The organism is Kribbella sp. NPDC051770, from assembly GCF_040681455.1.
Lineage (GTDB): Bacteria > Actinomycetota > Actinomycetes > Propionibacteriales > Kribbellaceae > Kribbella.
On record NZ_JBFAYT010000009.1, the window covers coordinates 57,458 to 113,939 of the forward strand.

At 69.8% G+C, this 56,482-nt stretch carries 52 protein-coding genes and 1 pseudogene (2 of these 53 cut by a window edge); 32 read left to right on the top strand and 21 right to left on the bottom strand.

The annotated features are described in order from the left end of the window. On the bottom strand, nt 1-870 hold the 5' portion of the coding sequence (locus AB0M01_RS27535; protein ID WP_363674436.1) for a histidine kinase. Its footprint begins 408 nt before the window's first position; only the first 870 of its 1,278 coding nucleotides appear in the window; its start codon is at nt 868-870; the stop codon falls past the left edge of the window. Nucleotides 871-1,054: 184 nt separating this feature from the next. On the opposite strand from AB0M01_RS27535, the gene AB0M01_RS27540 reads away from it, so the two are divergent. From AB0M01_RS27540 to AB0M01_RS27565, 6 genes are all read left to right on the top strand, one after another. After that, nucleotides 1,055-2,740 (top strand): sodium:solute symporter family protein, encoded by a 1,686-nt coding sequence (locus AB0M01_RS27540; RefSeq protein ID WP_363674438.1) that lies wholly within the window; start codon nt 1,055-1,057, stop codon nt 2,738-2,740. A gap of 19 nt (nt 2,741-2,759) precedes the next feature. Next, nucleotides 2,760-3,014, top strand: a complete 255-nt coding sequence (locus tag AB0M01_RS27545) for a hypothetical protein (protein ID WP_363674440.1) — start codon at nt 2,760-2,762, stop codon at nt 3,012-3,014. Between the two features lie 103 nt (nt 3,015-3,117). Further along, a complete protein-coding gene (locus tag AB0M01_RS27550; RefSeq protein WP_363674442.1) occupies nt 3,118-4,014 on the top strand; it encodes a hypothetical protein in 897 nt (298 codons plus the stop codon). Further along, nucleotides 4,014-5,789: a GMC family oxidoreductase N-terminal domain-containing protein gene (locus AB0M01_RS27555; RefSeq protein ID WP_363674444.1), complete on the top strand. Its 1,776-nt coding sequence runs from the start codon at nt 4,014-4,016 to the stop codon at nt 5,787-5,789. Before AB0M01_RS27550 ends, AB0M01_RS27555 begins: the two co-directional genes overlap by 1 nt. A 98-nt stretch (nt 5,790-5,887) precedes the next feature. Then, a complete protein-coding gene (locus AB0M01_RS27560; protein ID WP_363674446.1) occupies nt 5,888-6,646 on the top strand; it encodes a phytanoyl-CoA dioxygenase family protein in 759 nt (252 codons plus the stop codon). Beyond that, nucleotides 6,643-7,584 carry an AraC family transcriptional regulator gene (locus AB0M01_RS27565; protein ID WP_363674448.1) on the top strand — a complete coding sequence of 314 codons (942 nt, stop codon included), beginning with the start codon at nt 6,643-6,645 and terminating at the stop codon, nt 7,582-7,584. Before AB0M01_RS27560 ends, AB0M01_RS27565 begins: the two co-directional genes overlap by 4 nt. Here AB0M01_RS27565 and AB0M01_RS27570 read toward each other — a convergent pair. Further along, nucleotides 7,577-8,020, bottom strand: a complete 444-nt coding sequence (locus AB0M01_RS27570) for a hypothetical protein (protein ID WP_363674450.1) — start codon at nt 8,018-8,020, stop codon at nt 7,577-7,579. The two genes, AB0M01_RS27565 and AB0M01_RS27570, sit on opposite strands and share 8 nt — an antisense overlap. Before the next feature lie 79 nt (nt 8,021-8,099). Here AB0M01_RS27570 and AB0M01_RS27575 point away from each other — a divergent pair, with 79 nt between their 5' ends. From AB0M01_RS27575 to AB0M01_RS27590, 4 genes are all read left to right on the top strand, one after another. Then, nucleotides 8,100-8,720 carry a TetR/AcrR family transcriptional regulator C-terminal domain-containing protein gene (locus AB0M01_RS27575; RefSeq protein ID WP_363674452.1) on the top strand — a complete coding sequence of 207 codons (621 nt, stop codon included), beginning with the start codon at nt 8,100-8,102 and terminating at the stop codon, nt 8,718-8,720. Nucleotides 8,721-8,877: 157 nt separating this feature from the next. Then, nucleotides 8,878-11,358 carry a leucine--tRNA ligase gene (leuS, locus tag AB0M01_RS27580; protein WP_363674454.1) on the top strand — a complete coding sequence of 827 codons (2,481 nt, stop codon included), beginning with the start codon at nt 8,878-8,880 and terminating at the stop codon, nt 11,356-11,358. Further along, nucleotides 11,358-11,762 (top strand): YjbQ family protein, encoded by a 405-nt coding sequence (locus tag AB0M01_RS27585; RefSeq protein WP_363674456.1) that lies wholly within the window; start codon nt 11,358-11,360, stop codon nt 11,760-11,762. Before leuS ends, AB0M01_RS27585 begins: the two co-directional genes overlap by 1 nt. A 100-nt stretch (nt 11,763-11,862) precedes the next feature. Further along, a complete protein-coding gene (locus tag AB0M01_RS27590) occupies nt 11,863-12,048 on the top strand; it encodes a hypothetical protein (protein ID WP_363674458.1) in 186 nt (61 codons plus the stop codon). Here the strand turns inward: AB0M01_RS27590 and AB0M01_RS27595 are convergent. Then, entirely contained in the window at nt 12,038-14,455 is a 2,418-nt protein-coding gene (locus tag AB0M01_RS27595) for a tetratricopeptide repeat protein (RefSeq protein WP_363674460.1), read from the bottom strand. The genes AB0M01_RS27590 and AB0M01_RS27595 overlap by 11 nt on opposite strands. 94 nt (nt 14,456-14,549) lie before the next feature. Here AB0M01_RS27595 and AB0M01_RS27600 point away from each other — a divergent pair, with 94 nt between their 5' ends. Then, nucleotides 14,550-15,980, top strand: coding sequence for a serine hydrolase domain-containing protein (locus AB0M01_RS27600; RefSeq protein ID WP_363674462.1), 1,431 nt, complete (start codon nt 14,550-14,552; stop codon nt 15,978-15,980). Nucleotides 15,981-16,125: 145 nt separating this feature from the next. Further along, nucleotides 16,126-18,681, top strand: coding sequence for a helix-turn-helix domain-containing protein (locus AB0M01_RS27605; protein WP_363674464.1), 2,556 nt, complete (start codon nt 16,126-16,128; stop codon nt 18,679-18,681). Nucleotides 18,682-19,248: 567 nt separating this feature from the next. Here AB0M01_RS27605 and AB0M01_RS27610 read toward each other — a convergent pair. Then, nucleotides 19,249-19,755 (bottom strand): pyridoxamine 5'-phosphate oxidase family protein, encoded by a 507-nt coding sequence (locus AB0M01_RS27610; RefSeq protein WP_363674466.1) that lies wholly within the window; start codon nt 19,753-19,755, stop codon nt 19,249-19,251. Nucleotides 19,756-19,808: 53 nt separating this feature from the next. Here AB0M01_RS27610 and AB0M01_RS27615 point away from each other — a divergent pair, with 53 nt between their 5' ends. The 3 genes from AB0M01_RS27615 (at nt 19,809) to AB0M01_RS27625 (ending at nt 24,096) form a co-directional block, all read left to right on the top strand. After that, complete coding sequence (locus AB0M01_RS27615; protein WP_363674468.1) at nt 19,809-20,651, top strand: DegV family protein; 843 nt, start codon at nt 19,809-19,811, stop codon at nt 20,649-20,651. Between the two features lie 495 nt (nt 20,652-21,146). Beyond that, nucleotides 21,147-21,728, top strand: coding sequence for a ComEA family DNA-binding protein (locus tag AB0M01_RS27620; protein WP_363674470.1), 582 nt, complete (start codon nt 21,147-21,149; stop codon nt 21,726-21,728). Further along, nucleotides 21,715-24,096: a ComEC/Rec2 family competence protein gene (locus AB0M01_RS27625; RefSeq protein ID WP_363674472.1), complete on the top strand. Its 2,382-nt coding sequence runs from the start codon at nt 21,715-21,717 to the stop codon at nt 24,094-24,096. Before AB0M01_RS27620 ends, AB0M01_RS27625 begins: the two co-directional genes overlap by 14 nt. 23 nt (nt 24,097-24,119) lie before the next feature. Here the strand turns inward: AB0M01_RS27625 and AB0M01_RS27630 are convergent, their stop codons facing one another. Further along, nucleotides 24,120-25,352, bottom strand: a complete 1,233-nt coding sequence (locus AB0M01_RS27630; RefSeq protein WP_363674474.1) for a hypothetical protein — start codon at nt 25,350-25,352, stop codon at nt 24,120-24,122. 601 nt (nt 25,353-25,953) lie between these two features. Between AB0M01_RS27630 and AB0M01_RS27635 the strand changes: the two genes are divergently transcribed. Next, entirely contained in the window at nt 25,954-26,958 is a 1,005-nt protein-coding gene (locus AB0M01_RS27635; RefSeq protein ID WP_363674476.1) for a hypothetical protein, read from the top strand. Between the two features lie 65 nt (nt 26,959-27,023). Beyond that, nucleotides 27,024-28,007: a DNA polymerase III subunit delta gene (gene holA, locus AB0M01_RS27640; RefSeq protein WP_363674478.1), complete on the top strand. Its 984-nt coding sequence runs from the start codon at nt 27,024-27,026 to the stop codon at nt 28,005-28,007. A gap of 216 nt (nt 28,008-28,223) precedes the next feature. Here the strand turns inward: holA and AB0M01_RS27645 are convergent, their stop codons facing one another. Continuing rightward, nucleotides 28,224-28,382, bottom strand: a complete 159-nt coding sequence (locus AB0M01_RS27645) for a hypothetical protein (RefSeq protein ID WP_363674480.1) — start codon at nt 28,380-28,382, stop codon at nt 28,224-28,226. An 87-nt stretch (nt 28,383-28,469) separates the two neighbouring features. On the opposite strand from AB0M01_RS27645, the gene AB0M01_RS27650 reads away from it, so the two are divergent. Further along, complete coding sequence (locus AB0M01_RS27650; RefSeq protein ID WP_363674482.1) at nt 28,470-29,000, top strand: GNAT family N-acetyltransferase; 531 nt, start codon at nt 28,470-28,472, stop codon at nt 28,998-29,000. Between the two features lie 442 nt (nt 29,001-29,442). On the opposite strand, the gene rpsT is transcribed toward AB0M01_RS27650, so the two are convergent. Together rpsT and AB0M01_RS27660 are read right to left on the bottom strand one after the other, a co-directional pair. Continuing rightward, nucleotides 29,443-29,703, bottom strand: a complete 261-nt coding sequence (rpsT, locus tag AB0M01_RS27655) for a 30S ribosomal protein S20 (RefSeq protein WP_344167817.1) — start codon at nt 29,701-29,703, stop codon at nt 29,443-29,445. A 126-nt stretch (nt 29,704-29,829) separates the two neighbouring features. After that, nucleotides 29,830-30,291 carry an SRPBCC family protein gene (locus AB0M01_RS27660; RefSeq protein ID WP_363674484.1) on the bottom strand — a complete coding sequence of 154 codons (462 nt, stop codon included), beginning with the start codon at nt 30,289-30,291 and terminating at the stop codon, nt 29,830-29,832. 232 nt (nt 30,292-30,523) lie between these two features. Here AB0M01_RS27660 and AB0M01_RS27665 point away from each other — a divergent pair, with 232 nt between their 5' ends. Further along, nucleotides 30,524-33,517 carry a S8 family serine peptidase gene (locus AB0M01_RS27665; RefSeq protein ID WP_363674486.1) on the top strand — a complete coding sequence of 998 codons (2,994 nt, stop codon included), beginning with the start codon at nt 30,524-30,526 and terminating at the stop codon, nt 33,515-33,517. 66 nt (nt 33,518-33,583) lie between these two features. On the opposite strand, the gene AB0M01_RS27670 is transcribed toward AB0M01_RS27665, so the two are convergent. The 5 genes and pseudogenes from AB0M01_RS27670 to AB0M01_RS27690 form a co-directional block, all read right to left on the bottom strand. Then, the gene (locus AB0M01_RS27670; protein WP_363674488.1) at nt 33,584-34,765 is read right to left on the bottom strand and encodes a hypothetical protein; all 1,182 of its coding nucleotides are present in this window, start codon (nt 34,763-34,765) and stop codon (nt 33,584-33,586) included. Continuing rightward, a complete protein-coding gene (locus AB0M01_RS27675; protein WP_363674490.1) occupies nt 34,765-35,283 on the bottom strand; it encodes a sigma-70 family RNA polymerase sigma factor in 519 nt (172 codons plus the stop codon). Before AB0M01_RS27675 ends, AB0M01_RS27670 begins: the two co-directional genes overlap by 1 nt. 47 nt (nt 35,284-35,330) lie before the next feature. Then, nucleotides 35,331-36,233 (bottom strand): aminoglycoside phosphotransferase family protein, encoded by a 903-nt coding sequence (locus AB0M01_RS27680; protein ID WP_363674492.1) that lies wholly within the window; start codon nt 36,231-36,233, stop codon nt 35,331-35,333. Nucleotides 36,234-36,314: 81 nt separating this feature from the next. After that, nucleotides 36,315-36,962 carry a hypothetical protein gene (locus tag AB0M01_RS27685; protein WP_363674494.1) on the bottom strand — a complete coding sequence of 216 codons (648 nt, stop codon included), beginning with the start codon at nt 36,960-36,962 and terminating at the stop codon, nt 36,315-36,317. Between the two features lie 242 nt (nt 36,963-37,204). Next, nucleotides 37,205-37,465: pseudogene (locus AB0M01_RS27690) on the bottom strand (sigma factor); the annotation flags it as partial. Between the two features lie 135 nt (nt 37,466-37,600). Here AB0M01_RS27690 and lepA point away from each other — a divergent pair. Continuing rightward, nucleotides 37,601-39,487, top strand: a complete 1,887-nt coding sequence (lepA, locus tag AB0M01_RS27695; protein WP_363674496.1) for a translation elongation factor 4 — start codon at nt 37,601-37,603, stop codon at nt 39,485-39,487. Further along, complete coding sequence (locus tag AB0M01_RS27700) at nt 39,488-40,402, top strand: aminoglycoside phosphotransferase family protein (protein WP_363674498.1); 915 nt, start codon at nt 39,488-39,490, stop codon at nt 40,400-40,402. Here AB0M01_RS27700 and AB0M01_RS27705 read toward each other — a convergent pair. After that, a complete protein-coding gene (locus AB0M01_RS27705) occupies nt 40,399-41,157 on the bottom strand; it encodes a DUF4253 domain-containing protein (RefSeq protein ID WP_363674500.1) in 759 nt (252 codons plus the stop codon). The genes AB0M01_RS27700 and AB0M01_RS27705 overlap by 4 nt on opposite strands. A 109-nt stretch (nt 41,158-41,266) precedes the next feature. Here AB0M01_RS27705 and AB0M01_RS27710 point away from each other — a divergent pair, with 109 nt between their 5' ends. The 3 genes from AB0M01_RS27710 to AB0M01_RS27720 are packed head-to-tail and all read left to right on the top strand — an operon-like array spanning nt 41,267 to nt 44,667. Then, nucleotides 41,267-41,926 carry an MOSC domain-containing protein gene (locus AB0M01_RS27710; protein ID WP_363674502.1) on the top strand — a complete coding sequence of 220 codons (660 nt, stop codon included), beginning with the start codon at nt 41,267-41,269 and terminating at the stop codon, nt 41,924-41,926. Beyond that, entirely contained in the window at nt 41,923-43,149 is a 1,227-nt protein-coding gene (locus AB0M01_RS27715; RefSeq protein ID WP_363674504.1) for an MFS transporter, read from the top strand. The genes AB0M01_RS27710 and AB0M01_RS27715 overlap by 4 nt, the downstream gene beginning before the upstream one ends. Before the next feature lie 27 nt (nt 43,150-43,176). Further along, the gene (locus tag AB0M01_RS27720) at nt 43,177-44,667 is read left to right on the top strand and encodes a carboxylesterase family protein (protein WP_363674506.1); all 1,491 of its coding nucleotides are present in this window, start codon (nt 43,177-43,179) and stop codon (nt 44,665-44,667) included. Here the strand turns inward: AB0M01_RS27720 and AB0M01_RS27725 are convergent. Genes AB0M01_RS27725 through kduI form a run of 3 tightly spaced genes read right to left on the bottom strand, consistent with a single transcriptional unit; the run spans nt 44,664 to nt 47,052 of the window. Beyond that, nucleotides 44,664-45,419: an IclR family transcriptional regulator gene (locus AB0M01_RS27725; RefSeq protein WP_363674508.1), complete on the bottom strand. Its 756-nt coding sequence runs from the start codon at nt 45,417-45,419 to the stop codon at nt 44,664-44,666. The two genes, AB0M01_RS27720 and AB0M01_RS27725, sit on opposite strands and share 4 nt — an antisense overlap. A 50-nt stretch (nt 45,420-45,469) precedes the next feature. Further along, a complete protein-coding gene (locus AB0M01_RS27730; protein WP_363674510.1) occupies nt 45,470-46,225 on the bottom strand; it encodes an SDR family oxidoreductase in 756 nt (251 codons plus the stop codon). Continuing rightward, nucleotides 46,222-47,052 (bottom strand): 5-dehydro-4-deoxy-D-glucuronate isomerase, encoded by an 831-nt coding sequence (kduI, locus tag AB0M01_RS27735; RefSeq protein WP_363674512.1) that lies wholly within the window; start codon nt 47,050-47,052, stop codon nt 46,222-46,224. Before kduI ends, AB0M01_RS27730 begins: the two co-directional genes overlap by 4 nt. 103 nt (nt 47,053-47,155) lie before the next feature. Here kduI and AB0M01_RS27740 point away from each other — a divergent pair, with 103 nt between their 5' ends. Together AB0M01_RS27740 and AB0M01_RS27745 are read left to right on the top strand one after the other, a co-directional pair. After that, complete coding sequence (locus tag AB0M01_RS27740; protein ID WP_363674514.1) at nt 47,156-48,676, top strand: sodium:solute symporter family protein; 1,521 nt, start codon at nt 47,156-47,158, stop codon at nt 48,674-48,676. A gap of 50 nt (nt 48,677-48,726) precedes the next feature. Continuing rightward, a complete protein-coding gene (locus AB0M01_RS27745) occupies nt 48,727-48,912 on the top strand; it encodes a tautomerase family protein (RefSeq protein ID WP_145808799.1) in 186 nt (61 codons plus the stop codon). A gap of 102 nt (nt 48,913-49,014) precedes the next feature. Here AB0M01_RS27745 and add read toward each other — a convergent pair whose 3' ends face one another. Continuing rightward, a complete protein-coding gene (gene add / locus AB0M01_RS27750) occupies nt 49,015-49,956 on the bottom strand; it encodes an adenosine deaminase (protein ID WP_363674516.1) in 942 nt (313 codons plus the stop codon). Between the two features lie 66 nt (nt 49,957-50,022). On the opposite strand from add, the gene AB0M01_RS27755 reads away from it, so the two are divergent. Next, nucleotides 50,023-51,045: an aspartate-semialdehyde dehydrogenase gene (locus AB0M01_RS27755; protein ID WP_363674518.1), complete on the top strand. Its 1,023-nt coding sequence runs from the start codon at nt 50,023-50,025 to the stop codon at nt 51,043-51,045. Between the two features lie 87 nt (nt 51,046-51,132). Here the strand turns inward: AB0M01_RS27755 and AB0M01_RS27760 are convergent, their stop codons facing one another. Next, complete coding sequence (locus AB0M01_RS27760) at nt 51,133-51,315, bottom strand: hypothetical protein (protein ID WP_363674520.1); 183 nt, start codon at nt 51,313-51,315, stop codon at nt 51,133-51,135. Nucleotides 51,316-51,456: 141 nt separating this feature from the next. Here AB0M01_RS27760 and AB0M01_RS27765 point away from each other — a divergent pair, with 141 nt between their 5' ends. Both AB0M01_RS27765 and AB0M01_RS27770 read left to right on the top strand, forming a co-directional pair. Further along, entirely contained in the window at nt 51,457-51,714 is a 258-nt protein-coding gene (locus tag AB0M01_RS27765; protein ID WP_363674522.1) for a helix-turn-helix transcriptional regulator, read from the top strand. A 119-nt stretch (nt 51,715-51,833) separates the two neighbouring features. After that, the gene (locus AB0M01_RS27770; protein ID WP_363674524.1) at nt 51,834-53,669 is read left to right on the top strand and encodes a long-chain fatty acid--CoA ligase; all 1,836 of its coding nucleotides are present in this window, start codon (nt 51,834-51,836) and stop codon (nt 53,667-53,669) included. Between the two features lie 129 nt (nt 53,670-53,798). Here AB0M01_RS27770 and AB0M01_RS27775 read toward each other — a convergent pair whose 3' ends face one another. Further along, entirely contained in the window at nt 53,799-54,620 is an 822-nt protein-coding gene (locus AB0M01_RS27775; RefSeq protein ID WP_363674526.1) for a MarR family transcriptional regulator, read from the bottom strand. Between the two features lie 163 nt (nt 54,621-54,783). On the opposite strand from AB0M01_RS27775, the gene AB0M01_RS27780 reads away from it, so the two are divergent. Together AB0M01_RS27780 and AB0M01_RS27785 are read left to right on the top strand one after the other, a co-directional pair. Continuing rightward, a complete protein-coding gene (locus AB0M01_RS27780; RefSeq protein ID WP_363674528.1) occupies nt 54,784-55,173 on the top strand; it encodes a type II toxin-antitoxin system RelE/ParE family toxin in 390 nt (129 codons plus the stop codon). Further along, nucleotides 55,170-55,487 (top strand): helix-turn-helix domain-containing protein, encoded by a 318-nt coding sequence (locus AB0M01_RS27785; protein WP_363674530.1) that lies wholly within the window; start codon nt 55,170-55,172, stop codon nt 55,485-55,487. Before AB0M01_RS27780 ends, AB0M01_RS27785 begins: the two co-directional genes overlap by 4 nt. Here the strand turns inward: AB0M01_RS27785 and AB0M01_RS27790 are convergent. Then, nucleotides 55,484-56,305, bottom strand: coding sequence for a PHP domain-containing protein (locus AB0M01_RS27790; RefSeq protein ID WP_363674532.1), 822 nt, complete (start codon nt 56,303-56,305; stop codon nt 55,484-55,486). The genes AB0M01_RS27785 and AB0M01_RS27790 overlap by 4 nt on opposite strands. Before the next feature lie 133 nt (nt 56,306-56,438). Here AB0M01_RS27790 and AB0M01_RS27795 point away from each other — a divergent pair, with 133 nt between their 5' ends. After that, nucleotides 56,439-56,482: the 5' portion of a transglycosylase domain-containing protein gene (locus AB0M01_RS27795; protein WP_363674534.1), read on the top strand. It continues 2,098 nt past the right edge of the window; only the first 44 of its 2,142 coding nucleotides appear in the window; its start codon is at nt 56,439-56,441; the stop codon falls past the right edge of the window.

Sequence of the window (56,482 nt, forward strand, 5' to 3'; positions counted from 1 at the left end):
GGGGGCAAGCGGTCGTGCGGCGCCGGTGGTGGTGAAGTGGGCGGGGGCTGTGTGGTCTTCGGTGTGGTGGGTGGTGAGGGTGCTCAGGGCGTCCACCAGAGCGGGGACCTGGTCCTGGCGGAGGGTGGCGACGGCGTTGCGGGCTTCGGTGAGGCCCTGGACGGCCAGGCGGCGGGAGTGGCGGATGCGGTCCAGGGCTGCTTCGGAGTCGTGTTTCTCGGAGAGGAGGGCCTCGGCCAGTTCGAGCTGGACGCTGAGGGCGCCGAGGGAGTGAGCCAGTACGTCGTGGAGCTCGCGGGCGATGCGGGTGCGTTCGTCGAGGGCGGCGGCGCGGGCGTGTTCGCGTTGGGCCAGCCTGGTCTGGTCGAGCAGTGCGCTGGTCTGCTGGTTGCGCAGCTCGTCGTGGCGGCGGTTGAGGCCGAAGAGGATCAGGACGGCGGTCCACAGGAGCTGGCTGAGGAACCAGCTGCTGGTGCGGTCGAAGAGCGCGGCTGAAACGGCGTACGCGACCAAGCAGCCGATGCCGACGGCAATGATCGGCTGGTTGCGGCGAAGCTCCGGCGTCCGGGTGAAGGTCATCACGGCGACGTCGGTGACCGGGACCAGGACGAGGATCAGCGCGTTGCTGCCGGGCATCCCGACCACGACCGCGGCGCTCAGCGCGGCGTACGAGAGCAGGCCGAGCGACCAGAGCTCGTGGCGGTGCATCAGGAACGTGCCGGCCAGGAAGCTCAGCAGCGAGACGACGAGGACCGGCCAGGCCCACGACTCGGCGGGGTCCGCGGTGACGAGTACGCCGGCGACGACCGCGGTGATCAGCAGACGCGCGAGGATGCCCGTCCACCCGAGCAAGGGCTGCTTCCTGGTCACCGCGTCTCCTGTCCGAGGGTGTGCCGACGCTATCCCGGGTGGCGCCGCGCATGAGACCAGCCGCGGGTGGATATTGGGGTGGAGAAACGCCCGGGCCCGTCCCAGCGGGATTGTGGTTGAGAGCAGGAGTAACGTTCCTCACCGGTAACAGCACTGTGTGTCACACGGACGAAGCGGAGGCCGGATGCTCACGTTGGAATCGGTCCTGAGGCTGGACGCCCAGGCGATCGACTACATCATCATCGCGTTGTACTTCGTCTTCGTGCTCGGCATCGGGTACCTGGCCAAACGCGCCGTCTCGAACTCCCTCGACTTCTTCCTGTCCGGCCGGTCGCTGCCGGCCTGGGTGACCGGCCTGGCCTTCATCTCGGCCAACCTCGGCGCGATCGAGATCATGGGCATGTCCGCCAACGGCGCGCAGTACGGGATGCCGACGGTGCACTACTTCTGGATCGGCGCGATCCCGGCGATGCTGTTCCTCGGTGTCGTGATGATGCCGTTCTACTACGGCTCGAAGGTGCGCAGCGTTCCCGAGTTCATGCTGCGCCGGTTCGGCAAGCCGGCGCACCTGGTGAACGCGATCAGCTTCGCGGTCGCCCAGGTGCTGATCGCGGGCGTGAACCTGTTCCTGCTGGCCACCATCGTGAACGTGCTGCTCGGCTGGCCGATCTGGGTCTCCACGATCGTCGCCGCGGTCATCGTGCTCAGCTACATCACACTCGGCGGTCTGTCCGCGGCGATCTACAACGAGGTGCTGCAGTTCTTCGTGATCGTGGCCGCGCTGCTGCCGCTGACGATCGTCGGCCTGCACAAGGTCGGCGGCTGGCAGGGCCTGGTCGACAAGGTCACCGCCGCACCCAACGCGGGCGCCGAGCAGATGAGCGCCTGGCCCGGTAACCAGCTGAGCGGCTTCGACAACAGCTTCCTGTCGGTGATCGGCCTGGTCTTCGGTCTCGGCTTCGTGCTGTCGTTCGGCTACTGGACGACGAACTTCGTCGAGGTCCAGCGCGCGATGGCCAGCAAGAACATGTCGGCGGCCCGGCGGACCCCGATCATCGGCTCGTTCCCGAAGATGTTCATCCCGTTCATCGTGATCATCCCCGGCATCATCGCCGCGGTCGCCGTACCGGAACTGCAGGCGCTGAAGGGCGGCAGCGGCGGCGGCGAGGTCACCTACAACGACGCGTTGCTGCTGCTGATGCGCGACCTGCTGCCGAACGGCATGCTCGGCCTGGCGATCACCGGTCTGCTGGCCTCGTTCATGGCCGGTATGGCGGCCAACCTGAGCTCGTTCAACACCGTCATGACGTACGACCTGCTCGAGCGGTACGTGATCAGGGGCCGCAGCGACGACTTCTACCTGCGGACCGGCCGCTGGGTGACGGTGGCCGGCACGCTGATCGCGGTCGGTACGGCGGCGATCGCCTCCGGCTACAGCAACCTGATGGACTACCTGCAGCAGCTGTTCTCGTTCTTCAACGCGCCGCTGTTCGCGACGTTCATCCTCGGTATGTTCTGGAAGCGGATGACGGCCACGGCCGGTTGGGTCGGCCTGGTCAGCGGTACGGCGACCGCCGTGCTGGTCTTCGTCCTGTCCGAGAACGGCGTGATCAACCTGCCGGGTCAGGGGGCCAGCTTCGTCGGGGCCGGGGCGGCGTTCGTGGTCGACATCCTGCTCAGCGTCGTGATCAGCCTGATGACCAGGCCGAAGGCCGACGAGGAGCTGAAGGGGCTGGTGTACTCGCTGACCCCGAAGGAGGACCGGACCGAGACCGCCCAGGAGGGCGACCACGGCTGGTACCGCAAGCCGACTCTGCTCGCCGGGATCTCGCTGGCGATGGTCGTCGTCCTGAACATCGTCTTCGGCTGACCCGGAAAGGAACGAGGAGATGGCAGACAAGCAGAAGGCCGGAGCGTTCGACATCCGGGTGGTGATCGCGGCGCTGATCGGCGTGTACGGCGTGGTGCTGACGATCCTGGGGATCATCGCCGACCCGGCCGAGGTGGACAAGGCCGACGGGCTGAACATCAACCTGTGGGGCGGGATCGGGATGCTCGTCTTCGCGGCGCTGTTCGTGGCGTGGTCGCGGCTGCGGCCGATCGCCGTACCGGTGGAGTCGCCGCAGGAGTCGCCCGCGGAGTAGCAGTGACCTCCGGCGCCAACGGTCGTTTAACAGACCACTAGCGCCGGTGGTCCTTTGCGGTGGGACGCCGGCATCGCCCCCGTTCCACCGCGAAGGACCACGTATGCCTGCTGCAGCTCCGTTGTCCCGCCGGGCCTTCCTGGCCCGGATCGGTGTGCTCGGCGCGGCGCTGGGTGGAGGCGGGCTGCTGGCCCGCGGCCTCCTCGCGCCGGCCGACGCCGCCACCGGTAACCCGCTCCTGCCGCCCGCGGTCGACCTGATCCGGCCGGTGCTGGCCGAGCTCGCCCGCGACACCCTGAACGGCCTGACCGTCTTCGCGATGCCCGGCCCGGACGCCTACTCCCGCACCCAGGGCACCCCGAGCGGTACGCCGGGCGCGATGGAGTCCGGGGCCACCGACTTCATGATCGAGGCCCTGGACAACTTCGTCCCGTTCCCGGACGCGATCGCGCAACCGATCTCGGCCGCGCTGGTCACCGGGCTCGCCGACAGCGGCATCGCACTGCCCGGCCTGGAGCTGCTCCCGCCCGAGCTGCGGCAGCTGGACCGCGCGCTGGCGTCGTACCTGCAGAGCCACGAGGCGATCCCGCTGTCGTTCCCGATCGCCGGCCTGCTGAACCTGATGGCGACCCAGGTCAACCCGCTGGCGGTGAGCGGCGTGCACCTGTCGCCGTTCGCCCGGCTCACGTACGCCGAGAAGGCGGCCGCGTTCGCGCTGATCGAGAAGACCGACTCCGACCTGGTCGCGCTGCTCGACGTGCACTTCCCCGAGCCGCTGAAGGAGTCGGTGTCGGGGCTGCTCAAGTTCGTCGGCGGCGCGCTGATCGAGTTCGCCACCTTCGGTGCGTACGGCGAGCACGCCGTACTGGACAAGACCACCAAGACCCTGCGCGCGCGGCCGGTCGGCTGGACCCTCGCGGGCTACCAGCCGAACGGGCCGGTCGAGGGCTGGGACGACTTCATCGGCTACTACCAGGGACGCAAAGAGGTGCACGACTGATGCGCGACGTGATCGTGATCGGAGCCGGCGGTGGCGGCCCGGTGGTCGCCAAGGAGCTGGCCGCGAAGGGGCTCGACGTGCTGGTCCTCGAGGCCGGTCCGCGGCACGCGAAGCCGCGCGAGGAGTGGAGCACGTTCGAGGAGGACGCGAACAACCCGCTGTCGGGGTACTTCCGGCTCGGCCCGACCGACCGGTCGAAGCCCGCCTGGTACCGGGAGTGGCCGCAGAACTCGTTCGTCTGGCAGCTGTCCGGCGTCGGTGGCACCACGCAGCACTTCTACGGCAACTACCCGCGCGCGTACCCGGGCGTCTTCCGAGGATACGACGGTGCCGACCGCAACGAGTACGACGTGAAGCACCGCTTCCCGTTCACGTACGCCGAGCTGGTGCCGTACTTCGAGTGGGTCGAGGCCACGATGCCGGTGATGACGGCGGCGATGGGCACCAAGGAGCAGGTGTTCTTCAAGGGCGCCGAGACGCTCGGGCTGCCGGTGCAGACCACGAAGACCACGCACCGGCCGTCGTACCGGCCGCAGGAGAACGCGATCCTGCAGCCGGGCGGGACGGCCGGCAAGACGTCCGACAAGAACCTGCTCAACTACCCGCAGGCGACCGGCTGCACCTTCTGCGGCTACTGCTTCCAGGGCTGCATGCGACCGAACGGTGCCCCGCGCAGCCAGTTCGCGAAGCGGTCGACGGACAACTCGTACGTGCCGATGGCGCTGACGGCGAACGTGTGGGCGCGCGGCGGGAAGCCGGTCGAGCTGATCGCGGACGCCTATGTGACGCGGGTGCACAGCGAGCGGCGCAACGGCGTACTGACTGCGACCGGGGTGACGTGGCGGGACAACGTGTCCGGTGACGAGCACCGCGAGGACGCGCGCGTCGTCGTGATGGCCGGCGGCTGCACCGAGAACCCGCGGCTGTGGTTCAACAGCGGGCTGCCGAACCAGAACGGCTGGGTCGGCCGCGGCTACACCGACCACTTCTTCGACTGGATGATCGGCTCGTTCGACGACTACACCGGCAACCCGAAGGGCGTCGGGTCGAGCGCGCGGCTGGACTACCCGGGGTACGGCGGGCTGGAGAACGTCGGGCTGCCGCCGGCGCTGAACGCGTTCTCCGGGGCGCTGTCGGACAGCGGGATCCGCGGCCACTACAAGAACGGGCGCGGGGCGACCGGGCCGTGGGACGGGCCGGCCGGGCGGGTGATGGGTCCGGAGATGAAGGAGCTGATGGCCGGCGGGCTGGACCGGCTGCTGACCGTGCTGGTGATCACCGACGACGACGTCGAGGCGCAGAACCGGGTCACGCTGTCGGCGCTGCCGGCCGACGAGAACGGGCCGATCCCGAAGGTCACCTTCAAGCAGCGCAAGCGGACCCGGCGGACAATGCGCAACCGGGAGTTCATGGCCCGGAAGGCGGCCGAGCTCCTGCGCGGCGCGGGCGCGAAGAAGGTGTACCGGATCGACTGGGCGCCGCTGATCCTGCACGTCCAGTCGTCGATGCGGATGGGGGAGTCGGAGGAGAACTCGGTGCTCGACGCGCGCGGTGAGGCGCGGGCGGTGAAGCGGCTGTTCGTCGCCGACAACTCCGCGCTGGCCAACGGGCTCGGCGGGCCGAACCCGACGCTGACCAGCCAGGCCGTGGCGACGCGGACGGCGGAGAAGATCTTCCAGACGTACTTCGACGGGGACCCGTGGGTGCGTTCGGAGGCGCCGGTGGTGTCTACCGATCCGCGGATCAGCGTCCGGCTGGGGCAGCTCGGGTTGTAGCGCGTGTCCGTTTCGCGAACATCGGCGTCCGGGCGGGTCCTGCCGTCCGGACGCCGGGGTTCCTAGGCTCGGAGTACCCCGACGAGGAGGACTTCGAGATGACTGTGACGACTGACCTGCCGACGCTGGCTTCGCAGTACGCGACCGACGGCTTCGTGCTCGTGAAAGGCCTGCTCAGCAAGGAGGAGGCGGCGGCGTACCGGGAACGCAGCCACGCCCTGCTGGCCCAGCTGAACCGCAACGACGACCCGACCTGGAAGTCGGCGATGGGCCTGTCCGACGGCGCCACCCGGCTGCAGCACCTGCACGACGCGCAGTTCTACGACGCGGCGTTCTCGCGGCTGCTGGTGGACCCGCGGTTCACCGACGTGGCCGCCGCGGTGATGGGCGTGGACAACGTGCAGCTGCACCACACGAAGCTGTTCGTGAAGCCGCCGGAGAACGGCTCGCCGTTCCCGCTGCACCAGGACCACCCGTTCTTCCCGCACACCTACCACCGGGTCGGTGCCGCGATCTTCCACTTCGACGACGCGCCGGAGGAGAAGGGCTGCGTGCGGGTGATCCCGGGCAGCCACCTGGAGGGGCCGCGCGAGCACGACCCGGAGGGGTCGTTCCACCTGCCCGACGTACCGTTCGAGTCGGCGGTGCCGCAGCCGGCCGAGGCGGGCGACGTGCTGTTCTTCACGTACCTGACCGTGCACGGGTCGGGCGTGAACGTGAGCGACGAGGCGCGGACGACCTGGCTGGTGCAGTACCGCGACGCGGGCGACCCGCCGTCGGTGAAGACCCACGACCACTCGCTCGGTCAGGGCATGATGCTGAAAGGGGTCGACCCGACCGGTAGGAGTGGTGCTTGAGCCTGGCGTCCGTAGCCGCGGCTGATCGCTTCGTCGACCTCGCGGGACTGCTCGAGTCCTGCGAGGTCGACGGCTTTCGCGCGGACTTCGTGAGCTGGGGGCACTACCGGCCGGACTACTGGCGCAACTACTGGCACAGCCACTCCTTCCACGAGGTCTGCCTGGCGTACGCCGGGGAGGGGCGCTTCAACCTGGGCGCTGACGAGTACGCCGTGTCGCCGGGAACCGTGTTCATCGCCCGGCCCGGTGACACGCACGAGATCGAGTCGAGTCGGGTGGACCCGCTGGGGATCGCCTTCTGGGGCTTCACCTTCCGGCCGGTCCCTGCTGGGCCCGCCGCCTTCCCCGCCCCGCCCGCCGGGCGGGCCGGGGGTGCAGTGGGGTGGTGGTCGGGGCTGACCCGGCCCGACGGTCCTGTGGTCTCCACTCGAACAGGTGGTCTGGCTGCGACTGTCGAGCGGCTTGCTGCTGAGGCTGCTGCGCCTCAGTCCGGCTACCAGGCGTCGCTGGCTGCGCTCGGCTCGGCTCTGGTGCTCGACACCGCCCGGGCGTTCGCGCTGGACGACGACCTCGCCGTTGAGGCCGCTCGCACGGGGTCCCGCGACCGGGTGGTGGTGGACGCCATGCAGCGGTTGCTGCTCGACAACCTGGCCCGGCCGATCACCGTGCGGGAGGTGGCGGCCGCCGTACACCTGTCCGAGCGGCACGCCGAGCGGCTCTTCCGCTCGGTCACCGGCGACTCTCTGATGGCCACGCTTCGCCGCCTCCGGCTGGAGCTCGCCGCACAGCTCCTGCTCGACCCCTCCTACACGGTGACCCAGGTGGCCCACGCGGCCGGCTACTCCGACGTCCGGCCGTTCTCGACGGCCTTCCGGCGCCAGTACGCGACTACGCCGACCGGCTACCGGCGTACGGGCGGTACGACGTTCGTCAGGTGACTCGGCTCGTGTGAGCGACCGGCTGGCGCCAGAGCCCGACGACTGCGACCAGTCCGGCCAGCACCGGCAGCAGGCCGAGCAGGCCGTGCAGCAGCGGGACGATCGTCGAGTAGCCCTCGCCGCCGATGCTGACGTCGGTCAGCGCGATCAGCGCGCCGAGCGCGAAGAACGTCGTACCGACCCAGCGGGCCGAGCGCTTGCCGCGGCTGACGCCGGCCAGGGTCCACACCCACCCGACGATGCCGAGCACGCCGACGGCGACCAGGTAGGCGCTGATCGCGGTCCGGTCCTTGGCGACCTCCGAGGCCGGCCAGTCCGGGTACGCGGAGCGGACGTGGTCGCCGATCACGTCCACGGTGGCCAGGTCGATCAGCGGTGCGACGGTCGCGACCACGGTCAGGACGAGCCCGCCGGTCAGGACCTTCTGGGTGTTCACGGTGAATCCTCCTCATTCTTACGATGTAAGATTAAGCGTAAACTTACGCCGTAAGAACTTTCAAGTCGAGGAGGTTTCCGTGGCGGGTCGCCGAGCGCCGGGGCAGCGGGTCGGGCTGACGCGGGAGGCGGTGCTGCGGGCGGCCGTCGTACTGGCTGACCGGGAGGGGCTGAAGGCCCTGTCGATGCGGCGGCTCGGTGCCGAGCTGGGCGTGGAGGCGATGACCCTGTACCACCACGTGCCGAACAAGGACGCTCTGCTGGACGGTCTGGTCGAGCAGCTCGTCACACCGCTCACGCCACCAGACTTCAAGGAATCGTGGCAGCAGGGCCTGCGCTCGTACGCTGTCGACCTGCGCGCCGCGCTGCTCGCCCACCCCAACCTGGTTCCACTGATCGCCTCCCGGCCGGCTGTCACCGGTCAGAACCTCCAGGTCATGGAGACGGCGCTGCAAGGACTAGGAGCCGCCGGGCTGAAACCTGCTCGAGCACTGGACGTCCTGTACGCCGTGACCGGCTTCGTCGTCGGCCAGGTCGTGACGGCCTCCGACGGCGACCCGGTCGACCACCTGTCCGGTCTCGACGCCGGTGACTACCCGCTGCTCGCCGAGGCGGCAGCCGCCGGAGCTGACCGGGATGCGGACAGGCGTTTCACGTTCGCGCTCGACGCCCTGATCAAAGGACTCGACGCGGGGCGCTAGTATGGGGGTATGCGAGTGAGCCTGCTCCTTAGTTAGCCGTACTGGCAGATCCAGGTCAGTACGGCATCCCCTCCTGTGCGAGGGGCTTTTTCATGTCTGGGATGCCTTTCTGGCACATTTGGGCTCAACCATCACGAAAGAATGCGGGAGTAGGACCGTGAGCGAGCAGGTGGACGACACTCCGATCGACCGGGGCGGCTACGACTTCAACGCCATGCAGGCCAAGTGGCGGCCGGTGTGGGAGAAGCTGGACCCGTTCAAGGCCAAGGACGACGGCTCGGCCGAGCGGCGCTACGCGCTCACGATGTTCTCCTACCCGTCGGGCGACCTGCACATGGGTCACGGCGAGGTCTTCGCGCTGCACGACGTCCTGGCCCGGTACTGGTTCCAGCAGGGCTACGACGTGATGAACCCGATCGGCTGGGACTCCTTCGGGCTGCCCGCCGAGAACGCGGCGATCAAGCGCAACGAGCACCCGGCGACGTACACCTACGCCAACATCGAGACCCAGGCCGAGTCGATCCGCCGCTACGCGCTGAGCTTCGACTGGTCGCGCCGGCTGCACACGTCCGACCCGGAGTACTACAAGTGGACGCAGTGGCTGTTCCTGCAGTTCTTCGAGCGTGACCTGGCCTACCGCAAGGCGTCGTACGTCAACTGGTGCCCGCACGACCAGACCGTGCTGGCCAACGAGCAGGTCGTCCAGGGCCGCTGCGAGCGCTGCGGCCACGAGGTCACCAAGCGCGAGCTGACCCAGTGGTACTTCAAGACCACGGCGTACGCCCAGCGGCTGCTGGACGACATGGACCAGCTGCAGTGGCCCGAAGAGATCCTGCTGATGCAGCGGAACTGGATCGGCCGCTCGGAGGGCGCGTTCGCGTCGTTCCAGGTCGAGGGCCGCGACGAGCCGATCAAGGTCTTCACGACCCGGCCGGACACGCTGTTCGGCGCCACCTTCATGGTGGTCGCGCCGGACGCAAAGCTGGCCGAGGAGCTGGTCACGCCGGAGCAGCGCGAGGCGTTCGACGAGTACCTGAAGGCGGTCAAGGCCTCCACCGAGATCGAGCGGCTGAGCACCGAGCGCGAGAAGACCGGCGTCTTCCTGGGCTCGTACGCCGTCAACCCGGTCACCGGTGAGCGGATCCAGATCTGGGCCGCCGACTACGTGCTGGCCGACTACGGCACCGGCGCGATCATGGCGGTGCCCGGCCAGGACACCCGCGACTGGGAGTTCGCCGAGAAGTTCGGCCTGCCGATCGTGCGGACCGTGCAGCCCGAGGAGGGCTTCGACGGCAAGGCGTACACCGGTGAGGGCCCGGCGATCAACAGCGCCAACGCCGAGATCAGCCTGGACGGGCTGCCGATCGACGAGGCGAAGACCAAGGTCATCGACTGGCTGCAGGACAAGCAGCTGGGCGAGCGCACGATCAACTACCGGCTGCGCGATTGGCTGCTGAGCCGCCAGCGGTACTGGGGTGCCCCGATCCCGATCATCCACTGCCCCTCGTGCGGTGAGGTCCCGGTGCCCGAGGACCAGCTGCCGGTCGAGCTGCCGGACCTGCGCGGCGCGGCGCTGCAGCCCAAGGGTGTCTCGCCGCTGGCGTCGGTCCGCGAGTGGGTCGAGGTCGCCTGCCCGAAGTGCGGCGGCGACGCTGAGCGCGACACCGACACGATGGACACGTTCGTCGACTCGTCCTGGTACTTCCTGCGCTACTGCTCGCCGGGCTACACCGAGGGTGCCTTCGACCGCGACGCCGTCGACCGGTGGATGCCGACGTACCAGTACGTCGGTGGCAAGGAGCACGCCGTCCTGCACCTGCTGTACGCGCGCTTCTTCACCAAGGCGCTGCACGACATGGGCCTGCTGAACGCCACCGAGCCCTTCACCCGGCTGCTGAACCAGGGCCAGGTGATCAACGAGGGCAAGGCGATGAGCAAGTCGCTGGGCAACGGCGTGAACCTGGGCGACCAGCTGGACGAGTTCGGCGTCGACGCGATCCGGCTGACGATGGTCTTCGCCGGCCCGCCGGACGACGACATCGACTGGGCCGACCTGTCGCCCGGCGGTTCGCTGCGCTTCCTGCAGCGCGCGTGGCGGCTGGCCGGTTCGGTGGAGTCCGCTGTAGGTGTTGATTTCTCGGCCGGCGACTTGGCGCTGCGGAAGCTGACGCACCGGACGGTGGCCGACGCGAGCGAGCTGATCGACTCGTACCGGTTCAACGTGATGGTCGCGCGCGTGATGGAGCTGGTGAACGCGACGCGCAAGGCGATCGACTCCGGGCCCGGCGCGGCCGACCCGGCGGTGCGCGAGGCGACCGAGGCCGTGGCGATCCTGCTGAGCCTGGTCGCGCCGTACACGGCCGAGGACATGTGGGAGAACCTGGGCCACCAGCCGACGGTCGCCAAGGCCGGCTGGCCGACGGTCGACCCGGCGCTGCTGGTCGAGGACTCGGTCACCTGCGTCGTCCAGATCGCCGGCAAGGTGAAGGACCGGCTGGAGGTCGCCCCCGACATCAGCGAGGCCGACCTGGAGAAGCTGGCCCTGGACTCCGAGGCCGTGCAGAAGGCCCTGGACGGCCGCGGGGTGCGCAAGGTGATCGTGCGCGCGCCGAAGCTGGTCAACATCGTCCCGGCCTGATGCGCTCGGAGCTGATCGACGTACGGACCGGTACTGGTGAGGTCGTCTTCGACCTCACCAGCCGGTGCGAGGCGTTCGTCGCGGGCGCGGGTGACGGGCTGCTGCATGTCTTCGTGCCGCATGCGACGGCCGGCGTGGCTGTTCTGGAGACCGGCGCGGGAAGCGACACCGACCTGCTCGCCGTACTGGAGGAGCTGCTCCCGCGCGACTTCCGCTGGCAGCACCGGCACGGGTCGTTCGGCCACGGCCGGGACCACGTGCTGCCGGCGCTGATCGCGCCGTACGCGTCGATCCCGGTGCTCGACGGCCGGCTGATGCTCGGCACCTGGCAGTCGATCTGCCTGGTCGACACCAACGTCGACAATCCGCAACGCCAGGTCCGGCTTTCCTGGCTGCCGTCGTGAATCACTTCCGCTGATTGTTTGTCGGCCGGTTTTTGCTGACGTATCGCGATGTTGCCGGACGTGTTACCTCGGCGAAACACGTCTTCGCTTGAATATCCGCATGGCAGCCCTTAACTCCCTGCTCAGCGCGGGCACCGAGCTGATCGAACGCGCGACGCGGAACATCTGCGCGGGGAGCGTTCTGAACGCCGACGAGGGCCGCGCGGTCACGTCGGCCCGGCTGACGGAGTGGACCGAGGTGCTTTCGCTGTACGCCGAGGAAAAGCCGGTGCGGGTCAGCGCGTGAATCCGGATTTCTGCTCGCTCAGTTGATGATTGGATTTCCTGCCGAGTAATGTCCTGAGTTCGTCCGCTCGAGGATCGGCCTGTCGTTCGTAGAGCATCAGCGCACGATTCCACGCGATGAGCGCCGACTCCTTGCCCCCGCTCGCAGCGCAAACCTTGCCAAGAACCTGGAGCAGCGGCGCCTCGCGGTGCTCCAGCGGATGACGGATCGCGATCTCGACACCGGCCCGCAGCGACGCTTCGGCGGCCGCCAGGTCGCCGGTCTCCAGCAACGAGGAGCCGAGCTCCTGGAGGGCGTCCGCTTCGATCACCTCGGCGCCGAGCTCCTTGGCTCGCTCAGCCGCCTGTCGCAGGATCGCGATCGCCTCGTCGTGCTGGCCGGACTTGCGCAGGAACTCTCCGATCACAGTGAGAAAGACCGCCCTCGTCCCGGGCGCGGTGCGCTCCGGCATCAGCGCTACGGCGTGCGAGTTGAGTTCGTGTTGCCGGTCGAGGTCGCCGAGCAGGCCGGCCACGCCACCGAGCACGATGCTGCCGCCGACTTCGAACCGCTCCAGCCCTTCGCTGTGGACGATGGCGAGTCCTTCGTCGGCGCACGCGAGCGCTTCCGTGAGCTGCCCGAGATTCGCGAGGCCCTGCCCGAGATCGATCAGGCAAACCGCGACATCTTTTGGAGTACCCAGCCGGCGAGCGATCGGGAGTGCCTGCTTCAGCAGGTCGACTGCCTGTTCCGAGAGCCCGAGACTTCCGGTCACGTGGCCGGCTTGGTAGAGCCTGCCGATCTGCATCGAGGCAGGCAGCTCGACGTCGATCGTGCTGACCGCGTTCAGTGCTGCGAAGGCATCGGCGAAGCGCTGGAGATTGGCCGCGAGCCGCGGCATCCCGAGTGCCAGTTGGACCGCCGACAGCCGGTCCTCCGCGTCGCCTGCGGCCGCCGTGCGGACGAGCCGATTCAGGTTCGGCAGCTCTGCCTCGAGCCACCTCAACGTGTCGCTGACGTCGTACAGGTCCTCCGCGCCGCCGGACCAACTGATCCCTGTCCGGGACCCGTACTCCTCAGGGCTCCCTGTCAGCTCGCTCCATCGCCAGAGGATCGACCGGTAGCAGTCCAGTTCCCGGCGACGTGCGGCGCTACGGCTCTCGGCTGTGAGCTCTTGCTGTGCGAGGGCGCGTCCGACGTCGCGGACCAGGTCGTGCATTCGGTAGTGATGCGCGCTCGGTGTCTCCAGCAGGTGCACGTCGACCAGTCGTTCCAGGAGGTCTTCTGCATCGTCGACGGAGATCTGCAGAACGTGGGCCGCGACACGGAGCGGGAAGCGAAAGCCGTCGAACGACGCGAGGGCCGGGAAGGCCCGAACAGCGGCGAGATCTGTTCGGCTGCCTTCGTGCTCGAGCGCGGCGAGCGACAGGCGGATGCATCGACTGACCTCCGTCCCGGCGCCGGTGAGGATCTCGTGGCGGCCCTCGTCGTCGGCGAGGCTCGCGGCGAGCGCTGTGAGGCTGGCGGTCTTGGCCAGGCCGCCGACGAGGTGGATCGCCAGCGGCGACCGAGCGCAACGCCGGACGATCTCGGCCGCAGCCTCAGGGGCGGCTGAGACTCGGTCGGCGCCGACGATCTCGGTCAGGAGCGCCGTTGCCTCGTCGTCGTTCAGGACGTCGAGCACGAGGTGTCGAACACCGGGGAGCCCGGTCAACTGCTGGCGACTGGTGATCACGACTGCGGCCCCGGGAGTCCCCGGCATGAGCGGCATCACCTGCTCGACGCTGGCCGCGTCGTCCAGGAAGAGCAGGATCCTGCGTCCGGCCATGGCGGTTCGATAGCGGGCCGCGGTCACCTGCAGGTCATCACCTGGGGCCGCCGGGGCAATGCCGAGCGCGCTGAGGAGTACGTCCAGTGCTTGCGCTGCCGACAAGGGCGCATCGCCAGTGGCTTGAAGATCGAGATGGAGTTGCCCGTCCGGGAAGTGCTCGACGGCGTGGTGAGCCGCCGTGAGTCCCAGAGCCGACTTCCCGACTCCGCCCATCCCACCGATTGCGGTCACGACGATGCTGGGCGCCTGTGCCAGCGGCGCTGTCAACAGTTGGGTGAGGTCGGAGAGGTGACCGGACCGGCCGACGAAATGGTCGACCGGCGGCGGCAATTGACGTGGGACCGAATCCTTGGTGGCTTCACCGGTGCCGGGACGTCTGGCGGCTTCCGTCAACTTGCGGTGATCCTCGGGGCCGAGTTCGAGGGCGGCAGCCAGTCGCTTCAGGGTGTCAGGACGGGGGTACCGTCGCCGACCGCCTTCAAGTGCACCGATTGCCTGGTTGCTGAGACCTGCTTGTTCGGCGAGCGCCTCCTGGGTCATCCCGGAGACTTTGCGGAAGTGGCGCAGCAGATCGGCCAGGGCGGAGGGGGCCGGCATGCGGGAATCGTACGGCGCGTTGGTTTGTCGTCCAGGCTTCGCGCTCCGAAGAAATGCCTCGTCCGGTGGTGGAAGGAACTTGTACGGTGCCGGGATGTTGCTTCCGCGGGCTGCTTCCGGTGTGGCGATCGGTGCGTTGCTGGACGGGCTCGAGGCGGTGGAGTGCCACTCGTTGATGGTGGTGCACCGCGGGGAGGTCGTGGCCGAGGGGTGGTGGGCGCCGTACTCGGCTGATCGGTTGCAGCTGCTCTACTCGTTGACGAAGACGTTCACGGCGATGGCGGTGGGGATGGTGGTCGACGAGGGGCTGCTGTCGCTCGACGACCGGGTGGTCGACGTACTGCCTGAGCATGTGCCGGACGGTTTGTCCGAGCAGGGGCGTGGGCTGACTGTGCATCACCTGCTGACGATGACGACCGGGCAGGCGGTGGACAGCCTGGAGGAGGCGTGGCAGCTGGAGCCGGGGGATCTGGTGAAGGGGTTCCTGCGGGTGCCGTTCGCCGGGCCGTCGGGGGAGCGGCACGTGTACGACAACTCGACCACGTTCGTGCTGGCGCGGATGGTGGAGCGGGTGACCGGGCTCGGGTTGCCGGAGCTGCTCGACCAGCGGCTGTTCCGGCCGATGGGGATCGAGGACGTGGAGTGGGACCGGGTGGCCAGTGGGGCTGCGTTCGGGTTCCACGGGCTGCATCTGACGACCGAGGCGGTGGCGGCTGTTGGGGAGTTGCTGCTGCGGGGTGGGCGGTGGGGGGATCAGCAGCTGGTGCCTCGGTGGTGGGTGGAGCTTGCTACGCAGCGGCATGTCGAGACGCTGCCGTTGCCGGGGTGGACGGAGAACCCGGACTTCCAGAGCGGGTACGGGTACCAGGTCTGGATCTCTCGGCACGGGTTCTTCGGGCATGGGGCTTGGGGGCAGTACTGCGTGGTGGTGCCTTCGCATGAGCTGGTGGTCGTGGTGACTGGGGTAGCTGAGGCGACGGATGTGCTGCCGGGGGTGTTGTGGGAGCGGTTGCTGCCGGTGCTGGGCGGCGACGAACCGGGGGTCGATCTGGATCTTCAGGCCGGCGACCCCGAATCGCGAGGCGATCTGGATCTTGAGGCTGGCGTCGCGCTCGCTGAGCGGCTGCGGCGGCTGACTCTTCCGCTGCCGGCAGGTTCGGCGGAGCCGGGGCGGTCCGCCAAGGCGAGCATCGTCGCGAGCGAATCCTCGGCGCTGCCTGTCGGGACTGCGGTGGTCGTGGACCCGGTGGACGGCGGGTGGATCGTGCGGCTCGGCTTCGACGTCGCCGTCGGCCATGGTGACTGGCGGGAGAGCGCGCCGCTCGGCCGTCCGGTGGTCGCGGCCGGCGCCTGGCAGGGCGACACCTTCGTCGCCGATCTGTACGTGATCACCACCCCGCACCGGGTCCGCCTGGTGGTCGAAGCCGGTACGGCGACCGCAACCTGGAACGCAGTACCACTCACGGGACCGAATCTCGAGCTGCACCTTCGGGCACCGTTGATGACCCGGCCCGACGTCGCCTGAGCGCCGATTGCCGTTGGGTGCGGTGCGGATGACCGGATCCTGGCCGGTTCGCGTCCCGTTCCGCGGTCACGTGACGTGCGGTCACCGGGGCCCGGTCACGTATCTTGTGCTGTGGCGGAATGAGGCTCAGAAGGGGTGACGGGCTTTGTCGGACGCGGATGGCCGGGCTGCGGGACGGAGTGGTTTCGCCGATCTCCTGCTCGACTCGAGGGTCCGGGCGGGGTTCTCCCAAGAAGAGCTGGCCGAGGCCGCCGGGCTGAGTGTGCGGACGATCCGCGAGCTGGAGGCCGGGAGGGTCGCGCGGCCCCGGAAGGACTCGGTGCGGTTGCTGGCCTCCGCGCTGGGCCTCGGCGACCCCGAGCCGTTCCTGGTGGCCGCCGGCCACGGCTCAGTCCGCCCGGTGATCGCGGTGGGCGCTCCGGCGCCGACAGGGATGCGCTGGCGCGGGACCAGGCCGATCCCGGACGGACTGGTCGGGCGGGACAAGGAGCTGGCGGAGCTGGCCGACCTGCTGCGGCAGAACCGGCTCGTCACGCTGGTCGGCCCTGGTGGGGTCGGCAAGACCGAGCTGGCGCTGGCTGCCGCTGACAGGTTCTCCGGCGTCGACACCACCGTGGTGGTGGTCGACTTGACGACGGTCCAGCGCGACGCCGCCGTACCGTCGGCCATCCTCGACGCGTTCGGTACGGCGCCTGGTACGTCGGACCTGGACGACGTGCTCTCCGGGCGCCAGCCAGGGGACCTGGTGATCGTGGAGGACAACGCCGAGCACGTGCTCGACGGCGTCGCCACCGTGGCCAACCGGATGGTCCGCAGCTTCCCGGGCGTCGGCGTACTGGTGACGTCGCGGATCCCGCTGGGACTGCCGGACGAGGTGGTGCGGCGCGTCGAGGTGCTCGGCGTACCGCGCAACGACCGGGACTTCGCGGAGATCGCAGCGAGCCCTGCGGTGGAGATGTTCGTACGCCGAGCAGCACGGGTCCGGCCGGACTTCACGCTGACGCCGGAGAACGCAGCAACGGTTGCGAGGCTCTGCCAGCGGCTGGACGGGTTGCCGCTCGCGCTGGAACTTGCTGCGGCCCGTGCCGGGTCGCTGCCGGTGGAGACGATCCTGTCTGCGCTGGACGACCGCTTCCGGTTGCTGTCCGGTCCACGACGCTTCGGAGCGCCGCACCAGCGGACGCTGGCCGACACGATCGCCTGGAGCGTCGACGCGCTGTCGGACGCTGCGCGGCAGCTGCTGTACCGGGCCTCGATGCTGGGCTCGCCGTTCACGCTGGACGCGGTAGTGGGCGTCTGCACCGGGACACCGATCGACCCGCTCGACGTACCGATGCTGCTGGCCGAGCTGGTCGACAAGTCGCTGCTGCAGCCGGTGCTGGAGTTCGAGCAGCTGTACGGCGCCCGCTACAAGATGCTGGAGACGATCCGCGAGCACGCGTACGCCGGGCTGACCTCGCAGGGGACGGACCTGACCGAGTTCCGCGACCGGGCCGTGACGTGGTGCGCGGAGTACGTGAAGGGGCTGGAAGGCGCCTGGTCGAGTCCGGACCGCGAGCGGCGCTACCGGGCGGCCAACGCGAACTCCGCGACGTTCGAGGTGGCGCTGGAGCGTGCGGCCGAGCTGGAGGCGTGGGACACCGCCGCGCAGATCGTGCTGGGCTTCCGGATCGCGTGGCAGTACCAGGCGAGCGTGGCGCAGAGCGGGATCCGCTGGGCGGTCGAGTGCGCCGAGCACGTGGTCGACAAGGAGGTCAGCGGGATGCTGCTGACCATCGCCGGCCGCCTGTCGAACCTGACGGGCGACGTACGGGCTGCTCGGCGGCACTACGGCGAGGCGCGCACGCTGACCTCACCCGAGTCGGAGATGGGACTGGTCGCTCGGGGCGGCTGGGTGTCGTCCGGCTCGCTGCTGCTGGACACTGCGAGCCTGGCGGAGATCCCGGCGCTGGTGGCCGACGCGCGGGCGCACGGGAACGTGCAGCGGTCAGCAACAGTGCAGGCGATCTGCGGGCTGGCGCTGGCGCGCTGGGGACGGTTGCCGGAGGCGAAGGAGTTGCTGCTCGCCTGGGAGGCCGCGCTGGTCAACCCGGGGGTCTACCCGGACGAGATCGCGTACATGGCGCTCAGCCGGGTGTCGCTGGAGCTGGGCGACCTGGCGGAGGCGCGGCGATGGGCGGAGCTGGCACGTGACAGCCAGGCCTCCGACGACCCGGAGCGGACCAAGATCGCCGGGTGCCTGGCGATGGTCGAGTTCGCTGAGGGGCGCTTCGCCGAGGCACAGGCGCTGCTGGACGAGGCCGACGCGGACATCCGCGGGCACCGGGGGTACTTCGACTACCTGGTGATGCTCTACCGGAGCCGGTTGGCTCGGCGTACGGGGGACTTGCCGGCGGCACGCCTGGCGATCCGGGACGCGGTGAGCCGGCTGCAGGTCGAGGGGCGCGTGGTGTACCTGCTCGACGTCTTGCCGGAGGCTGTCGCCGTACTGCATGCTGCTGGGCAGTCTGCGGCGGCTGACCTGCTCTGCGGGCAGCTGCTCGCCTGGCAGCGCACGATGGACCCGCCGATGCTGCCGTCGGCGTGGGCGGTGCTGCAGGAGTCCTGCTCGAGCGCTACGCAGGCGCCTGGGTGGCCTGAGCCAGATCCGGCAGAGGCTGTACGGCGGCTCGCGGACGACGTGCTGCGCGCGCTGTCCTGATGCTGCGCCGCCGCTGACGCTTGGCTGCCTGACTGCCGAAGCTGCCGGGGAACTGCCGGTTGATCTGCCTCGTCCGGCCCGTCCGCGCCGACCAAACTAGTGGGCGTAGGGCAGGTTTCACGAAGACAGAGATCGACGGCCGGACCGGGTGTTCGAGGCAGGAGGTGGACCGTGACGAGGCAACCACGGACCACCGACCAGGCCCAGGAGACCGCGGGACGGGTGGAGGCGACACGGAGCAGGTCCGGCAGTGATCGGTGGGGGCGCCGATCAGCTGTCGTGGGCTCCCGGAGTGCTGCGCCGTGCGGATCTGTCCTACGTAGTACCGGGTGCCGTGCACCGTCAGGGCACCGGACCCGGGGTGGGGCTCCAGCAGCGGCCATGCACACGACACAGGGGACGAGTGCGGGCCCGGCCGGTACGGGACAGCCGTCGAGTTTGGTCACTCGGCGGTGGGACCGGCCGCTGGAGCTCCCCGGGGGGCGCAGTTTCTCACCGAACTGACCGCGAGGGGGAGTCAGTTCACGCGAGGTGGCAGTCGACGGAGGGGTCGACCGCCACCTCGCATCACTGCGTGAGCTTGGACTTGTCGAAGGCGTAGCCGACCATCCAGTGCGGTTGCAGGCGCATGTACGCGATGTCTTCGGCCCAGGTCGACGGCGAGCTGCCGTAGTGCGCGACCAGGTGCTGCTCGATCTCGTCGAAGTCCGGGTGGTCGGTGGTCAGGAACTCGACCTGGCCGTGGCTGAACACCCCGATCCGCTCGCCGTCGACGAACGAGACGCTGGCGGCGGGGCGTTTGCGCAGGTGTCTGGCCTTGGCCGCCGACTCGGCGGTCGTGAAGACCCACCGGGCGTGCAGGAAGTGCCCGTCGACGGCACTGATCCGCGGCTCGCCGGTGGCGGTCACGGTGGCCAGGTTGAGCGTGCACATGCCGGTCAGAGCCTTGGCCAGCTCGTCGGCGGTCATCGTGCGCTCGTCGGTGACGATGGCGCGCAGGTGCTTCGTGGACCGCGCGTGCGCGGCGTCCAGCAGCTCCTGCAGCGCGGTGAGCTCCGCTGTGGTTTCCCTCATTCTTCCCACTCTCGCACCGGGCGCCGACGAAAACTGTCCGGTAACCTCGCTGCATGTCAGCCCGCGTGCACGTCGTCACCGACTCCACGGCGGGCCTGTCTGCGCACGAGGTGCTCCGCCACCCGCTGACCGTCGTCCCGCTGCAGGTGGTGATCGGCGGCACGTCGTACGACGACGGCGGCACCAGCGCCGACGCCGTCGCGGAGGCGCTGAAGACGTTCACCCCGGTCTCAACCAGCCGCCCCGCCCCCCAGTCCTTCGCCGACATGTACGCCGCCTGCGCCGCGGCGGGCGCCGAGTCGATCGTCTCGATCCACCTCTCCGGCGACATGTCCGGCACGGTGGAGGCCGCCATGATCGGCGCCAAGGAATCCCCGATCCCCGTCCGCGTCATCGACTCGCGTTCCCTCGGCATGGGCCTCGGCTTCCCCGTCCTAGCTGCTGCCGCAGCCGCTGCATCCGGAGCCACCCAACAGGAAGTCGAATCCGAGGCCCGCTCCCGAATGTCCGCGATCTCGTCGTACTTCTACGTCGACACCCTCGAGTACCTCCGCCGCGGCGGCCGAATCGGCCCCGCCCAGGCGCTCCTCGGCACCGCCCTCGCGGTCAAACCCCTCCTGACCATCAGCGCCGGCCGAATCGTCCCCCTGGAAAAGGTCCGCACCTCCTCCCGAGCCATCGCCCGCCTCGCCGACATAGCAGTCCAACGAGCCGGCACCGGCCCCGTCCAACTGGCCGTCCACCACCTGGCCAACCTCGACAAGGCCCACACCCTCGCGGACGGCCTCTCCACCCGCCTCCCACAGGCCGAGGAGATCGTCCTCCGAGAAGTAGGCGCCGTCATCGGAGCCCACGTGGGCCCCGGCATGCTCGCGGTAGTAGTAGCCCCGCTGTAAACCGCCTGCCACGCCACGCCACGCCCCCGCCCCGCCCCGCCCCGCCGCGCCGCCCCACCCCGCCGCCCCACCGCCCCGCCCCACCCCGCCGCCCGACCGCGCCGCCTACCGCACCGCCCACCCGCACCGCCCACCGCGCCGGCCCACCGCGCCCCGCCGCCCCCGCGCTACTTCCGCGACTCACCTTTTGTATTTCTCCGGCCGCCGCGACCTCAGCCCCCGCCGACCTCCCCGGCCGCATCCCCACCACCCCAACCCAAGTTCTCCACAGCAACAAATCTCCCCCGAGAAAACCGCCCCCCGACTCGTACTTTCCCTGGTGTGAAGTCACCACGCCGTTCTCCCGCGCCGGATCCGGCCGACCGCCAGGCTGCCCTGGGCAGGTTGCGCGCCGCCTCCGCCCCGAGACCGGCCGACGAAGGGGAGGACCAAGTGCGCGGCGGATGGATACCCGACACCGTGCTGCCCGAACGCCTACGTAGCACCCGCTGGACCGTGGCGCCCCGCCACCTGATCGTCATCGCCCTGATCCTCACCGCCGGCCTCACCTGGGCAGGCTGCTCCGTCCTCCGCTCGCGCCCCGAACCAGTCCCCACGACCCCCGCCCTGACCCCCGGCACCCCAGTCGCCCAACCACAGACCCCCAAACCATCAACCCCCGCAACCCTCACCATCCACGTAGCCGGCAAGGTCCGCCGCCCCGGCCTCATCCACACCAAACCCGGCACCCGCGTCGCCGACGCCCTGGAGGCAGCCGGCGGCGCCCTCCCCGGCACCGACCTGACCACCCTCAACCTCGCCCGCCCCCTCACCGACGGCGAACAAATCCTCGTCGGCACGACCACCACCGCCCCGCCACCACCCACCGCACCCAACGCACAATCCACCACGGTCAACCTCAACACCGCGACCCTCGACCAACTCGACGACCTGCCCGGCGTGGGCCCTGTCCTCGCCCAGCGCATCCTCGACTACCGCACCGAGCACGGCCGCTTCACCACGATCGACCAACTCCAGGAGGTCTCCGGCGTAGGCACCAAGAAGTACGAGGACCTGAAGCCCCATGTCCGCATCTGACCCGCAGGAACCGCCCGAAGAAGAACCGACCCTCGACGCCCGCCTCCTCCTCCCCGCGGCAGCAGGCTGGATCACCGCGATCCTCCTGATGCCTCACTCCAGCGCGATCGCCGTCATCACCACGGCAACCATCAGCGCGCTCTCCCTGACCCTCCTCGTCCTCGCACTCCGCCGCCGCTCCCGCCTCTTCTTCACCCTCGTCGCCATCACCGCCCTGTCCGCAGGCATGGCCGCAGCCTCGGCCCTCCAGATCCATCGACTCACCACCGGCCCTGTCCTGACCCTCGCCACGTCCAACTCCACCGCCAAGCTCCACCTGAAGATCACCAGCGACCCAGCAGTCCGCACCACCCCCGGCAGCCGCCGTCCTCCGTACGTCGTACTTAAAGCAACCGCCACCCAGATCACCGCCGAAGGAGCCACCACCCGTATCCAGACCCCGATCCTGCTCATCGGTTCACCCGCCTGGCAGCACGTCCGCCTCGGTCAGCACGTCGAAACCCAAGGCCGTCTCAGCCCCGTCGACCCCGGCTCCGACGTCGCCGCGATGCTCTCCGCCCGCGCGACCCCGAAACTCCTCGAAGACCCCGCCTGGTGGCTCCGCGCCGCCGAGCAGGTTCGCGCCGGCCTGCGCTCCTCGGTCGAGGATCAACCCGAAGACGTCCGCGGCCTCGTCCCCGCCCTGGTGATGGGCGACGAATCAGCCCTGCCACCCGACCTCGTCACCGACTTCCAACTCACCGGCCTGACCCACCTGTCCGCAGTCTCCGGCACCAACCTCACCCTGCTGCTCGCCTTCGTCCTCCCACTCGCGAGACTCCTCGGCGTCCGCGCCCGCGGCCTGACCGTCGTCGGCCTGCTGATCGTCGTCGCGTTCGTGATCCTCGCCCGCCCCCAACCAAGCGTTCTCCGCGCCGCCGCCATGGGGCTGGTCGCGCTGGCCGCCATGACCACCGGCGGCACCAGACGCCGAGCAGTCCGAAGCCTCTCCGTCGCAGTCATCGCCCTGCTCCTCCTCGACACCTCACTCGCCCGCTCAGCCGGCTTCGCCCTGTCAGTCCTGGCAACGGCCGGAATCGTCCTACTCGGCCCCGGCTGGCGAGACGCCCTCGCCAACTGGATGCCGCTACGCCTAGCCGAAGCCATCTCCTGCCCTCTAGCCGCCCAACTAGCCTGTACGCCGGTCGTCGCCTGGCTCTCCGGTCAGGTCTCCCTGGTCGCCGTCGTCGCCAACCTGCTCGCCGGCCCCGCGGTAGGCCCGGCGACGATCCTCGGCTTCGGCGCCGCAGGCGTCGCCCTGCTGAGCTCAGATCTGGCCCGCCTCGCAGGCTGGCTCGCGAGCTGGCCTGCCCGCTGGATCATCCTCATCGCTGAAACCGGCGCCGACCTTCCAGGCGCCGTCAGCCCGTGGCCCGCCACGGTCGTCGGCGTCACGGTTCTCACTCTGCTCTGCATCGCCCTGACCTTCGGCCTGCACCGCATCCTGACCCGACCACTTGCAGTCCTGCTCTGCCTGGCGATCCTCGTCTTCGTCGTCCTCCGCCCAACCCCACGCCTCGGCTGGCCGCCCGCGCACTGGGTGCTCGTCGCCTGCGCAGTAGGGCAGGGCGACGGTCTGGTTCTCCGCGCGGGGGAGGACACCGCAGTCGTGGTCGACACCGGCCCCGATCCCACTCCGATGGACCGATGCCTCCAGGACCTCGGCATCACCCACATCCCCATCCTCGTCCTCACCCACTTCCACGCCGATCACGCAGGCGGCCTCGCCGGTGCGCTCAACGATCGCCAGGTCGGCGAGATCGAAGTGTCGCCGTACCTGTCCCCACCAGCCGAGCACCGCCGGGTCCAAGCCCTGGCGGCCGCTCATCAGATCCCGGTCCGCCCGGTCACCTACCTGGAACGCCGAACCGTCGGACTCCTCACCTGGACAACCCTCTGGCCCGCGAAGGTACCAGCCATGCCCGCCAACCCATCGAGCACCAGCGACAACGAGAGCTCACCCGAGAACAACGCCAGCATCGTCATGCTGGTCGAGACCGCCGGTGTACGCATCCTGCTCACCGGCGACCTCGAACCCGAAGCCCAGCGTGCGATCCTCGCCGCGCACCCCGACCTCCGTGCCGACGTCCTCAAGGTCCCGCACCACGGATCTGCCCGCCAGGACCCCGAGTTCTTCGCGAAGGCCGGGCCACGTCTGGCCGTCATCTCGGCGGGTCCCGCCAACGACTACGGGCATCCGGCCCCGCGAACCCTCGACCTCCTGACCCGATCCGGCACCACCATCCGGCGTACGGACACCTCAGGCGCAGTCGCGGTCACGACCGACGAGGGCACCCTGGCCACCAGCACCCAAGGCCAACAGCCATGAGGACTTCGCCCCACGCAAGAAGTTCAGGAGTCCCAGATCGGTCCCAGAGCAGGGATTCCCAACCGCTCCATCCCGTGGACCACCGACCAGGTCACCTTCTTGTTCGACACACAGATCACCGCCTCGGCCTCCGAGTCCGCGTACGCCGCGTAGGCGAGCTTCACCATGTCCGGCTTGCCCTTGGCGTCGGTGTCCCAGATGACCGTGTCGGGTTGCGCGGCCAGGATCTCGTCGACCAGTTCCTGCCCGTACGTCTTCACCGGATCCCGCGTCACCCACACCAGCCGGTGCGGCACCCGCGCAGCGAGCACGTGCGCCAGCACGGGCCCGATACCGCTCCCGGTGACGACGTACACGACCCGCTTGAACACGGTCCCGTAGTTCGCCATCCCCGCCGTCGCGACACCACGTACCCACACGTGCGAAGGCGGTGCGTCGATGAACTCCCCGGTCCAGTCCCCGGCCCGCGACACCGCCATCCGGAACCCGTCCTGCCCCGGCGTCGGGATCACCGCGAAGCTGTGCCACTGCCGCAGCGGGTGCCGCGAGATCGCCCGCGTGGTGCCGGCCATCGGCGTACGACTCCCGCTGCGCACCAACGCGACATGCGACGACGGCCGCACGACCTCCACCGGAATCCGCCGCAACAACATCCACGGCACCAGCGAGCTGACCGTGATCACGACCAACACCCACACGGTCGGCGTACCGATCAACTCCGACACCAGCGACTCGTCCCCACGCCGCTCATCAACCAGCAGCACCGCGCCGACCCAGAACAGCGCCGAGAGCCCCCACCCGCCGAACCGATGCATCCGCTCGAACAGGTCATGCCGTCGCGCCCGAACCTTCGGCCGCGACGTCATCACGATGCCCATCAGCAAGGCGGCCTGCACGACGTACACCATCATCAACCCCGCCGCGACCTCACCGACCGCAACGACCGTCAGCCCGAAGAACCAGAACGTCCCGCAGACAGCCCCACCCACGTGCAACCCACCGAGGTGATACCCCTTGGCCAACGCCCACCGCACCCGCAAGGGCCACGACTTCGGCACCCGCATCACGACCCGCGACAACGCGTTCACGAAGAACTGCTGCCGAACCAGCACCCCCACCGCAAAGTTGCCCTGCGCAACCAGCGCCAGGTTCACCACGCCCTGCAGCCCGCCACCCCACCACGACTCCGCCAGCCCGATCCCAAGCAGGACCAGGTTGATCCCCAGCACCAGCGCCATCAACCGATGACTCTGCATCAACCGGGGATCCTTCAGAACTCGCCGCCCCAACGGCAACGCCGCCGGCAACACCACGCTGTCGAGATCCGGCGTACCCCGTCCCAGCTCAGGCGTGACCCGAACGACTCTGCCCATAGCTTCAACGCGGTGTCCAGTGCCGTTTCCTCTTGCGTGCAAGCGTTTCGGCCGCACGCCGGCACCCCGGCCGCCGTGCTTGACCCGCACGGGCGTGCCTTCCACGCCCGGAGCCCGGCCGTGCTCCGCCAACGACAAATCCACCGCACCCATGAAACTCCCCCAGAATTTCGAACCACCCCGAAGTACGCCGCCGGTCATCACCCCGATGCCCACGCCCGCGCAACCCGCCGAACCATCCCGGCGTCGCAGGCTGAGACGAGCCCGATCGCAAGCCGGTTCGCCGACCCGCGCGGGTGCAACACCACCGCAACAAAATCTCAACAGTCAGCGCGCCCGTCGATGCCCCTGGCACGTTCTCGCCGCCGACTGCGTCCTGCCGACTTTCCTCTTCTACTGTTGGGATACCGCCCCGACTCGAGCGCCGCCGGCAGCACTCCCGACAGCCGTCACCCGGACCATCGACCGAGAAAGCACGTTCCGCATGCCACGTCACTTCATCCTGGGAGCGGTTGTCCTCCTCGCCGCCGTCGGTTGTGCACCCGGCGCGCACTCCGCCGACCTCCCACAGGAACCCGCGGACGACCTGACGACGATCCTTTCCGGCGCACTACCCGACGGCATCGTCGGAAACATCTCACCGGCCGGGAAGGACCTGGTCCGGTACGACGACGGATCCGGCGCGGTCGTCCTGCAGGTCTCCGTGCGGCGCCTGCTCCGGGAGTTCCTCGACCAGGCGACGCTGTGCCCGCCGCTGTCCCAGGGCCCCTACGACCAGTGCGTCCGTACGACGGAACCCGACGGCGCCTACGTCACGGTCAACCAGGGCTTCGCCGAGGCGAAGAACCCAGCCGGCATCCAACGCTGGAGCGCCACCCTCGGCACCCCGGAAGGCGGCATCGTCGCCCTGACCGAGTGGAACGCACCCACTCCCGGCAGCACCGGCGCCTCGCGCCCGCACCCGCCGCTCACCCCCGAGCAGCTCCGCAGCATAGTCACCGCACCGGCCTGGGAACGAGCCTGGACCCGCCTCGCCGAACCCCCGACCCCACCCGCCGCCCCCAGCCGCGGAAACCTCGACCCCGAACAGATCCTCGACGTCCTCCGCCAGCACGTCCGCCCACCCCTGGAGATCACCCGCACGTACGCCGGCGGTCCTGGCTACGTGGAGGCCACGGTCAACAGCACCGGCGGCCCGACCCTCGTCACCATCACCGTCCAGCACTGGACCGACCCGTCTGCCTTGACCGCCCTCGTCACCAAATCCCGACGCCGCCCTGACGGCACCCAACTGGCCACCCACCACCAGAAACTCCCCACAGGCGCCACCCAGGACGACCTCGACGTCTTCACCCCCACCGGCACCAGAATCCTCATCACCCAACTCAACGCCGCGGCTCCAGGCCTCCCACCGACCTCCAAATCAGGCCCCCTGACCACCCCACAACAAACCGCGCTGGCCGAGACCCTCCTCCACCAAACCAGCTGACCAATCACCCCGGCCGCGGGGTGGAGGCGGGGACTGTCGGCGGCGCGTGGGATGCTGAGCGCAATATGGCTGCTCGGAAAAGTGGTGCGCCGAAGCTGGGTGACGTGCTGCTCGTCACCGGCTCGGAGACGTTTTTGGCCGATCGGGCCGTGCGGTCGGCGATCGCTGCGGTGTCCAAGGGAAAGACCGATGTCGAGGTCACCGATGTAGGCGCCGGCGAGCTTGACGTCGGCGTCTTCGCCGAGCTGACCGGGCCTTCGCTGTTCGCGACCGAGCGGGTCCTGGTGCTGCGGATGCTGGAGAACCTGCCGACGGAGATGGTCGCGCACCTGCTGGAGTACGCGGGCGCGCCGGCGGACGACGTACTGGTTGTCCTGGTTCACTCCGGTGGGCAGAAGGGCAAGGGCGTCCTCGACAAGCTCCGCAAGGCCTCGGTGAACGAGGTCGTCGCCACCGCACCGAAGACCTGGGAGCTGCCGCAGTTCGTCGCCGGCGAGATCCGGCTGCTGGGCGGGTCGATCGACGAGCGCGGGTCGTCCGCCTTGGTGGACGCGGTCGGGCACGACCTGCGAGCGCTCGCGGGGGCTTGCTCGCAGCTGGTGTCGGACTCCGACGGTCAACCGATCTCGACCGACCTGATCGGCCAGTACTTCGGCGGCCGCGCCGAGGTCACCAGCTTCGCGGTCGCCGACGCGGCGATCGCGGGCCGGACAGAGCCCGCCCTGGAGCAGCTTCGGTGGGCGCTGGACTGCGGCGTCGCCGCCGTTCTGGTGACAAGCGCGATGGCCGGCGGGCTGCGAGGGCTCGCAAAGTTCTCGAGCGCGCCACCCGGCCTACGGGAGGCAGACCTTGCCCGCGAGGTTGGCGTACCACCGTGGAAGCTGAAGACGCTCCGCCAACAGGCGCGCGGCTGGACGGCCGGCGGCCTGGCCACGGCGATCAAGGCGGTCGCCCAGGCAGACGCCGACGTGAAGGGCGCCTCGGGGGACGCGGGGTACGCGCTGGAACGAATGGTCATCACGGTCAGTCGAGCCCACGGGCGACGCTGAGCGCCCGACGTCCGTCGCGGGATCGGGCGAACGACTTGGCTCGGGAGGCCCTGTCGGTCGCGATGCGTGTGCAGAGTCTTCTGTGAGCTGAGCCGACAGACGACTTTGAGCCCGAGCGCGCGGGAGGCGCTCGGGGCGAGCGCGACCCAGACGTGTCCCGCGGGAGGGCGGGGCATCCTGCGTTTCCTGGGGTCGGTGCTGATGCGGCCGGGAGCTTCAGCGGAGTGGGGCGATCGCCTCGACGGTGTTCACGAGCGCGGCCTGCGAGTTCGGCTTCGGTTCGTCGGTGGGGACCTGCGGGACATCGAGTACGCCGCCTCTGGTGATCGTGCGGGGGGCAAGAAGCGGCTTCGGGTTGGTGATCCGGTGGGGCATTGATTTGTTGGCGGGGTGGAACGGGGCTGGCGCCGGGTGGGGGGTTGAGCACCGCGGGGATGGACGGGGTGAGGGTTACGTTGGGGCGTGGCTGCTTATGGGGAACTGCCGGGTGAGCTGGGGACTGAGCGGTTGTTGTTGCGGCGGTGGGTGCCTGGGGACGCGGAGGAGTATCGGGGGTTGTGGCTCGAGCGGGATGTTCGGGCTTTGCGGCGGGTGGGTGCGGACGGGCGGCCTTCGGTGGAGGAGGTTCGGGGGTGGTTGGTGGAGAATCCGTTGGCTGCGGCGCCGGGGTTGGGGTTGTTGGTGATGGAGCGGCGGGACAGCGGGGAGTTCGTGGGGTACTGCGGATTGACCGTGGGGGAGGGGTCGTTCGAGGAGCCGGAGATTGCGTACGAGTTGGCTCGGCGGGCTCAGGGGATGGGGTTTGCGACGGAGGCCGGGCGGGCGGTGGTGGAGGCGGCGGCTCGGACCGGGCGGCGGCGGTTGTGGGCGACCGTGCGGGAGTGGAACGACGCTTCGTTCCGGGTGCTGGAGAAGTTGGGGTTCGAGCGGAGTGGGCGGGTGACGCCGGATGCTGAGCGGGGGGACTCGGTGTGGATGACCCGGGAGCTGTAGCGGGGGGAGCTGGGAGCTCTGGCGGAGGGGGGAGCGCTGGGAGGTCTGGCGGGGTGGTTGCGGAGCGCGTCGGCAGCAGACCGCCGAGCAGTTTCTACGTCGTGCGCCCGTTCAGCATGACCCCGGTCTCGAGGATCGAGCCGAGGCGGAACTTGTCGTCCGAGACCGGTGCGGGGCTGTGGCGGAAGGCCCAGCCCACCCGTGGGGGTGCCGCCGGAGCCGTCCGGGGTCGGTGACGACGCGGTCGAGGCTGGCGGACTGCTCGACGATGACGTGGCCAGGGCGTGCTCCCTGGTGACGTGAACGCTCCCTCACCGATACGTACCGGTGGGGGAGCACGGATTCATCGGTCGGCCGGACGAAAGATCCGGGGACCGGAAAAGGGCACGCAAAAACGATCGGCCCGGTCCACCGTGGTGGAGGGCCGATCGTCAGGGTGCGATCAGAGCGAAGCGGCCTTCTTGAAGATGGACGACTTGCGGTTCGCGGCCTGGTTGGCGTGGATGACGCCCTTGCTGGCGGCCTTGTCGAGCAGGCGGCCAGCAACCTGGGCCTGCTCCTGGGCCTTCGCGGAGTCGCCGGCCTCGGCGGCCTCGCGGAAGCGGCGAACAGCCGTCTTGAGGGTCGACTTCACAGACTTGTTGCGAAGCCGCGCAGCCTCGTTCTGGCGGTTGCGCTTGATCTGGGACTTGATGTTCGCCACGGAGCAGAGCCTCGATCAGGAGTTTGCGGTCAGTACAGGAAAGGTGGCGGGTGCAGGGCGGTAAACCGACGCACACACGCGAAGAGACAGATTAGCAACAAGATCTGTGGTGCACCAAACCGAGCCTCAGCGTACGGCGGACTCCGCGGCCTGCTTGAGCCGGGTCAGCGTGGTGCGGATGCCGCGCTGGTTGTGGCCCGAGCGGCGGCCGAAGACCCGGTCGAAGGATGCCCGGACGACGGCCGGGCGGCGGTCGGTCCAGGTCTCGGTGACGGTGCAGGTGCCGTCGGTCTCCGGCGCGAGCTGGTAGGACCAGTCGGCCACCGGGACCGGGCCGAAGTGGATGTGGAAGGTGAAGACCTGGCCGGGTGTGGCCCGGGTCACCACGCCCTGGGTGAGCCAGCGGGCGGCGCCGATCCGGTTGTGGCCGACGAACCGGGAGCCTTCGACGGCGTACGGCGGCTGCCCGTGCCAGGTGACCTTGGTGCACTCCGGGGACCACTCGCCCATCCGCGGGAGGTCGGAGACGAGGGCGTAGACGGTCGAGGCAGGCGCGGCGACGGAGATCGACTCGGTGAGGTCGGGCATCGGAGGCTCCTTGGGGCGAACAGCGTGGCCGGACCGGCGAGCGTACGAGGACAACGGATCAAACCCCGGTACGACGGTGAAAACGTACCCGCAGCCCGTGACACGGCGCCGACCGAGCGTGACATCGCGCCGGCCCACCGGCATACTCAGGGCCCTCTGTGGCGCCGTTGGGGACGGCGGCCACCTGTCGGCAAGCCGACCAGCCAGCTCCGTCCAGCTCTGGAGGAACTCCGTGCCAGCTTCTGCCCGCCGGCGTCTGTCGGTGCTCACCGTCGCCGCCGTGAGCGCGACCGCCCTGGTCGCCACCGTCGTGAACCACGCGACGGCGTCCACTCCCTCCGCAACCCCGGAGCCGAGCGTCAAGGAGTCGGAGACCGGCGCCTACATCGTCCAGCTGGACGACTCCCCGGTCGCCGAGTACGACGGCGACATCGCCGGTCTGGCCGCGACCCGCGTGCTGCCCGGCGGCAAGCTCGTCAAAGAGGCGACCCAGGTGGTCAGCTACGTGCAGCACCTCGCCAACGAGCGGACCCAGGTGCTCGACCAGGTGCCCGACGTACAGAAGCTGTACGACTACGACTACACGTACGCCGGGTTCTCGGCCCGGATGTCGCACGACGACGCGGTGAAGCTGGCCAAGACCTCCGGCGTGAAGAGCGTCGAGCCGAGCGAGATCCAGCACCAGGACACCGTCGACACCCCGCGCTACCTGGGCCTGTCCGGCAAGGGCGGCGCCTGGCAGCAGGCCGGTGGCGTCGACAAGGCCGGCGACGGTGTGATCGTCGGCGTGATCGACTCCGGCTTCACCCCGGAGCGGCCGAGCTTCGCGCCGCTGAAGACGACCAAGCAGTCCGACGCGCTGATCAAGAAGAAGTGGAAGGGCACCTGCCAGGTCGGTACCGAGGCTCCGGTGACCTGCAACAACAAGGTCATCGGCGCCCGCTACTTCGACGCCGGGATCGGCGACCGCCCGATCCCGGAGGAGTACCGCTCACCGCGTGACTACGGCGGCCACGGCACCCACACCGCCAGTACGGCGGCCGGCAACCACGGCGTCGACATGACCGTGCTCGGCCGCGACTACGGCAAGGGCTCCGGCATCGCCCCGCAGGCGCGGCTGGCGATCTACAAGGTGCTCTGGGCCGTCGACGCGGCCGGTGGCGGCAGCGGCACCGACGCCGACATCGTGGCCGGGATCGACGCGGCGGTCGCCGACGGCGTCGACGTGATCAACTACTCGATCTCGGGCTCCGGTTCGACGTACGTGAACGCGACCGGCCTGGCGTTCCTGCGGGCCGCGAAGGCCGGCGTCTTCGTGTCGACCAGCGCGGGCAACACCGGCCCGGGCGTCAGCACGGTCGGCAAGACCTACCCCTGGGTGACGACCGTTGCCAACGGCACCCACGACCGCGACGTCCAGACCACGGTCACGCTCGGGAACGGCAAGGCCTACACCGGCGCCGGGATCGCGAACGGTACGCCGAGCTCGCCGCTCGTCCTGGCCAAGGACGCCGGCCTCGCCGGGGCCAACCAGACCAACCTGGTGCTCTGCATGCCCGGCACGCTCGACCCGGCCAAGGCCGCGGGCAAGATCGTGGTCTGCGACCGCGGCGTCAGCGACCGCGTCGACAAGAGCCGCCAGGTCAAGGCGGCCGGCGGCGTCGGCATGATCCTGGTCAACCCGACCGCGAACACGCTCGACTCCGACCTGCACTCGGTCCCGACCGTGCACCTGGACAACGTGGTCGGCCCGGAGGTCAAGGCGTACGCCGCGACCGCCGGCGCCACGGCCACGATCGCTGCTGCCAAAACCGTCCGCGTGAACGCGCCGAAGGTCGCGAGCTCGTCCAGCCGCGGCCCGTCCCCGGCCGGCAACGGCGACCTGCTCAAGCCCGACGTGATGGCGCCCGGCACCAACGTGCTCGCCGCGACCTCGGCGTTCGCGGCCGCCGGAGGCCAGTACGCGTTCATGAGCGGTACGTCGATGGCCGCGCCGCACATCGCCGGCGCCGCTGCCGTCCTGAAGGGCCGCTACCCGACCTGGTCGCCGATGGCGATCAAGTCGGCGCTGCTGACCACCGCCACGTCGGTGAACACCGAGGGGCAGCCGATCCAGAACGACGCCGGTTCGCCCGGCAACCCGTTCGGCTACGGCGCCGGCCTGATGCAACCCAAGCAGGCGATGGACCCGGGCCTGGTCTACGACTCGTCGTACGACGACTGGGCGCGGTTCGTCTGCGGCTCCGGGCAGGTCGGCGCGACCCACGAGCTGTGCGCCAAGGGCAAGATCGACCCGAGCGACCTGAACTACCCGACGATCGCGATCGGCGACCTGGCCGGTAAGCAGACCGTCAAGCGGACCGTGAAGAACGTCGGCAAGCTGCCCGAGGTGTACTTCCCGAAGGTCGAGGGCCTGGCCGGTTTCAAGGTCACAGTGACGCCGAAGCTGCTGGTCCTGCTGCCGGGCGCGAGCGCGTCGTACCGGGTGACGTTCGAGCACAACGGCGCGCAGCTGGAGACGTACTCGTTCGGCAAGCTGCACCTGCGCTCCGCGCGGCACGAGGTGACCAGCACGCTGGCGATCCGGCCGCTGACCGTCAAGGCGCCGGTCCAGGTCAACGGCACCGGTGCCAGCGGGTCGGTCCCGGTCCCGCTCACCTCCGGGTACGCCGGGACGCTGCAGACCTCCGTCGCCGGCCTGACCGCGGCAGCGGTCAACGAGGCGACGCTGAAGAACCCCGGCGGGGTCTCGTTCCCGACGGCGAGCCCGGCGGCCAACGAGCACGTCGCCAAGAGCACGGTGACGGTCCCGGCCGGGACGAAGTACGCCCGCTTCTCCACCTTCGACGCGGACTACCCGGCAGGCACCGACCTCGACGTCTTCGTCTACCGAGCCGGTACGACGACCCTGCTCGGCAGCAGCACCGGCGGCTCGGCCGAGGAAGAGGTGAACCTACCCGCTCCAGCCGGTGGCTCGTACGACGTGTACGTCGACCTGTTCGCCGGTGCCGACGAGCAGGCGGTCAAGCTGAACCACTGGGAGCTCCAGAGCGCCGCCGGCAACCTCACGGCGACTCCTGCCAGCCAGCCGGTACAGGTGGCCGGCCAGGCGAGCGTCACTGCTACCTGGTCCGGCTTGACCGCTGGTACTCGGTACCTGGGTCTCCTCTCCTACTCCAACGGCTCCGACGGCTCCGGCTCGACAGTGGTCCGCGTCGACAGCTGACAGGAGACAGCTGAGAGCAGAAACCGAGAGGCCCCACGCCGCGCAGCGTGGGGCCTCTCGGCGTACTCAGGGCTGGACCAGCGTCAGCAGCTGACCGTCAGGGACAGCCATCGCCCGCTCGCAGCTCCCGTTGGTGACGTCGCAGCGGTACACCGACCGGTCCTTCAGCTCGCCGAGGAGACGGTTGCGGCCGACCGGTGTGGGTGCCCGGGTCGGAGTTGCCGAGCTGTTGCGGAGCACGGCCAGGACGTGGGTCGAATCCTCGAAGACCGGCCCGTTCAGGTCGTCGATCGCGACCGGCGCCCGGAGAGTGGTCTGCCGACCGGTGGCGACGTCGACCGCCAGCCTCTGCTCTCCGAGCAGCAGGGTGCCGCCGTCGGCGGAGATCGTCGGGTACACCATCCGGCCGCCCTGCCCGCAGTACTCGCGGTCGACGACCAGCTTGCCGCCGACCAGTCGCGCTGCTTGCATGCACCACCGCTCGGCTTGTGGACGGACCTGGACCAGGACCCGGTCCGAGTCGGGCCGCGCTACCAGCCGGAGATCGAAGCCAGGGATGCTGAGCGGGGTGAGGCGGCCGGTGGACGGCTGCCACACCATGGGTTGCGAACCGACCTTGTAGTCCTCGGCGAGCCAGACCCCGTCCTTGTTCCAGCCGTAGATGACGGTGGTCAGGTGCGGCAGCGTCACGGACTTCAGTTGGCGGCCGGATGCCACGTCGTACGTCGCAACCCGGGTCTTGCCCCCGCCGAGCGGCTCGGCCGTCGCCAGCTGCCGGCGGTCCGGCGAGAGCGTCAGGTACCGGCTGTCCTTCGGCCCGAAGGACCGGACCTTGCCGTCCTGCTTCAGCATGCCCGGCTGCTGCATCCGGCCGCCGCCGGGACGCTCGGCCGCCAGCGAGGCAGCCCAACCGCCCGCCACTCGGCCTTCGAGCCGGGAGACGTTGCTCGGCATCGCGACGGTTCGGGCGCCGTCGTGCAGCGTGGACTGCTCCTTGTCCGGGTCGGTGAGGTAGTAAGGCACCGTGAGGCCCGGTGCCGGCTTGGCCGGGTCCGCCGTCGGGTCGCCGAGGCGGGTGAGGAACGGGACGGTGAGCACCAGTACGGCGCCGATCGCGGCGGCGGTCAGGAGCACGGGCCAGAGGTGGCGCTTGGCGGACGTCTCCAGCCCCGGCGGCTCGGCGTTGCCGGGGACCGTCGCGGCCTTGGTCTGCAGGTAGTCGCGCAGGCGGGTCTCGGTGTCGTTCATCAGGCGTCCTTCAGCTGCTCGGTGAGGATCGCGAGGCCGCGCGACGCGGTGGCGCGGGCGGTCGACTCGCTGATCCCGAGGATCTGGGCGATCTCGGCGTGCGGGAGATCGAGGTAGTAGCGCAGTACCAGCACCTCGCGGGTCCGCCGGGGGAGGCGGCTCAGCGCGCGCTGCACCTGGAGGCGTTCCTCGCCGAGCACGACCTCGCTCTCGGCGGAGGCGCCGGGCCGGTCGGCCGGCGGGATGTAGAGCCGGGCGACCCGGCGGCGGCGCAGCGTGGAGCGGCTGCGGTTGAGGACCGTCGTCCGCAGGTAGCCGAGGGCCTTCGCGGAGTCGTCCAGGGGCCAGCGCCGGTACAGCTCGGCGAAGGCCTCCTGGACCAGGTCCTCTGCGGACTGACGGTCGTCGACCATCAGCACCGCCAACCGGACCAGGCCGACCCAGTGCTCCCGGTACAACCGGGTCACGGCAGCCGGCGCGTCGTCGGGCACCGGTACGGCGGCGCCGATACTCACCATTGGGTTCGTCACACCCCTCTAGACGCCCGGCACACCGGAACGCTGCGTCAGCGCCCGAGGCGCTCCCGCAGCCAGTCGAAATGCACCAGCGCCGTTTCCCGCTGCCAGGCGCGCATGGTCGGGATGTTCTGCTGCGGCGGCTGGGTGCTGCCCCACAGGAGCCCGGCCGCGATGGCGGAGATCAGCCCGTCGACACCGGGCTCGTCCGGGAGCGCCGGGAGGTCCACAGCGCCGTACATGTCGGCGCACATGATCACCGTGTCGGTCCAGACCGGGCCGAGCGAGGCATGCGCCCAGTCGATGAACACCACCCGGTCCTCGGTGAGCAGCAGGTTGTCGGCGCGCAGGTCCCAGTGCACCAGAGCGCTGCCCTTCGCCAGCTCGTCCAGCCCGGTACGGGCGAGCTCGGCGAGCTCCTGCTCGCTGCCCTTCGCCCAGTCCGGTACGGCGACGCCGTCGGCGATCAGCAACTCCCAGCGGCTCAGGAACGCCTCGCTGCGCTCAGCAGCGACCGGCGCCTCCTCCCACGGCGACGGGTCCAGCGACTCGGATAGCTCGGCCAGCGCGTCCAGCACCCGGGAGGCGTCGTGCTGGTGCCACGGGTGCGGCGGGATGTAGCCGGAGATGTCCTCCAGCAGGATCCCGACCCAGTCGCCGTCGTCGTACACGCCGTACAGGCCCGGGATCTGGGGGAGCGGGCCGATCGCCTGCATCGCGGTGATCTCGTTGCGGATCAGCTGCGGCGTGCCCGGGTTGAGCTCGGGCCCGACGGCCTTGACGAACGCCCGCCGGCCCGACGACGTCACCAGGCGGGCAGCGACGCCAGGAGAGAAGCCGCCCTGCTGGGTCGCCGCCGACACCACCGACGAGCCCAGCGAGCGCTCCACCCACGACCGCACGCCCGCCGGGGCGCTCTCGTAGGGCAACCGGTCCACCACCGCGTGTGCCATACGGCAAGAGGGTAGACGGCGGCCGGGGCCGTCGCAGCGGATTTCCACCGGCCGGACCAGCGGGCCCGGCCGGTGGTCTTCCTACGGCCGGCCGAGCCCAGGGCCGGCGGGTCCTGACCTCTGCGGACCGTCCTGGATCCGCTCGCACCGGCCGCTGATCACGTCGCAGCGCACGGTCACCCCACGGGTGGTGCCGATCCCGCCCGAGGTCAGCACGTGGGTGGCGTCTTCCCACAAGGACTCGTGGTCGGGGCGGAACACCAGCGGCGGCACCTGCAGACGGGCCTTCGCGCCGGTGTCGACGGAGACTCTGTCGACCGCACTGGCTCCGGCCAGCAGGTACTTCCCGTCGGGCGACAGGGTGCCGCTGTTGCTGCCGCACTGCTCGCGCAGCGTCTCGAGCCGCGAGCCGTCCAGCACGGCCACGCGGACACAGGGCTCTGGTTCCTGGCCGCCCTCGTCCTCGTCCCGCTCGTCCAGCAGCACCCGGTCGGTCGTCCCGTACGCCGTGAGCCGCCGTCCGTCCGTGTCGACCGGCACCGGATCGGAGCCCGGTCGCCACAACCGCGTCTTCGAGTGCTCGCGCTCCTCCATGAACCAGATCCCGTCGGCGTTCCAGCCCACCACCTCGGTGTTCCGGTCGGTCGGCACCGACGCGGTCTCCTTGCCGGTGGCAACGTTCCGGACGCTGACCCGGGCCCCGCCGTCGCCGGTCGGGGAGACGAACACCAGCTGCCGGCGGTCCGGGGACAGGCTGACCCCGTCCCCGGTGACCGGCCCGAACGACGTGAACGCACCGGACGTGTCGACCCGCCCGAGCTCGGGAGCCGCGCCCGGGCCGGTCGCGCGGTACCGTCCGACGATCCATCCGCAGTCGACCCGGCCGGCCGGGAAGTAGACATATCGCTCTCCGCGGACCAGACCGGCGGATCGACAGGCTGCCGGTGCAGTACGGCGAGCTTGCGGCGGCGCAGGACCGACCGGCTGGTGTTCAGCACGGCCGACCGCAGGTAGGCCTCGACCCGGGTGCCGTCCTGGATCTTGTCCCAGCGCCGGTAGACCGCCGCGAAGGACTCCTGGACGGCGTCCTCGGCCGAGGCGCGGTCGCCGAGCATCAGCAGCGCCAGCCGGACCATCCCGGCCCACTGCTGCTCGTAGAGCACGGTGATCGCGGACTCACGCTCCGCGACCGGCGGTGGGTGAGAGTCGGAGCCCCCCAGGCTCAGCGTCATGTTCGTCACGGTAGAGAGACCCCGGGCCACCCGGTTTGTTGCACGGCCGGACGCTTCGATGCGCAAACGGCTGGCCCGGCATGGGAAGATGGAGCAGTTGTCCTGTCTCCATCCTCAGACGAACTGGATCCCTCCGTGCCCGCTGGACCCACGACCGTTCCGCAGCCGGGTCGTACCGACCCGACGCTGATCCGGAACTTCTGCATCATCGCCCACATCGACCACGGCAAGTCGACGCTGGCCGACCGGATGCTGCAGATCACCGGCGTGGTCGACCCACGGCAGATGCGGGCCCAGTACCTGGACCGGATGGACATCGAGCGCGAGCGCGGGATCACGATCAAGTCCCAGGCGGTCCGGCTGCCGTTCACGCCGAAGCCGGACACCCCGGGCGGCCTGCTGGCCGCCGACGGTACGACGTACATCCTGAACATGATCGACACCCCCGGCCACGTCGACTTCACCTACGAGGTGTCGCGGTCGCTGGAGGCCTGCGAGGGCGCGGTGCTGCTGGTCGACGCGGCGCAGGGGATCGAGGCGCAGACGCTGGCCAACCTGTACCTCGCGCTGAACGCGGACCTGCACATCATCCCGGTGCTGAACAAGATCGACCTGCCGGGCGCGATGCCGGAGAAGTACGCCGCCGAGCTGGCGCACATCATCGGCTGCAAGGAGTCCGACGTCCTGCGGGTCTCGGCCAAGACCGGTGAGGGCGTCGAGGACCTGCTCAGCGAGATCGTCGCCCAGGTCGAGCCGCCGAAGGGCGTCAAGGACGCGCCGCCGCGGGCGCTGATCTTCGACTCGGTCTACGACACCTACCGCGGCGTGGTCACCTACGTCCGGGTCGTCGACGGCGAGCTGAACCACCGCGACAAGATCAAGATGATGTCCACCGGTGCGGTGCACGAGATGCTCGAGGTCGGGGTGATCTCGCCCGAGCCGGTCAAGGCGGCCAGCATCGGCGTCGGCGAGGTGGGGTACCTGATCACCGGCGTGAAGGACGTCCGCCAGTCCCGGGTCGGTGACACCGTGACCTCGTCGGTCGGCGGCGCCACCGAGCCGCTCGGTGGGTACAAGCACCCCCAGCCGATGGTCTACTCCGGGCTCTTCCCGATCGACGGCGACGACTACCCGACGCTGCGCGACGCGCTCGACAAGCTGCAGCTCAACGACGCCGCCCTGCAGTACGAGCCGGAGAGCTCCGGCGCGCTCGGCTTCGGCTTCCGCTGCGGCTTCCTCGGCCTGCTGCACATGGAGATCGTCCGCGAGCGGCTCGAGCGCGAGTTCGACCTGGACCTGATCTCGACCGCGCCGAACGTGGTCTACCGGGTCGAGATGGAGGACGGCAAGGAGTTCACCGTCACCAACCCGAGCGAGTTCCCCGAGGGCAAGATCGCCGACATCTACGAGCCGGTGGTGCGGGCCACGATCCTGTCCCCGAAGGACTTCATCGGCACGATCATGGACCTGTGCCAGACCAAGCGCGGCAACCTGCTCGGCATGGAGTACCTGTCCGAGGACCGGGTCGAGCTGCGCTACACGCTGCCGCTGGCCGAGATCGTCTTCGACTTCTTCGACCAGCTGAAGTCCAAGACCAAGGGCTACGCCTCGCTCGACTACGAACCGACCGGTGAGCAGTCCGCGGCGCTGGTCAAGGTCGACATCCTGCTCCAGGGCGAGACCGTCGACGCGTTCTCCGCGATCGTGCACCGCGACAACGCCTACGCCTACGGCGTCGCGCTGGCCGGCAAGCTCAAGGAGCTGATCCCGCGGCAGCAGTTCGAGGTGCCGATCCAGGCCGCGATCGGGTCCCGGATCATCGCCCGGGAGTCGATCCGGGCGATCCGCAAGGACGTGCTGGCCAAGTGCTACGGCGGTGACATCACCCGGAAGCGCAAGCTGCTGGAGAAGCAGAAGGAGGGCAAGAAGCGGATGAAGATGGTCGGCCGGGTCGAGGTCCCGCAGGAGGCCTTCATCGCCGCGCTGAAGACCAACGAGCCCGCCGAGAAGGCCAAGAAGTAGGTGCCGGCCGTCGAGCTCCCGGCCGGGTTCCTGGTCGTCGGGTCGCGCGGCCCGGACTGGGCCGCGTTCCTGGACCGGCTGCCGAAGCTGGTCGACGAGCTGCTCGGCGAGTGGGAGCTGAGCGTCGACGGCCCGGCGGGGCACGGCGAGTGCGCGATCGTCGTACCGGTGCTGACGCGAGCCGGCGAGGCGGCGGTGCTCAAGGTGCAGTTCCCGCACTGGGAGGCCGAGACCGAGCATCTCGCGCTGCAGGCCTGGGGTGGGCGCGGTGCGGTGCGGTTGCTGCGGGCGGATCCGCGGCGGTTCGCGCTGCTGCTGGAGCGGTTGTCGCCGCGGGACCTGACGTCGGTCGACGACCGGGAGGCGTGCGAGATCGTCGGTACGGCGTACGGCCGGTTGCATGTCGCGGCCGGGCCGCAGTACCGGACGCTGTCGGGGGAGCTGAAGCGCTGGACCGAGGAGCTGCGCGCGCTGCCCGCGTCGGCGCCCGTCCCACGCCGGTACGTCGAGCAGGCGATCGCGCTGGGCACGGACCTCGCCGCCGATCCCGCGACCGACGGCCGGCTGATCCACTCCGACCTGCACTACGAGAACGTCCTGGCCGGTGAGCGCGAGCCCTGGCTGGTCATCGATCCCAAGCCGCTGTCAGGCGACCCCTGCTACGAGGTCGCCCCGCTGCTCTGGAACCGCTGGGACGAGGTCGTTGCCTCCGGCGACATCCGCTTCCGCGTCCGCTCCCGCTTCTACACCGCGATCGACGCCGCGGGCCTGGACGAGGACCGCTGCCGCGACTGGGTGATCGTCCGGCAGATGCTGAACGTCCTGTGGACGGTCAAGGACGCCGGGGCTGATCAGTCGCTGCCTCAGGATTGGTTGACCCGCAACATCGCGATCGTGAAGGCGATCCAGGACTAGTCCCACCAGCAGGTCCAGACCCGGTTGTCCTTGAGCTTGCCGGCGAGGTTCTGCACGGTGTCGGAGTCGTACAGGTCGTAGGCGCCGTCGTTGTACCGCAGGTAGGTCGCCGCCGCGGTGTAGGCGTCCTCGTCGGTCGCGGGTGGGCGGCCGAGCACCAGCTCGAGCCCGCGGTACGGGAACGAGGCGGGCACGGCACGGTACTGCTCGTGCAGGTAGCGCAGGAACGCGACGTGCTCGTCGATCGGCAGCGTCTCGTTGTCCTCGCCGAGGTGAGCGAAGACGTGCCACGGCTCGGCGCACTCCACCAGCGCGAGCAGTACGTCGTACCCGATCAGCTGGACGCTGCCGTCCGGGCCGCTCTCCAGCCCGGTCGCGCAGCGGAGGATGTCCCGGCCCAGCGGACCGGCGTAGTCGGTCTGCTGCGCGAGCTCGATCCCGTCGGGTCCCTCCCGGCCGGCTGTGGTCGGGAGGGGCCGGTACGACGCGAGCCTGGCCAGGAGCTCCTGCGGGTCGACCTGGCCGGCGGCGCTGACTACCTCGTCCGCGGACCGTGGTTCGCCGGCGTACTGGAAGAAGTCCGGCGGCAGGACCACCGGGTGCAGACCGGTCTCCGCGCGGGCGGCGGACAGGCGTGACCACTCGGCGGTCACGGAGTCGCCGGTGGTGGCGAAGCCGATGATCTCGGCGCCGGACGCGGCGCTGCCCAACCGGGTCAGCGGTGGGAGATCGGGAAAGCGGGCGGCGAAGTTCATGGCGGACATCCTGGCCGACGGGTCGGACAGAAACTGTCGGTCGTGCCTGACAGTGTCGGCTCGTGAAACTCGGTGGAGCCCGGGCGACGCTGAGGGGGAGGATGCGGGCATGCGGTTGTTGACGGTGAACGTGGTGGAAGAGCTGATCCCGGGGCCCAAGGAGACGGGGTGGACGGCGATCGACAAGCGGCCGCAGCAGGGGCGGGTTCGGGTGGGGGAGCTCGGGCTCGCGGGGGATCGGGTGTGTGACAGCGCCAACCACGGCGGGCTGGATCTGGCCGTTTACGCGTACGCCGAGGAGGACGCTCGGTGGTGGAGCGAGCAGTTGGGGCGGGAGATTCCGTCGGGGCTGTTCGGGGAGAACCTGCGGACCGAAGGAGTCGATCTGACCGGCGCGCTGCTGGGGGAGGTGTGGCGGATCGGGGACGAGGTCGAGGTGCAGGTGCGGGCGCCGCGGATTCCGTGCGTCACGTTCCAGCACCGGATGGGGATTCCGCGGTGGGTGAAGCGGTTTCACGACGCGGGCCGGCCGGGGACGTACCTCAAGGTGCTGAGGACGGGGACGATCGGTGCAGGGGACGCGGTCACCGTGCTGAGCCGGCCGGAGCACGAGGTGACCGTCGGGGTGATGTTCGAGTGCCAGGACGGCGCGAAGATGCAGGGGATGCTGGACTCCGGGGTCGATCTGATGGACGAGCTGCGGGAGGCCGCGCAGCGGGTCGCGGCTCGGCCGGTGGTCGCTGAGCAGTCGTCCGCGGACGAGCGGTGAAGGGCGTCATCCCGGAGCCGGGGCCGCTGCGGTACCTGGCGCTTGCGACGCTGCTGAGCCGGGTCGGCAACGGGCTGTTGATGACGGTCAGCGTGCTGTACTTCACGCGGATCGTCGGGCTCTCGATCGCCGAGGTCGGGCTCGGGCTGACCGTCGCGGGGCTGTTCGGGCTGCTCTCCGCGGTCCCGCTCGGGCATCTGGCCGACCGGCGCGGCCCGCGCGGGCTGTTCGTCGTCCTCAGTATCTCGGTCGCCGCGCTCTCGCTCGCTTACCTCGCGGTCGACGCGTTCTGGCAGTTCCTGGTCGTCGCGATCGTCGTCACCGTGCTCGACCGCGGCGCGGGCGCGGTCCGGGCCGCGCTGATCGCCGCTGTCACGCAGGGATCGGGCCGGGTGGCCGCCCGCGCGTACCTGCGGGCGATCACCAACATCGGCATCATGGCCGGCGCCGCCATCGGCGCGCTGGCTCTGCACTTCGACACGCGTACGGCGTACCAGTTGATGTTTGTCGTCGACTCGGTGCTGACCAGCGCGTCGGCGCTGTTCATCCTCGGCATCCCGCGGGTCGCGCCGCAGCCGAAGACCGACGAGGGCCCGGTCTGGATCGCGCTCCGCGACCGCGGTTACCTGGCGGTCTCGGCGCTGAACGCGGGGATGTCGCTGCACTACGCCGTGCTCGACGTCGCGATCCCGCTCTGGGTGGTCGAGCACACCGAGGCGCCGCGCTGGACGGTCGCGCTGCTGCTGATCATCAACACGATCGTCGTCGCGCTCTTCCAGGTCCGCTCCAGCCGCGGCATCCAGGACCCGGCGTCGGCGGCCAGAGCCACCCGGACGGCGGGATGGTTGCTGCTGGCATCGATGGTGCTGTTCGCGGCGGCGTCGGGTGGCGGCGCCGTGGTCGCGGTCGCGCTGCTGGCGGTCGGCGCCTTCGTCCAGGTGATCGGCGAGCTGCTGCAGTCGTCGGGGTCGTTCCTGCTGGGCTTCGACCTGGCCTCGGACCAGGCGCAGGGCCAGTACCAGGGTGTCTGGGGGACGAGCATGTCGATCAGCACGATGGTCGCGCCGACCGTGCTCGCGCTGCTGCCGCTGGGACTCGGCGTCCCCGGCTGGATCATCCTCGGCGTGTGGTTCGCGCTGATCGGCGTGCTGTTCGTCCCCGTCGTCCGCTGGGCCGCGGCCCGCAAGGTGACTCAGCTGGACCCAGCGCGTCGCGGCTCGTAGCCAGTCAGTCGTTGGCACGATGACTCGATGGCATCGACCGAGCGCACCGATCTCGTGGTCAGCACCCCCGCCGGCCCGATCCGTGGCGAGGCCACGGCGTACGGCGCGGTCTTCCGGGCCGTCCCGTACGCCGCACCGCCGGTCGGCGAGCACCGCTTCCAGCCGCCGGCCCCGGCGAGCGAGTGGACCGACGTACGCGACGCCCGGTCGCCCGGACCGACCGCTCCGCAGGCGGCCGCGTCCGGACCGCTGGCTGATCTGCTGCCGAACGTCGTCGTACCGGGCGACGACTACCTGCACGCCAACGTCTGGACCCCCGACCCGGCAGGGTCCGCGCCGGTCATCGTGTTCATCCACGGCGGCGCGTTCACCAGCGGCTCGAACGCGCTCAGCGGGTACGACGGTACGGCGTTCGCCCGCGACGGTGTCGTGTTCGTGGTGATCAACTACCGCCTGGGCGCCGACGGGTTCCTCTGGTTCGGCGACGGCGTACCGAATCTCGGGCTGCTCGACCAGGTCGCCGCGCTGACCTGGGTGCGCGACGGCATCGCGAGCTTCGGCGGTGACCCGGGCAACGTCACGGTGATGGGGGAGTCGGCGGGAGCAATGAGCATCGGGGCGCTGATGGCGATGCCGGCCGCCGAAGGGCTGTTCCACCGGGCGATCCTGGAGTCCGGCGCGGGCCACCATGCGATCTCGCCGGCCGCGGCCCGGACGGTCGGCCGGCGGCTCGCGAAGGTCCTGGGCGTTCCGGCGACCCGCGAAGGAGTCGCTTCGGTCAGCTCCGCCGAACTGGTCGCGGGGCAGACGCAGGTGTCGGCGCAGTTGCCCAAGGCACCGTTCCGCCGGGTCTGGGGTGACGTGGCGACCAACCTGATGCCGTTCGAGCCGGTGATCGACGGCGAAGTGCTGCCGGTGCTGCCGATCAAGGCGATCGAGGCCGGCGCCGGCGCCGCTGTCGACGTACTGGTCGGGTACAACACCCAGGAGGCGCGGCTGTTCTTCCTCACCACGCCCGCGAAGGGTGTGGTCCCGCGGCTGATGGCGGCGGTGCTCGGCCGGCTGTTCGGGCTCGGCCGGAAGGATCGCGCGGCCTACCGCGGCTGGGCCGAAGGACCGGCGCGGGACTACGACGCGATGATCGCCTTGCTGACCGACGCCGTGTACCGGATCCCGGCGCTCCGGCTGGCCGAGGCGCACGGCCGGGCTCACGTGTACCGGTTCGCCTGGCAGTCGCCGGCCCGCGACGGCCGGCTCGGTGCCGCTCACGGGCTCGAACTGCCGTACGTGTTCGACAACCTGGACAACGCCGAGTGGCGCGGGATGCTGGCCGGTCGGGGAGACGCCGGCCTCGCGACCCGGATGCACGCGAGCTGGGTCGCTTTCGCCAAGACCGGCGATCCGGGCTGGCCGGCGTACACACCGCAGAGCCGGGTCGAGCGGGAGTTCGGTGGTGCGGACCGGGTGGTCACCGATCACCACCCGGCCAGCCGGGAACTGTGGGCAGGACGACGTTAGTTGGAAGGCTCCAGGTAGCCCAGCGCCGCCGAGATCTTGCGGGCCGCCTCGATCGCGGCCGGCGCCATCAGCGCGACCTGCGCGATCGACTGCTCCAGCGACAGCGTCGAGATGCTCACCGCCGCGATCGCCGCCGCCGTGTGGTCGTGGATCACCGCGGCGACGCACCGGATCCCCGGTTCGTTCTCCTCGTCGTCCAGCGCGTACCCGCGGGCCCGCACCTGCGCCAGGTCCGCCTTCAACCCGGCCGCCGTCGTGTGCGTCAACGGCGTACGAGCGGGCAGGCCGGTCCGCGTGATCAGCGCGTTGAGCGCTTCCTCGTCCTTCTCGGCGAGCAGTGCCTTGCCGATCCCGGTGCAGTGCAGCCAGAACGCCTTCCCGACCCGCGACGGCATCCGGTACGGCTTCGGTCCGTCGAGCCGCGCGACGTAGATCGCTTCGTCGCCGTTCAGCAGCCCGACGTGCACCGTGCACCGCGTCTGCGCGACCAGGTCGGCGAGCACCGGCCGCGCGACCGTCGCCAGATCGACGTTGGTCAGGGCGTGCCCGGCCAGCCGCAGCGCCTTCGGCCCGGGGTGGTACGACCCGTCCTCGGACTGCGCGACGAACTCGTGCTCGACCAGCGACGCCATGATCCGGTGCACGGTCGACTTGGCCAGGCCGGTGGCCGTCACCACGTCGGTGAACCGGGAGTGCTCGAGGACGGCGTCGAGCACCATCAGCGTCTTGTCGATGGCCGAGGGCGAACTCATGTCGCTCATCCTGTCACCTCTCGTCTGGTCAACCCCGTACGCCGTACTGCTCACCGCGCCAGCCAGCCCCCGTCGACGGCGAGGACGTGCCCGTTGACGTAGTCCGAAGCCGCCGAGGCCAGGAAGACCGCGGCGCCGACCAGGTCGTCGGGCCGGCCCCAGCGACCGGCCGGGATCCGCTCCCGGATGGCCGCCTCGCGAGCCGCGTCGGCGCGCAGGTCGGTGGTGTTGTCGGTACTGATGTAGCCCGGCGCGATCGCGTTCACCTGGACGCCGGCCGCGCCCCACTCGTTGGCCAGCGCCTTGGTCAGTCCCGCGACCGCGTGCTTGCTGGCAGTGTAGGCGGGCACGGTCACGCCGCCCTGGAAGCTGAGCAGTGAGGCGATCGTGACGATCTTCCCGGCGCCGCGCTCGACCATCGCGGCGCCGATCGGGCGGGTCAGCGCCCAGGTGGAGTTCAGGTTGACGTCGATCACGTGCTGCCAGTCGGCCGTCGCGGTCTCGGCCGCGGGCGCCCGGCGGATGGTCCCGGCGTTGTTCACCAGGATGTCGATCCGCCGTTCGCGGGCCAACTCGACAGCGACCGCCTCGACGGCCGCCGGGTCGGCGAAGTCCGCCGTGACGACGGTCGCCTCGCCACCGCCGTTCAGCTTGATCGCCTCGAGGGTGTCCTCCAGCGCCGCGTCCCGGGCGAGCAGGATCAGGTCGGCCCCGGCCGCGGCGTACTCGGCCGCGATCGTCGCACCGATCCCGCGCCGTGCGCCGGTGACCAGCGCGGTCCGGTCCTTCAGCGAGAAGAGGGTCACCGCAGCTCCGTTACGTCGACGCCGTCCATGTCGGTGAAGGCCTGGTTCTCCCCGGCCATCGCCCAGACGAAGCTGTACGACGAGGTGCCGACGCCGGAGTGGATCGACCAGCTCGGCGAGATGATCGCCTCGCGGTCCGCGACCAGCAGGTGCCGGGTCTCGTCGGGCTCGCCGAGCAGGTGCACGATCCGCTCGGTCTCCGGCAGCCCGAAGTACAGGTAGCACTCGGTCCGCCGGTCGTGGGTGTGCGCGGGCATCGTGTTCCAGGTGCTGCCGGCGTGCAGCGTGGTGACGCCGAGCACGACCTGGCAGCTCTGCACGCCGCCGGCGTGGATGTACTGGTCGATGGTGCGCCGGTTCGCGGTCTGCTGGTCGCCGAGCTCGAGCCGGTTGCCCTCGCCGGGCTGGACCAGCGTCGTCGGGTACGCCGTGTGCGCGGCGGCGCTGAACACGTAGAACGCGGCGTCGGTGCCTTCGAAGACGACCTCGCGCGCGCCGCGGCCGGCGTACAGGCAGGCTCCGGTGACGAGCTCGAACTTGGTGCCGTCGACGGTCACCGTGCCCGGGCCGCCGACGTTGACGATGCCGGCCTCGCGGCGCTCCAGGAAGTACTCGCTGCGCAGCTCCGGCCAGGTCGGCAGCGTGAGCGGGCCGGAGACCGGGAGGGCGCCGGCCAGGACGATCCGGTCGTGGTGGGTGAGCACCGCGGTGACCGCGTCCGGGGTGAACAGGTCGTCGACCAGGTACTGCTCGCGCAGAGCGCGGGTGTCGAACCCGGGGATCTGGGCGGGATGAGTGGCGTGACGGACCTGCAGCGGCGAATTCATGGAACTAAGTTCTACTAGACAGAACCACAAGTCAAGAGTAGAAATGTCGCCCAAGTATTGGTTCCGCCCGGCGATACCAAGTTCCGCCCCTTGGAGGATTCGCATGACCGCACTCGACTGGACAGTGCTGGCCGGCTACTTCGTGCTGATGGTGCTGATCGGCCTCTGGTCGCGCACCAAGATCAAGACCGTCGTCGACTACTTCACGACCGGCGGCCGGATCCCCTGGTGGCTGTCCGGCATCTCGCACCACATGTCCGGCTACAGCGCCGTCATGTTCGTCGCCTTCGCGGCCGTTGCCTACAGCTACGGCATCACCGTCTACGTCTGGTGGGCGGTCTCGATCGGCGTCGGCGTCGGGATCGGTGCGTTCCTGTTCGCCGCGCGCTGGAACCGGCTGCGGGCCAAGCACGGGGTCGTCTCGCCGCTGGAGTACCTCGCGCAGCGCTACAACCTGCCGACCCAGCAGGTACTCGCGTACTCCGGCGCCGCGCTGAAGGTCGTCGACATCGCGAGCAAGTGGGTCGCGATCGCCGTGCTGCTGAACGGGTTCACCGGCGTACCGATGCGGTGGGGGATCCTGCTGACCGGTGTCGTCACGATGCTGTACGCGACGCTCGGCGGGCTGTGGGCCGACGTGCTGACCGACTTCGGCCAGTTCGTCATCCAGGCCGCGGCCGGGATCGCGATGTTCGTCGGCGTGCTGCGGCACCTGGACGGCGTACCGACGCTGTGGAAGATGTGGGACCAGCTGCCCGAGGGGCACGGTGACGCGCTGAACGGGCCGTACACACCGATCTTCCTGATCGCGTTCCTGTTCATCAAGACCTTCGAGTACAACGGCGGCATGTGGAACCTGGCCCAGCGCTACATGGCCGCGCCGTCCGGCTCCGAGGCCAAGCGGTCCGCGCTGCTCTCGTCGGTGCTGTGGCTGGTCTGGCCGCTGGTCCTGTTCATCCCGATGTGCGCCGCGCCGCTGCTCGTCCCGGACCTCGGCAAGCCCGAACAGTCGTACGTCGAACTGGCGCAGCTGCTGCTGCCGAGCGGTCTTATCGGCCTGGTGCTGGCCGGGTTCTTCTCGCACACGATGGCGATGGTCGCCTCCGACGCGAACGTGATCTCGTCGGTGATCACCCGCGACCTCGGCCCGGTCCTGGTGCCGAAGCTGCGCCGGCTCTCCGACGTCGCGACGCTGAAGTTCGCCCGAATCACCACGTTCACGTTCGTGACCGTGAGCATGCTGATTGCGATCCTGACCAACGGTCAGGGCGTCGTGCTGAAGATCGTGGTGGACCTGGTGGCCGCGACGATGGGACCGATCTCGATCCCGCTGATGCTCGGGCTGCTGCCCTGGTTCCGGCGCAGCGGCTCACGGGCTGCCATCGCGTCCTGGGCCGCGGGCCTGATCGTCTGGGCGGTGGTCAAGTGGGGTGTGGGATCGACCGACACCACGATGGTCGTCGCGTTGCCGCTGGCAACTTCCCTGGTGGTGTACGTCGGCCTCGGGCTGCTGATGCCGGAACGCCGCGACTCCGTCGACGGGCTGCTCGACTCGCTGAACAGCGACCCGGACGAGACCGACGAGGTGCTCGCCAGGCGAGCGGCCGCCGCCGCGGCCGAATGACCCGTGGAACAATGTTCCGCTGAACAGAACATCAACTGAGGAGAGCTGCTATGCCCAACATCACCGTCGAACTGCTGTCCGGCCGCACCCTCGACCAGCGCCGCGAGTTCGTCGCCGCCGTCACCGACTCCGCGATCGCCATCCTCGGCGCCAAGCGCGAAGCGGTCCGGATCGTCTTCACCGAGATCGAGAAGTCCGACGTCGCCAACGGTGGTGTGCTCGTCTCGGACTCCTGACTCTTCTGTTTCTTCAGCTTCGGTGCAGGCGGACCGCTCCCGCCGGCACCGTTCACCGGCCCGGTGTCCCCTCCCGCCCCAGGGGACCCGGGCCGTTTCTCTTCACCGTACGAACGTCGCCTTGACCGCTTGCTCGGCAACGGTTTTCAGCTGTTCCCCGGTCAGCCCCACCTCGGCGATCGCCGTCCGGTGCTCCTGCGACAACCGCACGTTGCTCGCCCGCGGATTGTCCGTGCACAACGCCACCGGCACTCCCGCAGCCAGCAGCGTGTGGATCTGATGCTCCGCGTAGCTGGGCGCCGCCCCGGTCTGCGTGTTGCTGGTCAGCGAAACCTCCAGCGTCACCCCACGCTCGGCCAGTACCTCCATCAAGCGCGGATCCTCAGCGCTCCGTACGCCGTGACCGATGCGCTCGGCCCCTAGTTCCCGGACGGCGTCCCACACGCTCTCCGGCCCAGCGGCTTCGCCCGCATGGATCGTCACATGCAGCCCGGCCTCCTTCGCAGCGCGGAACGCCTCCGCGAACAGCGCCGCCGGGAAGTTCGCCTCGTCCCCGGCCAGATCCACCGCACAGAAGCGCTCCCGGCGGCTCAGCAACGTCGCCATCTGCCCGCCGGCCGACTCCGCGCCGAGATGCCGGACCACGATCCCGATCAAGCCGACGCTCAGCCGCCGCTTCGCCGCCTGCGCGGCGACGCCGTCCGCGACCGCGTCGATCACCGCCTCGGCCGGCAGGCCGGTCTCGTGCGCGATGATTCCCGGGCAGAACCGCAGCTCCAGCAAGTCCAGCCCGTCGTCGAACGCGTCGTCGACAGCCTCGCAGGCGGCCCGGTTCCAGTCGTCGAGGCCGGTCAGCACGCCGATCGCGAGGTCGACCTTGTCCAGGTAGGGGAGCAGGCCGGTTTGCTTGTCGTCGGCCACCAATCCGGCGCGCGGGGCGGTTCGCCGTACCAGCTCGTGACCGGTGCGCTCGGCGACGTCGAGCACCGTGCTGGACCGGACCGATCCCTCGAGGTGCCGGTGCAGATCAACCAGGGGAAGCATGCGCTCAGCCAACCACATGGCGAAATCCCCGACCGGTCCGTGGCGTCGGCGCTTACTCTTCTTCCCATGCGAGTAGGCGTTTTCGGAGCGACAGGTCAGGTCGGCGGCGTGATGCGGGAGCTGCTGGTCGAGCGCAACTTCCCCATCGACGAGATCCGGTACTTCGCGTCCGCGCGGTCCGCGGGCACCCAGCTGCCGTACGGCGACCGGCTGGTCACCGTCGAGGACTCCGCGACGGCGGACTTCGCCGGGCTCGACCTCGCGCTGTTCTCGAACGGCAAGACGGCGTCCAAGGAGCTGGCCCCGAAGGTCGCGGCGGCCGGTGCGGTCGTGGTCGACAACTCGTCCGGCTGGCGGATGGACCCCGAGGTCCCGCTGGTCGTTGCCGAGGTCAACCCCGACGACCTCGACCACCTGCCGAAGGGCATCGTCGCCAACCCGAACTGCACCACGATGGCCGCGATGCCGGTGCTGGCGCCGCTGCACCGCGCGGCCGGGCTGACCCGCCTGGTCGTCTCGACGTACCAGGCCGTGTCCGGCTCCGGCGGCGCCGGCGTCCGCGAGCTGGCCGACCAGACCTCGGCGCTGGTCGACGGTGCCGACCGCCTCGCGCGCGGCACCGACGGTGTCACGCTGCCCGAGCCGAACGTGTACGCCGGCCCGATCGCGTTCAACGTGCTCCCGCTGGCCGGCTCGATCGTCGACGACGGCTCCGGCGAGACCGACGAGGAGCAGAAGCTCCGCAACGAGAGCCGCAAGATCCTCCACCTGCCCGACCTCCCGGTCGCCGGCACGTGTGTCCGCGTCCCCGTCTTCACCGGCCACTCGCTGAGCATCCACGCCGAGTTCGCCAACCCGATCAACCCCGCGCAGGCGACCGAGCTGCTCGCGCAGGCTCCCGGCGTACAGCTCGCGGATCTGCCGACCCCGCTGCTGGCCGCGGGTCAGGACCCTTCCTACGTGGGCCGAATCCGCCAGGACCAGTCCGCGCCCGAGGGCCGCGGCCTCGTCCTCTTCATCTCCAACGACAACCTGCGCAAGGGCGCGGCGCTCAACGCCGTACAGATCGCGGAGCTGCTGAAGCGCTGATCCGGCAGCCCCGCCTCTCGTCGTACGCCGGGAGGCGGGGCTGCTTTGCACCGGGCGATGCACGTGCATGTGGACTGCCCGGTGCGTCTATTGGGGGTTCTCCCGGCGGAGGCGCTCGATGAACGCGCGGTCGTGGGTGAAGAGGCGGGTCGTCGTACCCTCCAGGAGCGGGCTGTCCCAGAGCACCTGGATCTCGGCGCCGAGGACGGCGGCGACCGTGCCGCCGCCGTAGTCGCTCGAGATCACCCGGAGACCTTCGACAATGTCCATCGACTTCCCGTCGGATTTTCTGACCTGACGACGGAAAAGCTAACACAATGCCCTGACTCGATTCACTGTGCTCGATTACCTTGCGTGTCGCTCGAAAATAGGGTATGACGCCAGGCTTTCCGCTGATGCAGACTGCGGAAGATGAAGCCCGAGGAGCTGGACGCCCTGATCGCGGGCAACGTGCGCGCGGCCCGCGCTCGCCTCTGGCTGCGCCAGGAGGACCTCGCCGACGAGATCGGCTGGTCCCGCCCGACCGTCTCCTCGCTTGAGGCCGGCACCCGGCGGATCACCGTCGCCGACGCGGTCGCGCTCTGCTCGGCGCTGCGGCTCACGCTGCCCGAGCTGCTCCGGGGTGCACCCGCTGAGGTCTTCGAAGCACTGGGCGTCACGCCCGCCTGAGCGTCGTACCGGGCGTTGCGGAAACGTGATGGACCTGGGGCGGGTGGCTGGGCGAGCGCCATGGTCAGCGTGCGCCGGAGCTATTACTCTCCGGTTTACCTGACCCCTGGGAGGCCAGAATGAAGCCCGTTGCCGACGGTCCGCAGCTCGCGTTGCTCAGCTCACGCAAAGAACATCTGGCGCAGATGTTCTTCGACCGGGTGGCGGCCACGCCCCAGCGGGAGGCGTTCCGGCACCCCGTCGCCGACGGCTGGGCCTCGGTCACCTGGCAGCAGACCGACGAGCTGGTCCGGCGCCGCGGCGCGGGCCTGATCGCGCTCGGCGTCGAGCCCGAGCAGCGCGTCGCGGTCGCCGCGAACACTCGCCTCGAATGGGTCCAGTGCTACCTGGCCGCCGTCGTCACCGCGGCCGCGACCACCACCATCTACCCGACCACGATGGCCGCCGACGTCGCCTACATCGTCGCCGACGCCGAGGTCCAGGTCGTCTTCGCCGAGGACGCCGGCCAGGTCGCCAAGCTGCGCGAGCACAAGGCCGACATCCCGTCGGTGCACAAGGTCGTACTGATCGACGGCGAGCCCGAGGAGCAGGACGGCGACTGGGTGATCAGCGTCGCCGCCCTCGACGAGCTCGGCGCCCGCTACCTCGACGACCACCCGACCGCGATCGACGAGCGGGTCGCCCAGGTCAGGCCCGACCACCTGTGCACGCTGGTCTACACCTCCGGTACGACGGGCCGCCCGAAGGGCGTCCGGCTGCCGCACTCGGTGTGGACGTACGAAGGCGCTGCTGTGGAAGGGATCCGGGTGCTCAGCCCGGACGACCTGCAGTACCTGTGGCTGCCGCTGTCGCACGTGTTCGGGCAGGTGCTGCTCGCGGTCCAGTTCCAGATCGGGTTCGCCACCGCGATCGACGGGCGGGTCGACAAGATCGTCGAGAACGCCGCCGTCGTCCAGCCGACGTTCATGGCCGCCGCGCCGCGGGTGTTCGAGAAGGCGCACGGCCGGATCGTCACCATGATGGAGGCCGACGGCGGCGCCAAGCTCAAACTGTTCCACTGGGCGTTCGGGGTCGGCGCCGAGGTGTCGGCGCTGCGGCAGGCCGGGAAGGAGCCTTCCGGCGTACTGGCGGCCAAGTACGCGCTGGCCGACAAGCTGGTGCTGTCGAAGATCCGCGCCCGGTTCGGCGGGCGGATCAGGTTCTTCGTGTCCGGGTCGGCGGCGCTGGACAAGAAGCTCGCCGAGTGGTTCCACGCGGCCGGGCTGCTGATCCTCGAGGGCTACGGCCTGTCCGAGACCGCGGCCGGGTCGACGCTGAACCGCCCCGACCGGTACCGGCTCGGCAGCGTCGGGCCGATCTTCCCGGCCTCGGAGTTCAAGATCGCCGAGGACGGCGAGATCCTGATCAAGGGCCCCGGCGTGATGAGCGGGTACCACAACCTGCCCGAGCAGACCGCCGAGGTGATCGACACCGACGGCTGGTTCCACACCGGCGACATCGGGCACTTCGAGGACGAGTTCCTGTTCATCACCGACCGCAAGAAGGACCTGTTCAAGACCTCCGGCGGCAAGTACGTCGCCCCGCAGGTGATCGAGGGCCGGTTCAAGATGATCTGCCCGTACGCCAGCCAGTTCCTGGTCCACGGCAGCCAGCGCAACTTCGTCAGCGCCCTGGTCACGCTCGACCCCGATGCGATCGTTGCGTGGGCCGCCGCGAACGGGCTCGAAGGCAAGTCGTACGCCGAGATCGCGACCTCCGACGCCGCCCAGGCGATGATCCAGGGCTACGTCGACGAGCTCAACGCCGGGCTGAACCGCTGGGAGACGATCAAGAAGTTCACCATCCTCGAGCGGGACCTCACGGTCGAGGGCGGCGAGATGACGCCCAGCCTGAAGCTGAAGCGCAAGCACGTGGAGACGCAGTACGGGGACCTGCTGGACAAGATGTACAGCTAGGACGCCGGGGGAGGAGCCCGCTGCGGGCTCCTCCGCCGCGGGCTCGCGCCCGCGCGCTCGCCCGCTCCACGTCTCTGCCGCCTCACGCTCGCGCGCTCCTAGTCCCCGCCCTCGCCGTACAGCGGGCACCTAGAACGGCCGAGCGGCGACGATCTTCTCCACCAGCGGCTTGAGGTCGGTGACCAGTTCGTCCACCTCCTCCGCCGTCAGGCACTCGTACGCCGGCGCCGCCAGCTCGTCGGTCAGCTCCTCGATCTCGTCCCGCAGCTTCCGCCCCTCCGGCGTGAACCACCCCTCGGCGTTCACCAGCCCGCGCTCCCGCAGCCCGTCGATCACGACCTCGAGCTGCTCGTCGGACAGCGGATCCAGCCGCCCGAAGTCGCGCGGCTTCATGTCCCACAGCAGCGCCAGCAGCACGTGCGACTCCTGCCCACCGATCCCGCGCGTGACCAGCGACGCCGTGTGCCCGTCTCCGCGGTGCTCCCGCAGCAACGTCGCCGCATGCCACAACCGCGCGACCGGCTCCTCGGGCACCGGGATCGACCGCAACCCGGCGTACAGCATCCGTCCCTCGACCGGCGCACTGAACGCAGCCTTCATCAGCACATCCGCACACCGCCCCACCACCGGACTGTCAGCGAGCTCCCCCAAGATCCCCCGCAGCGCGGCCACACACCCTCGCTCCCGCGCCGCCAGCACCTCCTCCGGCGAAGCGACCTCCCAGCAACTCGGCACACAAGCCGCGACCTCCCCCGGCACGAAGTTGTAGAACAACGCGTCGACCACCTCAGCCGGCACCTTCCCGAGCGGCGCCGACCGCGAAGCGAAGTACAACGGCCAGTACCCCTCGAACCCAAGCGCCTGCAACGCCTCGTTCGGCTCATCGGCCATGTAGGCCACTTCGTGAATCGGCACAACCAGTTCCTTCAGCCGCCCCGCAACGCTGTCCATCGTGGTGCTCTCCTCGCTTCGTTCCGCTCCGTCACTGTCTCTACGAACCCCTCACCCTGAATCCGACAACAGACTGAAGATTTTCTTACCGAGTACCCGCGCACTCAGGCCAGACAGGCAACAAGGCTTGGCTTGTACAAGCTTGAAGTTGTATTGTCGTCACATGGAGGAGTACGACGTCTACGTACTGGATGGCTGCAGCAAGTGGATGAACTCGCTGCCCACCAGGGAGTACGACGCCTTGGCGGCTCGGATCGACCTGCTGGCCGAGCAAGGTCCGGCGACGCCACGACCGACGGTCGACACGATCAAGGGATCGCGGCACCAGAACATGAAGGAACTGCGGTGCGGCAAACTGCGCGTGCTGTTCGCCTTCGATCCGCAGACCCAGGCGGTGCTGCTCCTGGGTGGCAGCAAGCAAGATCGCTGGATCGAGTGGTACCGGGAAAACATCCCGATCGCCGACGATCTCTACGACGAGTGGCTCGGCAATCTGGGGCGGAATCCGGGGTGGGCGGACGATCCGTACGGTGATGGAGGGATGGACAGATGACACATCGGAAGTGGAAGGACGTACGGGCCGAGCGGATCGACAGCCCGGAGGCCGAGGCGCGAGTCGCCGCTCAGCGGGAGGAGGCGCTGGCCGAGCAGCGGGCCTTCCGGCTGGCGGAGGTTCGTCAGCAGCACGGGGTCACGCAGGTGCAGTTGGCCGCGACTATGCACATGAGTCAGGCGGCGGTCTCGTCGATCGAGCGTGGTGAGTTGAGCAGGTCCGAGCTGAGCACGATCAGGAAGTACGTCGAGGCGCTCGGCGGCAAGCTGGAGGTTGTTGCCAGCTTCGGGGACGAGAAGCTGGTCCTCGGTTAGACCGCGACCCAAGGCGCAGTGGGGGAGGCGCCGGGTTGGAAGCCGTGGGACGAGGCGACGGCTGCTGCCTCCGTCAGGCCGGTGGCCAGGGCTTCGGGGAGGTGGGCGTCGCTGCCGAAGGTCAGGAGATTGCCGCCTTCCTCGTGCCACCAGGTGAGGATCGTGGGGGCGAGGGGGAGGCGGGTGTTGTACTCGAGGGCCCGGTTCGCGGTGGCCAGGGCTCGGAGGGCGGTGCGGAGCTCGTCCTCGAAGTCGTGGGGGTCGAAGGGGCCGGGCCAGGAGCGGACGGGGTAGTCGATGTGGCCGAGGGTGGTGAACGCCTCGGTGGCGGCGATCATGCGGGGGAGTTCGGCGAGGTAGGCGCGGAAGACGTCGGGCGCGGGGTGGTGGGGGAAGAGTTCCCAGGGTTCTGCCATTTCGCCGGTGAGCGGGTCGGGGAGGCAGTGGAGGGAGCCGATGACTCGGTCGAACGGGCCCTGGGCGAGGAGGGCGGTGACTTCGGGGACGTGGAGGTGGGGCTGGCCGATCTCCAGGCCGGTGAGGATCTGGAGGTCGGGGTAGCGGGCTCGGCAGCGGGCGATCGAGTCGAAGTAGCCGGCGACGTCCAAGGGCGGCGCGTGCAGGATGCCGTCCTGGACGAGGTCGGGGAACTTCGGCGCGAGGAAGCCGGCGCGGAACGGCGTGAAGTCGACGTGTTCGGTGAAGGCGACGGCGGGGAGGCCGAGGGCGACGGCTCGGGCGCAGGTCTCCTGCATGTTGCCCTGGTCGGCGTCCCAGGAGAACTGGGTGTGGACGTGGCCGTCGGTGGGGAGTCGCATGGTTCCAGTCTGCGGCAGCAGGCGCGACCGGGCCCGGCGTGCCCGGGGAGGATTGCCCTGGGCAACGGTATTGGTTCCTCACAGGTTGACTACGAAATCCGGGAACGGCGCTCGGAGCCCTTACCGTTGGAGGGTGGCAACCGGCAGGGGCGGTCGCAACGTCGTTCGGTCGTTGAA

Coding starts and splice junctions, on each gene's coding strand:
- AB0M01_RS27540 (WP_363674438.1), top strand. CDS start 1,055: ATGCTCACGTTGGAATCGGTCCTGAGGCTGGACGCCCAGGCGATCGAC.
- AB0M01_RS27545 (WP_363674440.1), top strand. CDS start 2,760: ATGGCAGACAAGCAGAAGGCCGGAGCGTTCGACATCCGGGTGGTGATC.
- AB0M01_RS27550 (WP_363674442.1), top strand. CDS start 3,118: ATGCCTGCTGCAGCTCCGTTGTCCCGCCGGGCCTTCCTGGCCCGGATC.
- AB0M01_RS27555 (WP_363674444.1), top strand. CDS start 4,014: ATGCGCGACGTGATCGTGATCGGAGCCGGCGGTGGCGGCCCGGTGGTC.
- AB0M01_RS27560 (WP_363674446.1), top strand. CDS start 5,888: ATGACTGTGACGACTGACCTGCCGACGCTGGCTTCGCAGTACGCGACC.
- AB0M01_RS27585 (WP_363674456.1), top strand. CDS start 11,358: ATGCGCTCGGAGCTGATCGACGTACGGACCGGTACTGGTGAGGTCGTC.
- AB0M01_RS27590 (WP_363674458.1), top strand. CDS start 11,863: ATGGCAGCCCTTAACTCCCTGCTCAGCGCGGGCACCGAGCTGATCGAA.
- AB0M01_RS27595 (WP_363674460.1), bottom strand. CDS start 14,455: ATGCCGGCCCCCTCCGCCCTGGCCGATCTGCTGCGCCACTTCCGCAAA.
- AB0M01_RS27600 (WP_363674462.1), top strand. CDS start 14,550: ATGTTGCTTCCGCGGGCTGCTTCCGGTGTGGCGATCGGTGCGTTGCTG.
- AB0M01_RS27610 (WP_363674466.1), bottom strand. CDS start 19,755: ATGAGGGAAACCACAGCGGAGCTCACCGCGCTGCAGGAGCTGCTGGAC.
- AB0M01_RS27615 (WP_363674468.1), top strand. CDS start 19,809: ATGTCAGCCCGCGTGCACGTCGTCACCGACTCCACGGCGGGCCTGTCT.
- AB0M01_RS27625 (WP_363674472.1), top strand. CDS start 21,715: ATGTCCGCATCTGACCCGCAGGAACCGCCCGAAGAAGAACCGACCCTC.
- AB0M01_RS27630 (WP_363674474.1), bottom strand. CDS start 25,352: ATGCAGAGTCATCGGTTGATGGCGCTGGTGCTGGGGATCAACCTGGTC.
- AB0M01_RS27635 (WP_363674476.1), top strand. CDS start 25,954: ATGCCACGTCACTTCATCCTGGGAGCGGTTGTCCTCCTCGCCGCCGTC.
- holA (WP_363674478.1), top strand. CDS start 27,024: ATGGCTGCTCGGAAAAGTGGTGCGCCGAAGCTGGGTGACGTGCTGCTC.
- AB0M01_RS27645 (WP_363674480.1), bottom strand. CDS start 28,382: ATGCCCCACCGGATCACCAACCCGAAGCCGCTTCTTGCCCCCCGCACG.
- AB0M01_RS27660 (WP_363674484.1), bottom strand. CDS start 30,291: ATGCCCGACCTCACCGAGTCGATCTCCGTCGCCGCGCCTGCCTCGACC.
- AB0M01_RS27670 (WP_363674488.1), bottom strand. CDS start 34,765: ATGAACGACACCGAGACCCGCCTGCGCGACTACCTGCAGACCAAGGCC.
- AB0M01_RS27675 (WP_363674490.1), bottom strand. CDS start 35,283: ATGGTGAGTATCGGCGCCGCCGTACCGGTGCCCGACGACGCGCCGGCT.
- AB0M01_RS27680 (WP_363674492.1), bottom strand. CDS start 36,233: ATGGCACACGCGGTGGTGGACCGGTTGCCCTACGAGAGCGCCCCGGCG.
- AB0M01_RS27705 (WP_363674500.1), bottom strand. CDS start 41,157: ATGAACTTCGCCGCCCGCTTTCCCGATCTCCCACCGCTGACCCGGTTG.
- AB0M01_RS27710 (WP_363674502.1), top strand. CDS start 41,267: ATGCGGTTGTTGACGGTGAACGTGGTGGAAGAGCTGATCCCGGGGCCC.
- AB0M01_RS27720 (WP_363674506.1), top strand. CDS start 43,177: ATGGCATCGACCGAGCGCACCGATCTCGTGGTCAGCACCCCCGCCGGC.
- AB0M01_RS27725 (WP_363674508.1), bottom strand. CDS start 45,419: ATGAGTTCGCCCTCGGCCATCGACAAGACGCTGATGGTGCTCGACGCC.
- kduI (WP_363674512.1), bottom strand. CDS start 47,052: ATGAATTCGCCGCTGCAGGTCCGTCACGCCACTCATCCCGCCCAGATC.
- AB0M01_RS27740 (WP_363674514.1), top strand. CDS start 47,156: ATGACCGCACTCGACTGGACAGTGCTGGCCGGCTACTTCGTGCTGATG.
- AB0M01_RS27745 (WP_145808799.1), top strand. CDS start 48,727: ATGCCCAACATCACCGTCGAACTGCTGTCCGGCCGCACCCTCGACCAG.
- add (WP_363674516.1), bottom strand. CDS start 49,956: ATGCTTCCCCTGGTTGATCTGCACCGGCACCTCGAGGGATCGGTCCGG.
- AB0M01_RS27755 (WP_363674518.1), top strand. CDS start 50,023: ATGCGAGTAGGCGTTTTCGGAGCGACAGGTCAGGTCGGCGGCGTGATG.
- AB0M01_RS27760 (WP_363674520.1), bottom strand. CDS start 51,315: ATGGACATTGTCGAAGGTCTCCGGGTGATCTCGAGCGACTACGGCGGC.
- AB0M01_RS27765 (WP_363674522.1), top strand. CDS start 51,457: ATGAAGCCCGAGGAGCTGGACGCCCTGATCGCGGGCAACGTGCGCGCG.
- AB0M01_RS27770 (WP_363674524.1), top strand. CDS start 51,834: ATGAAGCCCGTTGCCGACGGTCCGCAGCTCGCGTTGCTCAGCTCACGC.
- AB0M01_RS27775 (WP_363674526.1), bottom strand. CDS start 54,620: ATGGACAGCGTTGCGGGGCGGCTGAAGGAACTGGTTGTGCCGATTCAC.
- AB0M01_RS27780 (WP_363674528.1), top strand. CDS start 54,784: ATGGAGGAGTACGACGTCTACGTACTGGATGGCTGCAGCAAGTGGATG.
- AB0M01_RS27785 (WP_363674530.1), top strand. CDS start 55,170: ATGACACATCGGAAGTGGAAGGACGTACGGGCCGAGCGGATCGACAGC.
- AB0M01_RS27790 (WP_363674532.1), bottom strand. CDS start 56,305: ATGCGACTCCCCACCGACGGCCACGTCCACACCCAGTTCTCCTGGGAC.